Genomic DNA, 57,671 nt, shown 5'->3' on the forward strand with positions numbered 1-57,671 from the left:
GCTCATCTGAAGTTGTAATAGATTTTGCATTTGCTTCAAACGCTCTTTGAAATACCATTAAATTTACTAAGCTTTCACTTAAATCTGCTTTACTAATCTCCAATGCTTGTCCCATTACACCATCTGTATTGTTATTGTTTGTACTATATATTGCATTTCCAGACTCTTGTGTTGCTTTGAAATTATTACCACCAACAGCCTCAAGTCCACGATTATTTGTAAATCTTGCAATTGCAAGCTGTCCAACTGCAAACTCTACTCCACCATCTGTAATAGTTATTAAACCTGTATCATCTACACTAAAAGATCCAAATTTACTATCTGAAATATCTAGTTTATCAAGTCTTAGTTGTAAGCTATCGTGTGATGATAGCTGATCTACTCTTGTAGTTATCTCCATAAATTCTCCACCAGCACCTTTTCTTCCAGAGTAATCAGGATTTGTCTCTATTAAATCTGCATTTAATTTCCACTCTGGATAAGGCATCGGTTCAGCACCAGGACTTACTGTACTTGTATCAACTGTTTGAGAATAACCAATCTCTAAGGCTTTTTCTGTAACTCTCATACCAACACCAGTTTGTTCTATATAGTATTTATCTGTAACTTTTGAACCATATTTACTAAGTTCTGACATAACTTTAGAGTAAACATTTGCAACAGTATCATCATCTGATGTTTCTACTGTTATAGTTGGAATTCCTGCAAGAGTTAAAGTAAACTGTGATTTTGACCTAACTGGATCTAAATCAAAATCTATCTCTACTACTGATGGGTCTCCACCATCAAAAGGAATATCAAAACTAGGCGAACCAGTTGACCCACCCGTAGCTGAAATTTGTAAAGAAGCAGGAGAAAGATTCCCATCTGGAATCGTAGTTGGTGGTGTAGCTGGAGTATAATTAGGATTTAATTTATGTTGAACAAATCTTATTCCATCGCTTCCAGAAGAAGTTGCTGTAACTACTCCTTCTAAATCAGCATGATTATTTATTTGTGCTAAAATAGAATCTCTTATCTCTTGAACAGTTGAAGTTGCTGAAGCATTATAACTAAAAGTTATCCCCGCAACTGTAGCTGTATATGTACCTGCAGCTGGAACTGCTGGAAGTACAAAGTTAATAGTTGTTGTTCCAAGTTGCGTAGAACTTCCAGTTTGTGTTTGAATAGCTGTTGGACTTATTGTATTACTAGGTTGTGTATTAACCAATGTTGCCTCTAAACTATCTTTTGAAGTTAAAGTAAATGTCCCACTTCTTAATGGACTAACTTCTATTGTATGCCCAGGATTTGAAGAGTTATAAGAGTCTATTGTAGATTTTATTTGGTTATAGATACCCAGTTTTGTTGTATTATCTAAAGTATTTCCAACCACAATAGGAGAAATAGGAATTGTTTGTCCATTTACTTTTATATTATAACTATACTCTGCATTATCAACTAAACTATTTAAATTTACAGTTGGAAGGATTTGTAGCTTTGGATCAAACTCTATATCATAGTTTGATTTATTTGTTTCAAGAACCAAATATCCATTTAGATTTTTTGCTTCTATATAATCTCCTAGTTGTCTTCCTGTAGTAGTTGTAGTGTTATTTATAGCATCTACTATCTCATCTATTGTAGCACCTGCAGGAATTGTAATAGGCACAGCTTGTGGTGGAGTTCCACCATCATTTGGTACTGGAATAACTTGCTCTAAATCTCTATCGTATATATCTATACTAAAAGTATAACTTCTATCTAAAGTTGGAATTCCAGCACTTCCATATAAGTCTTGAGTTGTATATACACTTCTTTGATTTCCACTAACCAATCTTGATAGGGCATCACTTGCAGTTTCAAGTGCAGCTTTTCCTGAACCTTCAACTGCTAAAGCTGTTGATTGATAAGTTCCTCTTACTGTTGTTTTTGTACCACCTAAATTTTCACTAACAGAAGTTATTTTAAACTCTTTTCCAGGAATTAAACCCTCTATTTGAATAACACCTTGAAGCATATCTGAAATCTCTGTTGATTGCTCATAAGTTCCACTACTATCTAATATATCAGCTGTTGGATTTGATGTATTTTTAGCTAAATATGCTACAAGTCCACCATTTCCAGAGTTTGAGATTTTATCTGCTAAAGCTTTATATGTCTCTATTTTTCCTGCTACCTTATCATAAGAAGCTATTGCTACTTCTTGGTCTGCATCTGATAAAGCTAAGATCGAATCTGGATTTTTTAGTCCATGTAGAGTTCTTTCACTTCCACTTAAAGAGTCCCAAATTTCTTGTCTATAATTCTCTGTTGTTTTTGATAATACAAATGGTTGATTATATATATTACCATCAATAGTAACTTCTATTGAATCCCCTTCTTTACCGATAAGTGAAGTTGGAGGAAGCCCTGTTTTAAAGTTTACTTGAGATATTTGTGATGTTGAACTTTTTGATTGAGCATCTGGGTCTTCTTGATATTTTGCCAACATAGTTCTATAGTTATCTGTTGCCAAAGAAATATCTTTTAGTTTTGAAGCTTGTGTTTTTGACCCAGCTCCACTAAATACTGCTACTGCATCTGATTTTGCTGTTTCATTAAAATCCGTAGATTTTGCTGCAATAGTCTCTATATAGTCTTTATGTTTTATTATAGATGAACCTAACATCTTTATATAATTATCTGTAAATTTTGTAGCATTTTGATTTGTACTTTTTACATCATTTTTTGGGTCTATTTGATTCATAGCCCAACCTTGAACCTCATAGCCATCTGTTGTTTGTAAAGTACCACTTTCACCCATACGAAGATTTCCAGCTCTTGTATAGAATGTCTCTGCAGTTCCAAGAGTATTTTTATTTATTACAGTGAAAAATCCATCACCTTGAAGTGCAACATCATAATCCACTCCAGTAACTTTTGAACCACCTGTTACGAAAATCTTCTCTGCATCTTGAACATATGACCCTTTCCCAATTTGTCCTTGGTAAATTTGATCTGCAAAAGAGATTCTTCCCGCTTTATAACCAACTGTATTAACATTTGCTATATTATTTGATTCATTATCTAAAGCTTTTTGATGTGCTGATAATCCTGATATTCCAGTCCATAATGCGCCTATCATATCTTATCCTTTATTTTTAAGGTAAATGAACATAAATGTTCATACTTCTATACAATATTTGTACAAAAGTATAAACACTTGAGTTTATACTATCTATCTTTTCATCTCAATTGCTGTTTTTAAAAACTCATCTGATGTTGTGATAGATTTTGAGTTCGCTTCAAATGCTTTTTGATATACCATTAAAGAAGTTAAAGTTGAACCATAATCAACATTTGCTCTCTCTAATGAACCACCTCTTATTGTATTCATAGAGTCTGCGTTAAAAGCATCTCCACTATACTCAGTTGCTTTATATAAATTTCCACCTTGTGCTTCTAAGCCTTGTTCATTTCTAAAAGCAACAGTGCTAAGTCTTCCAACTAAAAATTTATGACCACCATTTGTAGCATAAACAAAACCGTCATCACTTATTGATACATCAACTAAACTACTATCTAATATTCCAAGAGCAGCTAAATTTACACTAATATCACTAACTCCATAGCTTGTTAAATCCCCATAATTCATAACATTTGTTATCTCTAAAAATTGGGCATCTGCTCTTTGTAATGCATTCATTAAAGAGTTTTTAGCACTTTCAACCATTGCTAATCCACTACCTTCAACTGCTTCTTGCATAGTATTTGGATTTAATTTCTCACTATTAGCCTCTATGTCACTAATTTTAAAAGCTTTACCTGAAACCAAATTTTCAATATCTATTGTTCCATTTTTTACACTTGCACTATAACCCGTTGTTGAGGATATTTTATTTGCTAACTCTTTTGTAGCATTTACAAGGGAATAAGCATCAACATAATTTCTTATTTGATTATCTCTTCTTGTTTGAGCAACATCTTTTAAAGCTATCTCTTCGGGTGTTGTAACTGGCATATTATCTATATCTTCTTGAGATTGTATCTGATTTGGATCTGTAAGATTATATAAATTTCTGCCATCTTGGCTTAAAAAATCATATAACTCTTCCATCTTACTTTCATCTATATTAATATCTTTATCAAATTCAACTTTATATGTTTTCCCATCTATATTAAAACTTAAAATATTGCCTTCACTTTTTAAATCCCATCTTTGCTTTGAAAAATCAATTTGAGAGATTTGATTTTGTGAAGCTATGCTATTTTGTGATTGGTTATTTTGATAAGAAGCTAATTTTTCACTGTAATTTACAATTAAAAGTTTTATATCATCTATTTTATCTTGTGCTGTTTTAAAACCATCTGCATCTTTCTCTATAGAGTCATTTTTAGCACTACTTACATAATCTGTAGCTTTAGCATTTATATTATAAATTGTCCCATTTCCATCGCTTATATTTCTAGAAATAATACTTACTCCAAAATCATCTGTAAATATATTTAAATTAGGGTTTGTTGAGCTTGTTAATCTTTCTTGTGGAACAAGTCCTTGAATTTTATAATCTTCTTGCGTAACCAAAAATCCATCTTTTGCCTCTACTAAATTTCCAGCTCTTGTATATGAAATAGAATCATCTTGTCTATTTTTTACTACAAAAAAACCTTTTCCCTCAATTGCAACATCAACTCCAACTCCAGTTCCAACTATTTGACCTTGAGTAAAACTTTTTGAAATACTTTGAACCTGAACTCCTTTTCCAACACCACTTTGTGAATAAAGAAGATCTGAAAAACTTATCTCATCTTTTTTGTGTCCAACTGTATTTGCATTTCCTATATTGTTAGATTCAATAGAAATTCCTTTATCTTGTTGCCAAATACCAGACATTCCATTCCATAATGAACCTATCACAAGAACCCCTTTTCTAGAAAATTTTAGTAATTGATGAGAATGGTATAGTTACACTCTCATCAGATAATACAATTTGAGTTTTACCACTTAAAACATAATCATGAGTAGAAACCTCTTCACCATTCTCATCTTTAATTACAATTTTGCCATCTTTTACTAAAGGTTTCCCCAAAGATTCTAAAGCTATTGTTTCTCCTGTTCTATTGCCATCACTATCATAAAGATTTCCTTCTTCATCATACTTTGCATTCTTATAGCTATCTCCATCTTTTAAAGCAATTCCATTATACAAATATTGCCATTCACTAACTTGCACCATAATCTCACCATCAATAATCTCAATAGAATCAACAGCAAAAGCTCTTAAAGCTCCATCTTCATTTACACTTCCATTTTCAATATTTTTTCCAATAATTCCAGTTGCTGTTGAAAGTGAATTTTGATTAAATGCAGTTTGAATTGCTTGTAAAGATTTTATCATCTCCATATTTGCATTTAATGTACTCATTTGCATCTGAGTTGAAAGCATTTTTGCTGAATCCATAGGCTTAGTAGGATCTTGAAGCTTTAGCTCTTCAATCATAAGCTTTAAGAAATCATTTGTTGTTAGTTGATCATTTGTAATACTTTGAGTATATTGGTTACCATAAGAATCTGTTGTACTATTTACTGTCATACCATCTGCCATTTTAAGCTCCTTTTATATCATATGCTCTTCGAAGAAATATCTTACAACATTATCTGAATCCATTGCATCTTGAACTCTAACTGCAAGCTTCTCATCCATAACGATTATATCACCTGTACCAATAATTCTTGAGTTTACATAGATCTCACCACCACTTCCAGCTGGTTTGTGAAGTGAGATAATATCACCTTCAGTCAACTTTAAAAATTCACCAATAGAGATATTTGTGTATCCTAGCATAACATCTACAACTATCTCTGTATCAACTAGTAAATCATAAACTCTTTCACTTATTTCCATTTTTATAATCTTTTTTTAAATTTGATAAATATTATATCACAAAAACTTTTTTATATTATTAAATCAAGTGATTCCAACATTGAAGATATTTTAGCTTCAATATTTCCATCAAAATTTCCAATATTACTAGCAATTACAACACCACCAGCAACAACATTTATATCTTCAACTAACTCTATATAATTTTCAAGTTCAAGCTCTTTTTTCAAAACAATATAATCTTTTGGATTTAAATGAATTCTTACTTTTGTAGCACCCTTAACTTTTTCTAAAAGTTGAGATATTGTCTGTTTTGCAATTTTCTCTGAATTTTGGCTAAGTTCAATTCCAATAATTTTCTTTGCAATTGTAAGTGATGTTTTTAGCATCTTATTTTCAACTTGAATTGCTGTTTTTTCAAAAAATATTGCTTGTTCTTTTAAATCTTTTATTGCTTTTACAACTTGAGAATCTAACTCTTTATTTTTAGATACAATATCTCCCTCAATTCCTAATATTTTTTGCGAAATTGCCTCAATTTTTTGTGCTAAAGATGAGAATTCTGCAAAAATTGGTTCAATTTTATTCAGAACTTCACTATTGTCTATTATTGCTGGAATCTCTTTTACTAATTCAACTTTAATATCTTTTTCTAAATCCTCTTTTTCATTTAAATTACTATCCAAATCTTTCTCATCTAAAGATTTACTTTTTTTAGAGAAACTATTTAGCTCAAATTTTTTTATATTATCGCTATTACTTACTATTTTTGCACTTGCAAAGATACTATCTGCCATTATGTACTCTCTCTTTCTATTACACCATCTTCAATCATTTTTTGTGCAACTGCCAACATTCTTCTTTGCGCTGCTTCAATATCTTTAATTTTAACTTTCGTAAGCATTTCGCTCTCTTCATTAAATCTATCTTTAACCCTTTGAGACATTGCACTTGTAACTTTTCTGATTTGCTCTTCAGTTGCATTTTTCATCGCAACTACAACATCAGCTGATTCAACACCTTGTATAATTTTCATAATATACTCTGTATCTAAATTTAATAAATCTTCAAATACGAACATATTATCCTTAATTCTATTTGCTAAAGATGTATCAATACCATTTATATTTTTAAGAATATCAATAGCTTTTGGTCCCATTTTATTCAACATATCAGCAACAACCTTAACTCCACCAACATCTACAATTGATGATAATAAAGACTCTAATTTTCTCTCTAAAACTGCTGAAATAGTTCTTACAACATCTGGAGAAACATCTTTAATAGTAGCTATTTGAATACTTACTTTTACCCTTGTCTCTTCATCTAACTCCATTAAAACATCAGCTGATTTTGAAGGATCCATATGAGATAAAATAACTGCAATTGTATGAGGTGATTCATCTTTAATAAAATCACTAAGCTGCTTTGGATTAACACCATCAAGATATGAAAATGCTTGATTTGCCATTTTCATTCTTGAAAGTTTTTCTAAAACTTCATCTGCTGCCTCTTGTCCAATAGATTTATATAATATATCTCTTGCAAAATCATAACCACCTGAACTAATAAATCCTTTAGTTCTTGTATAAAGATGAAACTCTTCAAGAATTGCTAAAGAGACCTCTTTGTTTATTGATTGAATCTGAGTAATTGCTGTTGAAATTTGTTCAACATACTCTTTATCTAAAAATTGAAAAATTTTTACTGTTGATTCTTCTCCAATAAGAACAAAAAATCTAGCAACTTTTTCAATCATTGATAGACCTTTTAAGACATCAATTTCGCCATATGGATCAATTGCCATTTATTTATCCTTATTTAAAATTTACATTACCTTCGCTTAATAGCAACTCTATCATTCTTGCTATATCGGCTGGATTATTGTTTATCTCTCTATCTAGCTCTTCAATAAACACCTCATATTTTGCTGCAGACTCTTCATCAAGTCCATCAATATTATTTAAGATTTGACTTTTTACTTTTGATTTTAATCTTCCTTGAGCTGTATTTTGATCAAGTTCATCATCAAGCCCAGCAAGCATATCTTTTACTAAATCTTCATCATCAATACTTAGTTCCTCTTTTTTACCTTCACCTAAAATTACTAATTCACTATTTGATACAAATCTTCTATAAAATATAAATAGTATTATTCCTATTATTAAATATTGAATGTAATCTTTATACTCATCCAATATTGTCTTTATTGTAGATGCATCAAAATACTCATTTTGACCACCTATTACATTTCCAAATTCATCAATAGCTTGACCATTTGCATCATAAGATTTAAGAGTTAAAAACTTAAAATCTTTTACAGATACTTTATCTCCTCTATTTTTATCAAATCCAATTGCATCTTCGACTAAAGATTGAAGATTAGCCAAGAAAACATCTTTTTGAGGATGATTTTCTAATACAGTTGAATCAAAAGTAACAGATGCTGTAACCCTTCTTATATTTGAAAAATTTGCATCTTTTTGAGATATTATTTTTCTAGAGATCTCATAATTTGTAACGGTGTTTGAGCTTTCACTACTAGCTGATGTTTTATTTCCATCACTTGCAATTTGTGGTGGTTGAATATTATTATCAACTCCAACAACTTGCATATCATTTGGCAAACCAGTCGAATCACTTGTACTTTCAATTACTTGTTGAGATCTAATAGTTCCTTCTGGACTATAAATCTCCTCTTCAATATCTTTTTTTACAAAATCTAAAACAACATTAACTTTAGCAACAACTCTTCCAAATCCAACAACAGGCTCAAGTAAAGATATAATCTTTTTCTCATAATCCTCTTCAACTTTATCTTTAAACTTTGTTTGAACAGTTGATTGTTGTCTATTTATATCTTCAGTGCTAAGCTCGAGTAAATTACCCTCACTATCAATTAATTGTATATTTTCATTTTTTAATTCAGGAACAGCTGAAGCTATAAAGTTTTTAATACCATCAATTTGTTTTTGTGTTAAAAATAGACCTTGCTTTAAAGTAATAACAGCCGAAGCAGTTGTTTGTGCTCTTTTTTCAGTAAATATTGTCTCTTTTGGAATTGCAATTTTTACATCAGCTTTTAAAACACTTGAAAGTGACTCTAAACTACGGCTTAGTTCTCCCTCTAATGCTCTTAAATATTTAACTTTATTCTCAAAATTAGTAGTTCCAATAGTTGATTTCTCAAAAATCTCCCAACCAACATGTTTATTTGAAGATGCTTCACTAGTTACTAATTTTATTTTTGCAATATTTACAAACTGTTGGGTTGTTCTTAAAGTTAAATCACTTCCAGAACCTGTTACTATAAAATCAATTCCAGCACCCTCAAGCTCCTCAGTTGCTCTCATAACATCTGCTTGAGTAAGGTTTGAAGCTATAATATAGTTGTATTGTTTCTCTTTACTTTTTACAGTTGTAAATATTAAAAAACCTATAATCAAAAGTGCCAACAAGCCTATTCCACCAAAAATGGCCATTTTTTGAGCTTTATTAAAGTTATTTATAAATTTTATCAGTTGATCTAGCAATATCTATCCTAATTAATTTTTACCAGATGAATCAATCACTGATCTAAATAGTTTTGAATCTCGTTTTATAGATGTCTGTATAGCATCAAAAATTATCTTATTTTTTGATTGTTCACTAATTTGACTATCAAGATTTACATTATTTCCATCGTTTTGTTCTATTAAGTCAGGAACTTGTATCAATCTTGGATTTGAATTTGGTTTATAATCAATATTTTGCATGTGCATAGATGAAGTTCTTGTCATTTGAATAAGTTGCTGTTTTTTTAACTCATCTTCAAAAACCAAATCTTTAGTTTTGTAGTTTGGTGTATTAATATTTGCAATATTACTTGATATTACCTTTTGTCTCTCACCTCTAAAGTTTAATTGCTCAAATAGTGTTGCTGATACATTACTTGCGTGCATTATCTAGTGTTCCCCCCAACTTTTTCTATTAAGCCTGCATTTAATTCATCAATTGTCTTGATAGCTTTTTGTGATTGTTCAAATCTTCTATGTGCATCAATTAACTCTACCATTGTAGAGACTCTATTTACATTTGATTGCTCAACAGATCCTTTTATAATTCTATTATCATTATTCTCTAAATCTTCAACTTCATCTAAATTTATAGCCGTATAGTTGTTATTTCCAACTTTTTCTAAATTTTTAAATGAGGTTTGTGCAACTCCTATTTGAAATTCAAATCCTTCTTCAATTACAATTGCCTCATTATCAGCATTTAAAACATTGTTTCCATTTCCATCAACTAAAAAACCATCTAAATTCTTAAATGCTCCATTTCTTGTATACAAAATATCACCATTTTGATCTTGTATTTTAAAAAAAGTATCATAAGAGTTTAAAGCAAAATCTAACTCATTTCCAGTAGTTCTAATTGCTCCCATATGAGGATCTGTATATCTTGTATCAATTTTTGGAATATTATTTATAGTAATAGACTCTACAAACTTTTTATTATTACTATTTTCCATTCTTTTTAAGTACCAATTAAAAGTTGTTTCAGCAGTTCCCTCTTGCTTAAATCCTATTGTATCAGCATTTGCTAAGTTATTACTTATTTGATCTAATCTATTTACCTGATTTATCATAGATGCTGCTAATGGATACATTCCTTGATTCATTTTAAAGTTTCCTTCTATTTATTGAATTCAGCAATTAGTTTATCTAAATCATCACCTACTAAATCTTCAGTACCTGTATCACCATGAATATGTTTTGCCATTGGTATATCTTTTGGAGCATCTTCTTCAAAAAGATTGTTCAAATATAGTGATAATTTTCTAATAACTGACATAACTCTCTCTATTTTTTGTCTATTTATATCATTAAATTGCATTAATTCCATACCTTGGAATATATGAACATCTTCATTGTCTAAAAGAGTTTTCAAATCTTTTAAATCTAACTGCAATTGATTCATCTTCTCTAATTGTTCATTAAATTGTGAAACATTTGGAAATTTATCACATAAAAGATTCAAAAATGCCATTTGAGAAACTGCAATCTCTTCAAAACCTTTTATTTTTTTTCTAATGTCATTATTATTATCTAAAGCTAAACTTAATACATCAAAAATTTGTGAAACTTTTTCTTCAGAATCATTAGCAACTTGACTTAATTGGCTTACTACTTTTGTATCATTTTCAGCTGGAAAAGGAAAAACTCCCTCATTTATTTTTGAAGATGACCACTCTTTGACAATCTCATCTTTATCTATACTCTTATTTTCAGGTTCATCTTTTTTTGAACTATTTTGCTCTTTATTGTCTTCTTTAATAGAGCTTTCTGGATTTATATTTTCTATTTCGTTAAGCAAAGTGCCTATCTCTTCAATTTTACTATCTTTTGAAGAGTTAGTATTAGTTTGTTCACTTTGTATCGTACTATTTAAAATAGCTTCTAGTTCTTCTGTTTTAACATTTTCATCTAAACTTTCTTCAACTTTAATATCTTCTTTTGGTTCATCAGTTGGAATATCAATTCCACCCATTAAAGCCTCTATATCTTCTTGACTCATTCCCATAAGTAAACCTTTATTTGACTATTTTTTTAATACACCATCTAGTTTTTCTTTTAAAACCTCTGCGTTAAAAGGTTTTACAATATAGTTATTTACACCCGCTTTTAAAGCTGTAATAACCTCACTTTTACCACCTTCAGTAGTAATCATAATAATTGGAGTTTTTTGGTGTGTTCCTTCACTTCTAACTTTTTTAACCAACTCCAAACCATTCATATTTGGCATATTCCAGTCTGTTAGGATAATGTCATAATTTCCTTCAGTAAGAAGTTTCCAAGCTTTTAGTCCATCTTCAGCTTCATCGAAGTTATCCTTACTAAATCCTAGTTGCATTACAACATTTCCAATAATTCTTCTCATTGTTGAGCTATCATCAACTATTAGAATTCTCATTTTTTGCCTCTTTATATTAAAGTATTTCTATAAAGTATGCATTATATAAAAAATGTTTTAAATTTTTACTTAAAACTAAAACTATTAAATTAAATAGCTTTATCTTAATTTAATCCTTCTTTTAGTATAATCTAAGTTAATTTCAAAAATGGAGAATTCTATGATTAGAGGTCTTTATACAGCTGCAACTGGTATGAATGCTATGCAGCATCAAATTGATGTAACATCAAATAACATTGCAAATGTTAATACTACAGGTTTTAAACAAGATAGAGCAGAGTTTCAAGATCTAATTTATGAATCTTTAAACTATACAGCAGGTCAAACTACTATTGATACTATGAATCCAACAGGTATTGATGTGGGGCTTGGAGTAAGACTTTCAAATATTCAAAAAAATTTCACAGAAGGTGATTTAAAACCAACTGGAAATCCTCTAGATATTGCTATTGTTGGTAAAGGATTTTTTCAAATAGTTCTTCCAAGCGGAGAGATTGCATTTAGTAGAAATGGAAATTTTAAATTAGATGCTGATGGTAATGTTGTAAATGGAAATGGTTATTTACTAGAGCCACAAATTGTAGTTCCTGAGAATGTAAAAGATATAAGTATTGGAAATGATGGATTTGTAACAGCAAAAGATCCTCAAACTGGAGATACTATTGAACTTGGTCAAATTATTTTAGCAGATTTTATAAATCCTTCTGGTTTAACTCCACTTGGAGACTCTTTATTTTTACAAACTGATGCTAGTGGTGATGTACTAGAAGGTGAACCATTAACTGAACAGTTTGGTGGACTTAGACAATCTATGCTTGAAAGTTCAAATGTAAAACTAGTAAATGAGATGGTAGATTTAATTACTGCTCAAAGAGCTTATGAAGCAAACTCAAAAGCAATTACAACTGCTGATGGTATGTTGGATACTGTAAATAGATTGAAAAATTAATAATATTTAATAGTTATGAATTTTGAAGAGCTAAAAAAAAGAAGAGAGAGAAACCTAAGTAGGCACAAACTAAAAAAAAGAGCCTACTACCTAAAGAGTAAGCTTAATAAAGAGATAGATTACGAAGATGAATTAAAAGATGATGGCTTTTTGCTAAAGATGAAATCTATTGCAAAAAGTCAAAAAGAGTATATATTTAGTAGAGAGTCTATAATAAAAAATAAGATAAAAGAGTATCAAGAGAAAAAAAGAGAGTACTATGAGCAAAATAAAGAGAAAAGGCTTGAGTATGATAAAGAGTACAGAGAGAGAAAAAAAGAAGAGCTAAAAGAGTATAGAAGAAAATACTATGAAAAAATTAAAGAATCTAAATTTAAAGAGGATTAAATGGCTGAAGATATAAAAAACGAAGAAGCTTCTAATAGTGTTGATGAACAAGATAACAAAGAGAATCAAACTAATCATAGTTTAAATAAAGCAAATTTAATAAAAAAAGCTTTAATAGCTGGTATAGCAATCCTTGTTATATTTCTACTTATTATTTTAGTTTTAATACTAACTAAAAAGCCAAATAGTGTTGAAGAAACTTCTAGTACTCAAGTAGCAAGCCAAATTGAACAAAATATAGAAACTGCAGAGAATAAACAACTAAATGAAAATCAAACTGTCCAAAATGAAGAGAGTGATTTTAAATTTGACTTTAATAATCTTGAACCAGATAAATTAAATGAGCAGTTAGAGCTATTAACTAATAAAAGCTTAGAACAAAAAGCTTTAGAAGAGTTATCATTATTGGAAAAAGAAGAAAAAAAATCAAGTAATGCTTCATCTATTTTTGTTGAATCAAATGATTCTAAAACAGAAAATATTATAAATAGCACTCAAGAGAGTGTTAATAATGAAGTATTAGTTTTAAATGATGTTGAAGAAAAAAATATTGAAATCAATAGTGAAACAAAAGAGAGTGAAACTATAGAAAACAGTGATGAACCAATAGAGACTAAAACTATTTTAGAAGATGAAAAAGAAGAGCTTACCAATAATACGAAAAAAGAGATTGAGATATCAAAAGAGTCAAAATCTTTAATTGTTTTTGAGGATGAATCTAAAAATGAAGATACAAAAGCTTCGGATATTAATAAATATGAGTTTTTAAAAATAATAAGTGTTGCAAAAATAAAAGGAAATCTAAAAAAATCTTACTATGACAAAATTTATAACATAGATAGTTCTGTTTTGCTTTGTAGAGACTCATTAGGTAATATTGAGATATATTTTGGACCATTTAAAGATAACACGAAGCAAGAGAATCTTTTAAATAGACTCTTAGAAGCTGGTTTTAGTGAAGCATACAATCTAGAGATGGAAAAAGAAGAGTTTAATAAAAGATGCAACTACTAATTTCTTAAGAGTTTTCTAAAATATCAAAAGCATTTATAGCAAATATCTTTTTATTTTCAATATCAACTCTTTGAATAAAAGTTTCAAATATATGAGGAATTAAAAAGATTTTTGGAAGACCTTTTTCTACAAGTTGCGAATCTGTTTTAACTTCTAGATAATCATTTAATGGAAATCTGTGAACATCACTTACAACACCTAATTTTAAATTATCTTCATAAACTTCACATGATATTAAATCAAACCAAAAAAACTCGTTATCTTTTAATTTACAAAACTCTTTAGTCTGTTCAATCGTAGTGTACAACTCTGTATTTGTTAGTTTTTTAGCACTTTCCATATCACTAAAACCTTCAAAAGATACAAGATCTCTATCTTTTAAATACTCTAAGATTGTAAGTTGGAAATTTTTATTTGTAAGAAAAGTTGAGCCTTTTTTAAATTGCTCAGGAAAATCAGAGTCAATAAAAAGTCTTAAATGACCTTTTAATCCTACTGCTTTTCCTAATTTTGCTACATAAACCTTATTATTCATAAACTACTTTGCTACTACTTGGATTTTATAAGATACTCCATCTTTAGCCTTGCAACCATTTGCAATTGTTTTTAGAGCATTTATCATATTTCCATTTTTACCAATTAATTTACCAATATCCAAACTATTTACACTAAGAGTGATTAAAATAAAGTTCTCATCAACTCTCTCTTGAGAAATCTCAACATCTTCTGGAATTGAAACTATTAGTTTTGCATAGTTTTCTATAAAGTTTGTAATCATTTGATACTATTTTGAAGTTAATTTTTTAACTTTTTCTGATGGTTTAGCACCAACACTTAGCCAATAGTTATATCTCTCTTCATCAATTTTGAAAACTTGTGGCTCAACTACTGGATTGTAGTAACCAATTGATTCAATCCATCCTGAATCTCTTCTTTTTCTTGAGTCTGTTACAACTATTCTATAAAATGGTTTTTTGTTTCTTCCCATTCTTGTTAATCTAATCACTGTCATTGTTTTGTCCTTTTTTTAATTTATAGTGTTGAGCTTTAAACTCCAAAAAAGTTTATAGCTCAGCACTATTTTAAATTCTATCTTGGAATTTTCGGCATTCCATTTGGTCCCATTTGAGACAACATATTTGTAAAACCTTTCATTCCACCTTTGTTTGAAAGCTGTTTTGCCATTTTTGAAGCATTTTTAAACTGTTTTAAAATCTTATTTACCTGAACTTCACTTAAACCAGCACCTGCTGAGATTCTTTTTTTTCTACTAGGATTTAGTAAATCTGGATTTTCTCTTTCTTTTGGAGTCATTGAACTAATTAAAGCTTTAATTCTAACTATCTCTTTAGAGTTTTCAAAATCCATATCTTTTAAAGCTGGCATCATATTTGATAAGCCTGGAATCATTCCCATAATAGATTTTAAACTTCCAAGTTTACTTAACATTTGAAGCTGTTCTAAAAAGTCATTAAAGTTGAATTCACCTTTTTTTATCTTTCTACTTACCTCTTTTGCTTTTTTCTCATCTATTAAAGTAGCTGTTTTTTCAGCAAGTCCAGCAATATCCCCAAGTCCTAAAAGTCTTGAAACAACTCTATCTGGAATAAAAACTTCCAAATCTGGCATTTTTTCACCAATACCAATAAATCTTAATGGAACTTCTACTTGGTGAGCAATACTAAGTGCAACTCCACCTTTTGTATCACCATCATATTTTGATAATATAACTCCATCAATTCCAATTTTCTCTTTAAATGTAGTTGCTGTTTTTGTTGCATCATGACCTGTCATAGAGTCTGCAACATAAAAAATCTCACTTGGATTTATAGCATCTTTAACATCTTTAAGCTCACTCATAAGCTCATCATCAATAGCAAGTCTTCCAGCTGTATCTATTAAAACAACATCATAATGCTCTTTTTTTGCTTTCTCAACTGCAGCTTGTGCAATTTTTATAGGATTTTTCTCATTATCATCAAAATAGATATCAACATCAATTTGTTTTGCAATCTGTTTTAGCTGCTCAACAGCTGCAAGTCTTTGTAAGTCACAAGCAGCTACTAAAACTTTTTTATTTCTTAGTTTTAAATAGTTTGCTAATTTTCCAGTTGTAGTAGTTTTACCACTTCCTTGAAGACCTGTCATTAAAATTTTTGTAGGAGGAGTTGAAGAGAATACAAAACCTTGATTTCCATTTGCTGTTAAAACTTTTTCAAGCTCTTCTTTTAGAACTTTTATGAAGTTATCTTGTCCAATTCCAATATTTTTTACACCCAACTCAATATTAGTTAATAACTCTTTTGTCGTTTTATGGTGAACATCAGCTTTTAAAAATGCTTTTTTTAGTTCACTAATAGCACGACTTAATGATGCAACATCATCTTGATGTCTTATCTTATTTACAACACCTCGAATTGAGCTAGTTATTGAATCAAACAATTTTATACTCCATAATTTTAATTTTGAGATATTACATCTTTTTTGCTTTATTTTAGATTAAATAAAAGGATTATTTTAAGTAATTTTTTAGATTAGAAAAATAACCAAAGCCCTATTCTATGGACTTTTTACTTTTTTAAACCTTAAAATTAACTAAAATCATACACCTTGAACTCTTTTGGTTCTTTTGATTCGAAAATATAATCAAATATTTTTGTAACTTTTGAGTGAAGCAAAACCCTATTTACATTTGAAGCAGTTCTTCCATATAAACTATCTCCAATAATAGGAAATCCTAAAGCTGCTAAATGAACTCTAATTTGATGAGTTCTTCCACTCTCAATTACCACTTTAACTTTTGATTTATTTCCCTCTACAAGCATTGGAATAAGAGTTGTTTTTGCACTTTTTCCATGTTTGTCTATTTTTGATTTAGCCATTCCTCTATCTTTTGTAGTTAAAATTGGTTTATCAATTACTAACTCTTCGATAACTTTTCCCTCAACAATAGCAACATACTCTTTATAAACTCTATTTTGCACAAACTCTTTAATAGCTCTTTTTTGAAACTCTTCATTCTTTGCAAAAAGCATAACTCCACTTGTCTCTTTATCTAGTCTATTTAAAAGTATTGCATTTTCAAATTTTCTTGATACCTCATCTGCTGTTAAAAAAGCTGGTTTATCAACTGCTAAAATATCTTTATCTTCAAATATAACTTTTATTTTTGCAATATCTTTTACACTAAATTTAGTATCAACTCTTATCTCACCTCGTGCTATTAAAAGTTTTTTTCCAGAAACTGTTACTAAACCTTTATCAATAAGCTCTTTTGCCTTTGCATTTGAAATTCTCTCTTGCATTGCTAGAAGTTTATATGCTTTATCAAACTCTACTGCCATTTTTCTATCTCCTTAATTATAGGCTCAAACGAACCCTCTTTTGTAAGTTCTGGTTTTAAAAGAGTAGATGCTTTTTCAAGATACTCTTTTAACTCATTTTTTTCTATTAAATAGTAATTTTTAATGCACTCAAAAAGTGATTTTTGATTAAATATATTTTTACCACTTATTATAATATTTCCAAAATATGCTGGTTCTATTGGATTATGACCACCTACATTTGCAAATGCCCCACCAAGAATTGTAATATCACCAATAGAGTAGATATCATTTAACATTCCCATTTTATCAATTAAGATAATATCACTTGAAAAATCCTCTTTTAAACTATATTTATGAAAACTTATCTCTTTGTCTTTTATATAATCTTTAATTAACTCTTCAACTTTTAAAAATCTCTCAGGATGTCTTGGAACAACTATTAGTTTTCCATACTCTTTTTTATAAGAGCTCAAAACAAGCTCCTCCTCACCTTCATGTGTACTTGCTGCAACAATTACCTTTGAATTTGGTTTTTTTAAATCTAGCTTTTTTTGTGGAAGTTGTGCTAATTTTATATTTCCAATAACCTCAACATTTTTAGCCCCAAGCTCTTCTAATCTTTTTTTATCAAGTTGACTTTGTGCAAAAACTTTATCTATATTTTCAAAAATTTTTTTATAAAAAAACTTAAATCTTAAATATGATTTATAAGATCTATCTGAAATCCTTGCATTTATAAGTAAAGTTTTTGCACCTTTTCTTTTTGCAAATAAAAATAACATATACCAAAGTTCAGCCTCCATAACAACCAAAACTTTCTGTTTGCTTATCCAAAAAGGAAGGAAAATCTCAAAAGGAAGATATCTTACATTTTGGCTTACTGTTTTTGCCTCTTCAAATCCTGTATTTGTAATAACACTAATATTTGCTTTAGCTTCAAACTCTTCTATTAAAGGTTTTATAGCTTTAACTTCGCCCATTGAACATGAGTGAAACCAAATACCACTAAAATCAAACTTTGGATTATTTTTTAAAAAAAATTTTGAAGGAATTGCATCTTTATACTTATCTTCTCTTTTTTTATATAGTAAATATGGAGTCAATAATATATATGTAATTATTAAAATTAGATTATAAAAAAGGGTAAAGAGGCTCAAGCTTTAAGCCTCTTTTGTAACAGTTTCTTCTTCACCTTTATAAAGAATTCTTCCACAGTGAAGACAGTTTACAATCTCTTCACCTTTTATAACTTCTGCATAAGTTTTGTCGCTTATTTTCATAAAACATCCAAAACAAGCTTGTTGTTTTACAGGAACTACCGCTGTATCTTTTGCCCATCTTTTAATTTTTTCATAAAATGTTAAGATTTTTTTATCAAAATTTCCTAAAAGTTCATTTCTTTTTGCATAAACTACATCTCTATCTTTATTTATTGCTTCAATCTCTTGGTCAACAACAACTTTAATCTCTTCAATATCACTCTCTTCTGCTTTAAGTTTTGCTTGAAGCTCTTTTAAGCTCTCTTCTTTTGCAACTGTTAGTTTATCTAATCTTTCAATCTCTTCATTTGCAAAACTAACCTGCTCTTTTGCAATCTCTTCTTCAAGTTGTAAAGCTTTTAACTCTTTTTCATTTGTTACATCTTTATTTTTTTTAGCAATTTGATCTAGTTTTGTTTTTAACTCTGATAGATGAATATTGTTTTTTGTTCTTTTTGATTTTAGTTCATCAATCTCAAGATACACACTATTTATAGAAGTTTTTAATGCCTCTGCTGTCTCAACAAAAACTGCTAATTTTGCTTTTTGTTGCTCGATTTTTGGGTCAAATTGACTTATGCTTGTATCATATTTTGATAAAGTTACTAAGTCTTGTAAATACTTATTCAACGGTTTCTCCTTTAAAAAACTCAAATGGATTTTTTGAAGCTGTTATTATAGCTTTTAATTTATTTTTTTTCAAATACTGGCTTAACAATTGTTCTAAAAGTATATTAAAACTATTTTCACTCTCATAGTGTCTAATATCTATTAAGGACAAATCTCTTGCTTTTGCTTCCATTGCATCGTGATATTTAATATCACCTGTTATAAAGCAATCTGCTTTAACCTCATCTATTAAACTCATTGCACTTCCTGTACAAATTGCAATAGTTTTAATACTCTCTTTTGTTTTAACATATTTTAAATTTTTTAAATTTAATTTTTTTGATAGATAGTTTAATAACTCATCAAAACTCATATTGATTTCACAATTTGCAATAAACTCATTTTGATTAACTATTTTAAAACCTAAAATCTCTTCAACTACAAATCTGTTTAAATGCGTTTTGTCAATATTTGTGTGCATAGAAATTAGTGCAATATCTTTTTTTATTAACTCTTTTAAAATTTTAGTGCTATAAGTATCGTAATTAACTCTTTTTAATCCACTAAAAATCAATGGATGATGAGTTATAACTAAAGAGTTGGGTTTTAGACTTTTTGCAAGTTCTAAATCTAAATCCATACTAAGATACAAACTCTCAAAACTATCACTCATATTTCCTACAAGAAGTCCTGAGTTATCCCATTTTTCTTGTAGTTCAAAAGGTGAAAGCTCATTTAAGTAGTTATAAATATCTTCTATTTTCAATAAATTACTCCTATTGTTCATCTCACAACAATCTAGCTCATTTCATTCGCTACGATTGATACACTTCGTTAGTTCGCACCAGCCTTTTGTGAAAGTTCTTAACTTTCTGCAAAAGGTAAAAAATACTAAAAGAGTTAGCCCCTAACTCTTTCTTGACGCATTTTTTCCTGCTCTTTATACATAACAGCACAAGCTTGTGCAAGTTCTCTCACCTTTAAAATATAGTTTTGTCTCTCTGTAACACTTATTGCTTTTCTTGCATCTAAAGTATTAAAAGCATGACTTGCTATCATACATTGATCATATGCAGGAAGTGGAAGTTGTGCTTCTAAACAAGATTTACACTCATTAAATGCCTCTTCAAAATCTCTAAATAGTTTTGTTGTATTTGCTACTTCAAAATTATATTTAGAGAATTGATACTCTGCTTCTTTGTGAACATCTGCATAAGTTGTAATTCCATGCTTATTTTCATTCCAAACAATATCAAAAACAGAATCAACTCCTTGAAGATACATAGCAAGTCTCTCTGTTCCATAAGTAATCTCAACAGCAACAGGATCACAAGGAAGTCCTCCAACTTGTTGAAAATATGTAAATTGTGTAACTTCCATACCATCAAGCCAAACTTCCCATCCAAGTCCCCAAGCTCCTAGAGTTGGTGACTCCCAGTTATCTTCTACAAATCTAATATCGTGCCTGCTTAAATCAAGTCCTAAATACTCTAAAGATTGTAAATATAAATCTTGAATATTTTCTAAACTTGGTTTTATTAATACTTGAAACTGATAGTAACTTCCTAATCTATTTGGATTCTCTCCATATCTTCCATCTGTTGGTCTTCTTGATGGTGCAACATAAGCAACACTCCAAGGAGTTGAATCAAGACTTCTAAGCAGTGTTGCTGGATGAAATGTTCCAGCACCTGCAGCAATATCGTAAGGTTGTACAATATTACACCCCTCTTTTGCCCAGAACTCTTGAAGTTTTAATAACATTTGTGAAAAAGTAAGCATTCTATTTTATTCCTAACTCTTTATTTAATTTCTCTTTATCAAAGCCACAAATCCAACTATTTCCAATTAAAAAAACAGGTGCACCTTGACATCTTTTTTGACAATCATTTAAAGCTTTTTTATTTTTTGTTAAATCTATATGATTATATTTAAGATTTTTGCTCTTTAAGTATACTATAGCTTCTTTACACCATTTACAATTTGGAATAGTAAATAGTGCAATAGGTTTCATTTATAAAATTACTTCTATATCTTTTGAATCACTTTCAACTAATTTAGCTTTTACAACTCTATCTTCTTTTAATTTTGCAGCTAAATCTTTATCATTAATAGCTAAAATTTGCATTGCTAAATAAGCAGCATTAATTGCACCTGCTTTTCCTAAAGCAACAGTAGCAACTGGCATACCAGCTGGCATTTGAACAGTTGAAAGCATAGCATCCATACCATCCATCGCACCACCTTTCATAGGCACTCCAATAATAGGTTTTGTTGTAGTTGCTGCTAATGCACCAGCTAAATGAGCTGCCATTCCAGCTGCAGCAATAAATGCAACCACACCTTTCTCTTCTGCCTCTTTAACATACTCTTTTGTTCTTTCAGGACTTCTATGAGCTGAAGATATAATTAATTCATATTTTACATTAAACTGTTCAAAAGTATCAGCACAATTTTTCATAATATCATAATCAGATTTGCTACCCATAATAATCGAAATAAATCTCATTTTCTTATCCTATTTTTAAAATTTTAGATATACATTATATCAAAAATTTTCTAAGGTTTTTATAATATCTTCTATTTTTAGATTTCGCCACTCTTCAAACTTATTTATAGTTAAAGTATCATTTTCATAAATAAACTTTGATAAATTTTTTGAACTATCTTTTACATAGATTGTTTTAGTGTAGTTATAATATTTTAAACTCTCTTCATAATCTTTAAAAGTTGCTATACAAAGAGTTGGTATCATAAAAGCATCTGCTATATGAAGAGCTGAAGTGTATGCTGTTATTATCTTATCCATAGATGAAACAATATAGATAAAATCTTCTATTGTTTTTGAATATGTTGATAAATCTATATAGTTATCAGATTTTATTTTTGGATCAATTAAAAGTGTTGTTATAATCACATAATCATCTAATTTATCTATTAAACCTTTTAAAATTTCAATAGCAAAATTTTGAGGAATTGATTTATTTATAGTTGTACTATAAGGATGAAAAAGTAATAATTTACCTCTTTTTTTAGCATCAATAATTTTTTGACTTAAACCTTTTGATAATTCAAAATGTTCACAATTAAGTTCACTATATTTTTTAGAACTTGGAATTTTTTTATAATCAATTCCAAACTTATAAAGCCATGCATCTACTATGTTTATATCTAATATCTTACTAATATCTACACTATTATCAACAAAATAGTCATACTTACAAATAGTTTTGCTATTTATTGCAAGTGGATATACACCATTTATATATTTTTGAGTTTCATAAATACTTTTATCTCTTTTATAATAACTATTATTTGAAGCTTTTATAAAAATATCAAGCTCAACTTTTGAGTATATATTTTTTAACTCTTCATAAAAAATTCTAAGTGCAGCCATAGAGCTAATCATATCGCTAATTGTAGAGCCTAAACTTCCAATAAGTGCAACTTTAACAATTGGTTTGTGAAAACTATTAAGACTATATAAAAGCGAACTAGGTTTTATATCAAAAAAAATATTATCTTTGAACTCTTCTTTTATTTTATACTCATTTTCAAAACTAATCCCAATTTCAGTTGGAAAATTTGGATTAGTTTTTACGCTCTTTTCATTTAAAATCTTAGCAAGATATCTATTTTTATCAACTTTTGAAAAAATATCTTGTAAATCTTTGAAATCATCATATGTTGTAATATAAACCGTCTCATTTTCTAAACCAACTGGTGCTTTAAATCTATCATACTTTAGTATTGTACCATCTGTTATTTTTATATTTATACTATTTGTAACTCTAAAAAAAACCATATCTTATTCTACATTACTATCAATATTTTCTACTCTAAACATTGTTAAATAGGGTAATTTGCATGGAAGTTTTATTTTATTTACATTTCCACTATGAACACTTTCAAGCTCTTTATTATCTTGCGTTAGAATCTTTTTAAAATTTATATAATATAGTCCATTCTCTTTTTTAAACACTTTTCCAATCTCATTTTCACACTCATGTAGAACTGTGTTATGTGGAGTGAAAATTTCAATATCTTCATTTGGATAAACTTTATACTTGCAATAAAAATGCTCTTCATCTTCAGATACTAAACCTGTTACTTCAAATGAGCCTTTACTTAAAGCATAATCGTGATTTTGAGAATCTAGTTTTTCAAATGGCTTATGAATTAAATAAGCATCTGTAAACCCTCTATTTTTAGTTGTATGCAACTCTTTTTGATATTTTGAAGCATCAAATTTATTTTCATAATAATCATCAATTGCTTCTCTATAAGCTTTTGCAGTTACTGCTGCATAGTATGGAGATTTTGTTCTTCCCTCTATTTTCAAACTATCCACAGCACCACTATCAAGTATCTCTTTAATATGAGATGCAAGGTTCATATCTTTTGAGTTAAAAATATATGTTCCAACACCAGGTTCTTCTTCAAGTCTAAACAAGCTTCCATGCTCATCATTTCCAGCATAAAGTGTATATTCAAATCTACAATCATTTGCACAACTTCCACGATTAGGAACTCTTCCCATTTGAACAGCACTAATTAGACATCTTCCACTATATGCAAAACACATAGAACCATGAACAAATATCTCTATCTCCATATCTGGAAGATGTTTTTTAATCTCTATTACATCTTTTAAAGATATCTCTCTTGCTACAACAATTCTTTTAACTCCCATATCCCAAAAAACTTGAGCATCAAGATAGTTTAAAACATTTGCTTGAGTTGAAAGATGTATATCAATCTGGGGAGCAATCTCTCTACAAAGTCTTACAACTCCTGGAGCTGCAACTATAAAACCATCTGGTTTAAGTGCAGCCATAGAGGCTATATGTTTTTTTAATAACTCAATTTGAGCATTAAAAGGAAAACCATTTATTGTTGCATAAACTTTTTTTCCTCGCTTATGAGCATAATCAATTCCCTCTTTAAATGTCTCAAATGTAAACTCTTTACTAGCTCTAATTCTTAAACTAAAGTGGCTAACTCCACCATAAACAGCATCAGCACCATAATTTATTGCAATTTTTAATTTTTCTAAATTTCCAGCAGGTGAGAGCAACTCGACTTTTTGCTTACTCATAAAATTCCTTTGATTTTTTATATAATAAAATATTTAAATTTTTAGGGGATTGTATCTTTTTTTTGATAAATCTTAAGTTTTGCGACAAGCAAAGAGCTTTAGAAGCTCTCCCACTCATCATCAGATTTTGAAGCTTTAAACTCTTGTTTTGGTTTTTGCTCTAAGATTTTTACATCTTTAGCCTTTGTTACTATCTCTTTTGGTTTATTTGTCTCAGGTTTTGTTGTCTCTATATTTGAATTAACTTTTTTAGATATATTATCAATTTTAACTTGATCAAGTGATTTAAATACTTTAAAAATTGATGTATCAAGTTGTTTTGATAACTCTTTTAGTCTACTCTTATCAGAGTTCTCTTTACAATCCTCATTAATATACTCTTGAACACTTGTATGAACAAGTTCATGATACTCTTTTAAAGTTTTCCAATTTTGATTTTTAGTAAATACTAAACCATTTTTTTCTTGCTCTATAATCCATTTTCCTAAGTCACACTCTGTTGGTTTTGTTACACTCCAAGCAGTTTTTCCTTGACCAATTTTATCAAAGTTTGTAAGCTTAAATTTTACATGGTCATTTTTTAGTTTTGAAACTTTAAATACTAAATCTATATCTTCAATAATATTAGGATCTACTTGTTTAAATTTAGCTCTATCTGCTATTTTTAATAGATTGCTTGATAAACTTGATGCTTCACTTGCAAGATTACTTATAACTCTTGAAGAGCTAGCATTTACTTGAGTTACTCTATCAAGAACATTAATAGTATCATTTATTTGAAGTATTCCTATCTCTTCCTCTTTTGTACCTCTTGATACATCTTCTATTAAAACAATAGTCTCATCAATTCTTTTATTTAACTCTGTATAGCCAATTTTCATACTATTTGCTATCTCTTTACCTTCATTTGCTTTTGAAGTTGCTATTTCAACAATATTTTTAATCTCTCTTGCAGCTTCTGCACTTCTATTTGCTAGATTTCGCACCTCTTGTGCAACAACAGCAAACCCTTTTCCAGCTTCTCCAGCAGTTGCTGCTTCAACTGCTGCGTTTAGACTTAAGATATTTGTTTGGAATGCTATTTGATCAATTACCTCAATAGCTTCATTTATTGAACTAACCTCTTTATTAATTTGATCCATCGCGTCATTTGTTTTTGAAGCTAAAGTCTCACCTTGTTTTGATGATTTTTGAAGCTCTGAAGCCAAAATTGACATTTGAGAAGTCTTTTGAACACTTTGCTTAATAATAGATGTAATCTCTTCAATAGCAGCAGCTGTTTGCTCTAAACTTGCAGCTTGTTCTGTTGCTGAAGTTGATAACTCTTTTGCAGATTTTGAAAGAACTGCTGTATCATCATTTAATTTTGTTCCAGTTGATACTATCATTGATAAAAATTCAGATACAGTATGACCGATTAATTGAGTACTTGTAGCTAAAGAAGACATAATTCCATTTACTTTTGTAACATCAATTTGTGAGTTACTATCTGAGAAGTTTGAACTACCATATTCAACCAAAGTATTATTTAAAGTATTAAGATTTTGGTTAGTCTTTTCAATCATCTCATTTATAGAGTCTCTTAAGCTTTGAATTTGAGGATTTGAAGATGTTTTTTCAATTTTATATACATAAAATCCTTGAGATATTTTTTCAATAACCTCATCAACATTTGCAATTACTTTACCATCTTCTATATATCCTTCTTTTAATTTTTGAATATATCCATTAAAACTATCAACAATCTTTCCAATCTCATCATTTGATTTTTTCTTAATTCTATCAGTTTGTTCATTTCCACTTGATATATCATTTATTGCAATATCAAGCTCATCAAGTGGTCTTATAATTGCGTGATTTACTAAATAGCTATATATTAAATTAGCAATAAGCATAATTAACAAAGAGAACCCAATAATACTATATATTATAGAATTTATTTTGCTATTTGCACTAGCTTGCATTAAAGCAATCTCTTCTTCTATATCATCAACATAAGCACCTGTTCCAATTATCCAATCCCAAGGTTCAAACCTTTGAACATATGAAAACTTCTCTTTTGGATCATTTTTCTTATTTGGTTTATCCCAATAATATTTTACAAGTCCACCCTCTTTTTTCTCATTTGTAATTTTTGACATCTCTACAAATAATTTAGTTCCATAAGGGTCTGCATATGTGCTTAAATCTGTTCCATTTAGAGCTGGATTTGTTGGGTGGTGAATCATTTTTGGATGAGAATCATTTATCCAAAAATAGTCATTATTTGCATATCTCATATCAGATATTGTTTTTAAAGCCTCTTCTTGAATTCTAGCTGTAGCATTTTCAACATACTCACCAGTTCCAATAACCCAATTATAAGGAGCAAATAGTTTAACAAAAGAGACTTTTAATTGTGGTTCAGTAAATCCTGGTTTTGGCCAAACATAATCAATAAATCCCTCTTTATCTTTTTTAGCAATATCTACGAACTCTTTAAAAATCTGCTTTCCTTTTGGATCTTTGTAGTTATACATATCTTTATCATTTAAAGATGGATTTATTGGATGAATTAAAACAACTGCATCCAAATCATTAATCCAAAAATATCCAGTAGAACCATATCTAGTAGAGTTTACAATATTTTTTAATCTCTCTTTTAAAGCACTATCTGATATTGTATTTTTATATTTTTGATACTCACCTTCTAAAATAGTGAACAAAAACATAGTCTGTTTTTTAAGTTCATCTTCTAACTCAAGTTTAACTTTTTCTATATCAGTTCTTGCATGATATGCTTCAACTGTTTTCATAGCTAAAGATACATAATTTTTAAGCTCTTCCTCTTTTTTTGCATAAGCCTCTTTTTTATAGTTTTCAATTCCCTCATTTGAATACTCTTTTATAGAGTAAATAGCAACAAATGCAACTGCAAGTGAAATTATAACTATAGTAAGAATTGATAATATTAAAAGTTTAGCTTTTATTGATATATTATTTATCATCTTATCTCTCCATTTCAACAAATGTTTAATTATACCATTTATTATAAAAATTGTATAAAAATTAAGATTTTATTATATTTTTAGCAAACTCTATTGCTTCATTTGTAACATTTTCACCACTTATCATTCTTGCTATCTCATTTACTCTTTCACTATTATTTAACTCTTTTACTGTTGAAACTCCATTGATTTTTTCAACCAAAAAGTGTTGATTTGCACTTGATGCAAGTTGTATTTGATGTGAAATTGCAAATATTTGATAATTTTTACTTAAACTTATAAGAACATTTGCTATTGCTTCACTCTCTTTTCCACTTAAATTTGCATCTATCTCGTCTAAAAACAAAATTCCATTTTCACCAATATCAAGTTTTGAAATTGCACTTAAAAGTGCAAGTCTTAATCTGTTGTATTCACCAGAACTTATTGTTTGCAAAGATACTTGATTTAACTTAAAATCTATATAATCAACTCCACTACTATCAAGCTCTTGATTTTTTAAATCAATTTTTGCACTACTTAAATATAAAAATTCTAAATAGTAATTTACATCTTTTTCAAGTCTTATTAATCCCTCTTTTCTGTAATCACTCATCTTATTTGCTAAATCTAAAACATAAGTTTGCAAAGATTGATATTTTTTCTCTAAATCACTCTTTTCAAAACTAATATTCATATAACTATCTAGCTCTTTTTGTTTTTGCTCTTTATACTTAAGAGCATCTTCTATTGAACCAAATTTTTTTATTAGATTTGATATTTTTTCAATTCTATCAAGAGTTGATTCAATATCAATATCTTCAAGTTCTCCTAAAGTGTCATTAGATTTTTCTAAAATATTATTTAGCTCATTTATAGCTTCATCAAAAAATGCACTATTTATCTCTAAAATTTCTAAAAGTTCATTAACTCCACTAACATGCTCAAATATTTTTGTAGCTTTTAAACTAGCTTTCTCTATCTTCTCTTTTTTTGCAAGAGCTTTTTTTAGACTATTTAACTCTTCATACTCATTTAATTTTGGATTTATCTCTTCTATTTTTGATATCTCAAATCTTGCAAACTCTTTTAAATCTTCTAACTTTTTCTCATCTTCATTTAATTTATCTAATCTCTTTTTTATCTCAACAAGTTCTTTATAGTTATTTACAAAATCATCTTTAAGTACTTTAAATCCACTAAAATTTTTACTTGCATACCTATCTAGAAAATCTATTAAAACTTCACTTTTAAAATCACTTGTATCTTTTAAACTTAAATATTTAATTATACTATTTGATATCTCACTTAGTGATTTTTTTGATATGCTTTGATTGTTTAGAAAATATCTTGTTTTATCTTTTTTAATACTTTTGAAAACAATATCCTCTTCAAAGTTTATATCAAACTCTTCATTTTTTATTTTTGAATTATTTATATTTAGCTCAGCTAACTCACTTTTTATCTCATTTAATCCAAAAAGTGCTAAAAACTCTTGCATTAAGATAGATTTTCCAGCTCCACTTGGACCTGTAAAGATATTTAATCCACTATTAAACTCTAATTCAAGCTCTTTAAAACTTAAACAATTTTTTATATAAACTCTTGTAATCAAACTTAGTTACCCCATCTTAATTTTTCACTTAAAACTTTAAAAAAGTCTCTTTTTGTTCTATAAAGCATCTTTGCACTCTTTTTTGATATTTTAATATTTACAATCTCATTTTGCTTTAAATCGTACAAATCTTGACCATCAACTATAACAGTCGCTTCATCACTTGGTGTTTTAAACTCAATTTCAAAATCAGCTGGTACAACTATTGGTCGTTGAGTTAGTGAGTGAGCTGCAACTGGAGTTATTATAAATGCATTTGTAAGTGGATAAACAATAGGACCTCCAACAGATAAATTATATGCAGTTGAGCCACTTGGAGTTGATACTATTAAACCATCACCATAATATGTATTAAACTCTTTTTTATCAATTTTTGCTTTTATCTCAAGCATTGAAGATAGATTTTTTCTAGATATTACTATATCGTTAAATGCTATAAATTTTTTATCTCCTATTTGTGCCTCTATCATCATTCTTGGTTCAATTTTATAATCATTTATTAGCAAATCTTCAATAAAAGATGGTAAATCTTCTAGTTTTAAATCTGTTAAAAACCCCAAAGTTCCTAAATTTATTCCTAAAACTGGAAGATTATATTTAAAAGATTTTCTAACTACTCCAAGAAGTGTTCCATCTCCTCCAATAGAGATTAAAAAATCAGATTTTTGGCACATTAAATCAAAATCTAACCCATTTTGAGAAATCATTTGTGCACTACTTTTTTCTAAAATCAAATCTATATTTTTGTCCAAAAATAGTTTTTCTACTTTTAAAAAAGCATCTTTTAATTCTGGACTATTTGGTTTAAGAACTACACCAATATTTTCAATTTTTTTTAAGTGTTCGCAACTTTTTTCTAATCTCAATTCATCCAACTTTTTTTAAATTTATATGAAAAATCAATTGTATTAAATATCTCATATAAATCTAATAAAAAAAGGGAATATGCAAAAGCACATCCCCTTTTAGAAAAACTTAATTTTTTAAATTATCCATTTCTTTTTTTAATAATCTCTTCAGATACATTTCTTGGAACCTCTTGGTATGAATCAAACAACATTGAGTATGTTGCTCTACCTTGAGACATAGATCTTAAATCTGTTGAGTAACCAAATAGTTCTGATAATGGAATCATAGCAGTAACAAGTTTGATACCTGCTCTGTCATCCATAGATTGAACTTGTCCTCTTCTTTTATTACAATCTCCAATAACGTCTCCCATGTACTCTTCTGGAGTCTCAATTTCAACTTTCATCATTGGCTCAAGTAAAACAGCACCTGCAGCTGCACTTCTACAACCTTGTTTGAATCCCATTGAAGCAGCTAATTTAAACGCCATTTCAGATGAGTCAACTTCGTGGTAACTTCCATCATAAAGTGTAACTTCAATATCAACCATTGGGTAACCAGCTAAGATACCACCTTGCATTGCTTCAAATGCACCTTTTTCAACAGCTGGAACATACTCTTTTGGTACAACCCCACCTTTAATTTCATTATTGAATTTAAATGTTGGTTCACTTCCAGCAGGAAGAGGTTTAATCTCTAAGTAAACATGTCCATATTGACCTTTACCTCCAGATTGTTTTGCATATTTGTACTCTTGTTTAACAGCATTTCTAATAGTCTCTCTATATGCAACTTGTGGAGCACCAACTTCAGCTTCAACTTTAAACTCTCTTTTCATTCTATCTACAAGAATTTCAAGGTGTAATTCACCCATTCCAGAAATAATAGTTTGACCTGTTTCTTCATCAGTATTTACTCTAAATGATGGATCTTCTTCAGCAAGTTTTCCTAAAGCAATACCCATTTTTTCTTGGTCAGCTTTTGTTTTTGGCTCAACAGCAACACTAATAACTGGATCTGGGAAATCCATTCTTTCTAGAATTACTGGATCTTTTTCGCTTGCTAGTGTATCACCTGTAACTGTATCTTTAAGACCAACAACTGCACCAATTTCTCCAGCATAAAGTTCTTTAACCTCTTCTCTTGAGTTTGCATGCATTTTAAGTAATCTTCCGATTCTCTCTTTTTTCATTTTTGTAGAGTTTAATACATAAGTTCCAGACTCTAAAATTCCTCTATAAACTCTTGTAAATGTTAATTGTCCAACAAATGGGTCAGTCATAATTTTAAATGCTAAAGCTGCAACTTCACCTTTATCAGTTGAAGGAACTATTACAGCTTCACCATCTTGAGTTTCACCTTTAATATCAGCAACCTCTGTTGGAGCTGGTAAATACATAGCAACAGCATCAAGAAGTGGTTGAATACCTTTGTTTTTAAACGAAGTTCCACAAACCATAGGAGTAATTTCCATAGCTAAACATCTTTTTTTAATTCCAGCTGTGATTTCCTCTTCAGTTAACTCTTCGCCACCAAGGTATTTATCCATTAACTCATCACTTGACTCAGCAGCAGCTTCTACAAGTTTTTCTCTGTATTCAGCAGCTGTATCAACTAAATCAGCAGGAATATCTTCAATTTTATACATCTCACCTGGTTGTGCATCAAGAGTATAAGTATAAGCTTTCATTTTTACTAAATCAACCATTCCTCTAAATTGGTCTTCTGCACCAATTGGAATTTGAAGTGGAACTGGATTTGCTTTTAATCTATCTCTTACTTGATTCATAACATTAAAGAAGTTTGCACCTGTTCTATCCATTTTGTTTACATAGATAATTCTAGGAACTCCATACTTATTTGCTTGTCTCCAAACTGTTTCAGATTGTGGTTGAACCCCACCAACTGAACAAAATACTGCAACAGCACCATCAAGAACCCTCATTGATCTCTCAACTTCAATAGTAAAGTCAACGTGACCTGGAGTGTCAATGATATTTATTTGTAGTTGCTCATTTGTTTTTGGGTGATTCCAAAAACAAGTTGTAGCAGCAGAAGTAATTGTAATACCTCTTTCTTGCTCTTGCTCCATCCAGTCCATTGTTGCTGTACCTTCATGAGTCTCACCAATTTTGTGAGAGATTCCTGTATAAAAAAGAATTCTCTCAGTACTTGTTGTTTTTCCTGCATCAATGTGTGCAGCAATACCAATATTTCTAACTCTATTTAAGGGTACTTTTCTTGCCATATTTAATTCCTACCATCTGTAGTGTGCAAATGCTTTATTAGCCTCTGCCATTCTATGTACATCTTCTTTTTTCTTAAAAGATGCTCCTCTTTCGTTTGCAGCTTCGAATAGTTCGTTTGCAAGTCTTTCTACCATTGTTCTTTCATTTCTTTTTCTTGAAGCATCAATAAGCCATCTTAGTGCTAAAGTTTGTCTTCTTACAGCTCTAACTTCAACAGGAACTTGGTATGTAGCTCCTCCAACTCTTCTACTTCTTACTTCTAAAAGAGGTTTAACATTCTCTATTGCTCTTTCAAAAAGTTCAATACCTTTTTCTTCACCTCTTTTATCAAGGTTGTCAATTGCACCATAAAGGATTTTTTCTGCAACAGATTTTTTACCATCTAGCATAATTGCATTAACAAATTTTGTAATAACTTTACTATTGTAGATAGGATCAGCCATTACTTCTCTAACTGGAGCTTTTCTTCTTCTCATTTTCTATCCTTCTACTTATTTTTTAACTTTTGGTCTTTTTGTACCATATTTAGATCTAGATACAGTTCTGTTATTAACTCCAGCACTATCTAACGCACCTCTTACAATGTGGTATTTAACCCCAGGTAAATCTTTTACTCTTCCCCCTCTTACTAACACAATTGAGTGTTCTTGAAGGTTATGACCCTCTCCACCGATATATGAAATAACTTCAATTCCAGTAGTTAATCTAACTTTTGCAACTTTTCTTAAAGCTGAGTTAGGTTTTTTTGGAGTTGTTGTATATACTCTTGTACATACTCCTCTTCTTTGTGGACATTTTTTTAAAGCTGGTGATTTTGATTTCTCAACCACTTTTTTTCGCTCTTTTCTAATAAGCTGTTGTATAGTAGGCATTTCTTTCCTTTATAATATTTGGTTTGAGTAGCTATAGCCCTACTCATGCTTCTCGTAATTTTCAAAATATATTTGAAACGATACTACCATTCTAGGAAACCTTTGAGTGTTTTCTAAAAAAGTTTTGCATTATATCTAATTGCTCTTAAACTTTACTTTATTAAAATATTCAAAACTAGATATTTTAATCTAAAATCTATTTATAAAACCAGTTTTAGGATAGATTATTATCTCTTTTTCATAATTATTATCTGAAGTAAATTTTATAAAACAAGGTTTTGTTATCTCATATTCATAAGTTTCATTATCAACATTTGATAATCTTGAATATACTCTTCCATCTTCACCAAAAGAGATTTGTCCAAGTGATGTTGTACTATTACAAGATATATCTACACTTTTTACATTGTAGTTTCTTAAAAGTGTAAAAGAGCTATATTTATCATCATCTTTACAAAAATTTGAATTTGTAATATATCTATTTGTTAGTGGGTCTTTTAAAGCTTCCTCTTTATTTGCATGACTTTTTTCATTTATATCAGTATAAATTGAGATATAAACTCCACCACCTTCGTTTTCTCTGCATCTTAAAAATTTCATTGTCCATCTTTGTTTATGCCAAGTAGAATTTTCTAAATCCGTTTTATCATCAATTAAAGCTTTATATCTTAAAAAATTAAGATATAACTCTATTTTAGAGACAAATAGATTAAATTTATAAGTTGAATCTTTTATATAAATAGTTGAATAAATTATTGAAAATATAATTAAAATTATAATAAGTTCTAAAATAAAAAATGACTTCTTCATAGTTTTTTAAGGTAAAAAGTCAGCATCTCTTTACCAAAATATGTTATTACAATTTTTTCATCATAATTATAAAATTCATGTGAAGATAAAAAATAATCCTCTTTATCACCAATTTTATAAAATCTTAATCTCAAAGCTAAAACTTTATCACTAGTAACAATATTTTCAACTCCTCTTGATTTTAACTCATTTGCCAACTCTTTTGCAAAATGGTACTCATTTGCAAAGTGTTTTGTTGGTTTATCTAAAATTAGATAAAGTGGTTTATTTACAAAAGTAAACAGAACATTTAGAAATAGAAAAAATAGTACAAAATAGGCAAAAATATTGTAATTTCTTCTAAACTCTTTTAATCTAACTCTATATGCGTGAAAAAATATAACCATCATTGAAGGTACAAAAATTACAACAAATGGAGCAAAATCTTCAATATAAACTTTTTGTCTAAAAGATAATATTATTGACAATACCAATGCTGTAGCACTTATATACCAGATTAAATCAACTTTTTTATTTACAGCTGTTCTATATATTGCATACAAAAAGTATAAAAATAGTATTGGAGAAAAGATAGCTGCATATATTCCAAATGTATCAAGCAAAAACCCTTTTGGAGTCCCTTCAACTGTGAATTCATAAACGAAAAATGAGATAATTGCTAAAGCCAAAGATATAGACATAAGCTTTTTATCACTATCTCTAAATGAGTATAAAAATAGTGCTACAAACAATATAGCAAATGAGTTATCAACTAAGAGTAAAAATGGTAAAAGATAGTATAGATGTTTATTATAAGTTTTATAATAGTAGATATATACAAGTGTGAAAAATGTAACAACTATTGCACTATTTACAAGAATGGCTGCACTTAAAAGTCCAGGTAGAAATATAAAAATTAAAATTGTAATAAATCTATCTTTTGGTAGCTTAAAGTAATCATCTGTAATTTTATACATTAAAATTACACTTAAAAAATAGAAAATTACAAAAGGAAATCTAAGTGCTAAATCATTTTGTCCAAAAAAAACTGTAGATATTTTTATTAAAAGTGTTAAAACAGAAAAATTTTCAAAGTAGTTTAGAGCCTCTTTATATGAGATACTTAATACATCATTTACTTGAATAAACATCATAAATAAAATGAAAGCTAGAACAATATAAAAAAGAGTGCTATAGGCTACTTTTGAAAACATAATTTAAACCTTTAAAAAATTTTCAAACATCTTATGTCCATATTCGCTTAATATAGACTCAGGATGAAATTGTACTCCAAAAACATTTTTATCTTTAATCTCTAAAGACATAATCTCATCATCATCCAAACTTTTTGAAGTAACTATTATCTCTTCTGGAAGATTTTGTTTTTCAACTATTAAAGAGTGATATCTTGTTTGTGTAAACTCATTTGGTAAACCATCAAATATCTTTGTATCTTTTAATACTTTTATTTTTGAAGTTTTTCCATGCATCAAATTTTTTGCACGAACTACTTTTGCTCCAAAAGCTTGTGCTATTGCTTGATGTCCTAAACATATACCAAAAATTGGTTTTTTGCCACTAAAATATTTTATTACATCTAAACAAACTCCAGCTTCATTTGGAGTAGCTGGTCCTGGAGAGATTATAATTTTACTTGGATTTAACTCTATAATCTGCTCTAAAGTTAACTCATCATTTCTTACTATTTTCAAATCAGCTTTTAGTTCTAAACAGTATTGAACAATATTGTAAGTAAAGCTGTCATAATTATCAATCATTAAAATCATAAATTTATTTTCCTATTAAAAAATGTGTTATTATACCAATTATTTATAAATTTAAATAAAAAATATCTGATAATCATTCTTAATACTAAGTTACTTCAAAGCTTTGTTACTATAATATTTCGAAATTTCAAAATAGATATAAAAAAAGGAGATAAAATGTTTAAGAAAATAGCGCTAGTTTCAATATTTTTTTCATCAATACTTTTTGCTTCAAATGAAGTAAATGTATATTCACAAAGACACTATGATTCAGATAAAAAGATATTTAAAGATTTTGAAAATAAAACAGGAATTAAAGTAAATCTTGTAACTGCAAAAGCTGAAGAGCTTGTTTCAAGACTATCAATTGAGGGTGCAAATAGTCCAGCTGATATTTTAATAACTGCTGATATTGGAAATTTATATTTAGCAAAACAAAGAGGATTAACTCAAAGTGTTAGCTCAAAAACTTTAAATGAAAATATACCAACTCACTTAAGAGATGAAGATGGTAACTGGTTTGCAATTACAAAAAGAGCTAGAATTTTTGTTTATAATCCAAAAAATGTTAATAAAGCAGATTTGGGTGACTATTTTAGTATTACAAAACCACAATTTAAAGGAAAAGTAATAACTAGAACATCAACTCACGCATACAATAAATCTCTTATGGCTTCAATTATTGCTCATCATGGAGAAGAGAAAGCTTTAGAGTTTGCAAAAGGGCTTTCAGATAATTTTGCAAGAAATCCAAAAGGAAGCGATAGAGATCAAATTAGAGCTGTGGCATCTGGTGAAGCTGATATTGCTATTGTAAACTCTTATTATCTTGGAGTTATGGCAAATAGTGAAGATAAAATAGATGCACAAATTGCAAAAGAGTTAGCCATATTTTTCCCAGCTCAAGAGACAACAGGAACTCATATAAATATCTCAGGAGCTAGTATTACAAAGTTCTCTCCAAATAAAGATAATGCTATAAAATTAATTGAGTATCTAACAAGTATTGAAGCTCAAGGCGAATTGGCTCAAGGAAATTATGAATACCCTGTAAATCCAAAGGTAAAACCAGCTGGAACAGTTGCTTCTTGGGGAGAGTTTAAAGAGGATACAATTCCTTTAAATGAAGTTGGAAAATATACACAAGAGGCTGTAGAGATAGCTTCTAAAGGAAGATGGAGATAAAAAGTTTTAAAAAATACTTAGCCCCAATTTTGGGCTTAAGTATATCATTTCCTATTATTATATTAATACTTTACTTCTTTATAAATAGCTCTTTTTCTAAAACTTTTTTAGAAGATGGTTATATTTATGAATATAGTAAAAATAGTACCATATTACTTATTGGTACACTTTTTGGTGTACTAATTTTAGGAACAATTACCTCATATTTAAGTGCAAGATTTACATATTTTGGAAGCAAGTTTTTTGCTTTGTGTTTTGTACTTCCTTTAGCATATCCAGCTTATATTTTAGGTTACACTTATGTTGGATTTTTTGAGTATAGAGGAATATTTTCTCAAATATTTTCAAATCCTGCTTTAAAAGTTGATATCTTAAATATGTATGGAGCAATTTTTATATTCTCAATTGCAATGTTTCCTTATGTTTATATCATGGCAAGAGTATCTTTTGGCTCTATTTCAAAATCTATTTTTGAACTTGTATCTTTACAAAAAATAAGTTCTACAAAAGCCTTTTTCAAAATATATCTTCCACTTGCATATCCAGCACTTTTTGGTGGAGCACTGCTAGCACTTATGGAAACTTTAAGTGATTATGGAACAGTTTTATATTTTGGAGTTGAGACTTTTAGTGTTGGTATTTTTAAAAGTTGGTTTGGACTTGATGATTTAGTTGGAGCTATAAATGTAGCTATTGTTCTTCTTATTTTTGTATTTTCACTTCTTTTAGTAGAGTACAATATTAGAAAAAAACTTCGTTTTTCAAGCTCAACAAATAGTAGCGAAAAAGTATCAAAAATAGAGCTAAAAGGAAAAGAGAACTTTTTTGCATTTTTAATCTCTTTTATAGTTGCTTTAATTACTCTTTTTATTCCAACATCTATTTTAATTTATTGGGCATTTTTAGATATTTTTACACTTGATTTTACAGCATTTGAGTATCTATTTAATACTTTAAGTTTAAATATAGCTTCAAGTTTGTTTATAATATCTTTAGCATTTTTAATAGTATATTTTTTAAGATTTTTCCCAACAAAAATATCATACGCAACTCATAAATTATCAATGCTAGGTTACTCAATTCCTGGAGCTGTTGTTGCTGTTGGATTACTTATTATCGCAAATTTTATAGATAGAAGTTTAGGAGTGATGTTTTTTGGTGGCTCATTTATAGTGTTGATTTTTGCATACACTACAAGATATTTTGCAGCAAGTGTTGGAAGTGTTGAAAACGGTTTTAGCAAAATTCCATCATCTATTGATGATGTATCAAGAATATTTTGTGAAAATGAAGCCAAATCAATATTTAAAATCTATCTTCCAATATTAAAACCGTATTTATTAAGTGGATTTTTAATTTTGTACATAGATATTGCAAAAGAGTTACCAGCAACTTTGATTTTAAGACCATTTAACTTTGATACTTTAGCAGTTAGAATTTATGAATTAGCAAGTAATGAGATGCTTTATAAAACAGGTTTCCCATCACTTATTTTAGTAACCACTACTGCAATTGCAGTTATATTTTTAGCTTATAAACCAAAAAGAAGAAAAACAAAATGAAAAAAATAGTTGAAATAAAAAATTTAAGAAAAATATTTTGCAAAGGTGATATTTGTGTTGCAAATAGCATAAATTTTGATTTATATGAGGGTGAAATATTCACAATTTTAGGAACAAGCGGAAGCGGAAAAACTACTTTTTTAAGAATGTTAGCAGGACTTGAAAAACCTGATAGTGGAGAGATAAAAATAGATGGTAAAGTTGTTTTTGATAATAAAACAAATATAGAACCAAACAAAAGAGAAACTGCAATTGTTTTTCAAAATTATGCTCTGCTTCCTCACTTAAATGTAGCTTCAAATATAGTTTTTGGAAGCAATGCTAGTAAAGATGAATTAAAAGAGATTTTAGAAAAAACAAAACTAAAAGGTCATGAAAATAAATATCCACACGAACTAAGTGGTGGACAGCAACAACGAGTTGCACTAGCACGAGCTTTGATAAACAAACCAAAAATTCTTCTTCTTGATGAACCTTTAAGCAATATTGACACAGAGCTTAGAAATATTTTAAGAGTTGAGTTAAAAGAGACAATAAAAGAGTTTAATATAACTGCACTATTCATTACTCACGATAAAGAGGATGCCTTTTTCTTATCTGATAGAATTGCTATTATGAATGGTGGTGATATTTTGCAAACTGGAACTTGCAAAGAGCTTTATAATAGACCAGTTGATCTATATTGTGCAAACTTTTTAGGAAAAGTTACAAAGATTGATGAGAACTTATATATAAGACCTGAAAATATAAAAATATCAGATGATGGTGATATTGAAGGTGTTATAAAAGAGATAATTTTTTATGGAAACTTTTATGAAGTTGTTGTTTTTGCAAATAATCAAGAGTTTTTAATACATAGCTTTGATGATACAATTGAAGTTAATCAAAAAGTAAAACTAAAACTTGAAAATAGAGTTATAAGATTTTAATCTTTTTCAATTTCTACAAATTTCTCTGTTTGAACATCAACTTTTAACTTTTTTGTATGCCTTGCATGCCCAAGTTAATTCATCTTAACAATTTTTAAAATTCATCTACTAAGTATTATTTTGTTAGGATTTTACACTAAGCTTACGAAGGAGAAAAATGAATTTAGAGATAAATTACAAAACTATATATAAACTATTTGTAATAGGGAGTAGATTTAAGTAAAATGTTAAAATCCTTTATGAAAAATATGCTATTTGTTTTTTTTTCTTTTATATTTGTCTCTTGTTCTTCTAAAATACCTTCTGTAAAGGAGAGAACGAACAGTGCTTTATCTTTGGCTTCAAAAAATAGTTTAGAAGAACTTATTATAAATAACACAAGTTTTAATATCTTCTCTTTGCAATCCCAAAGTATAAATTGTGAAAATAGAACTTTGAATATCTATATAGAAGGAGATGGTTTAGCTTGGATAAGTAAAAATCAAATTTCATTAAACCCAACACCAATTAGTCAAACAATTTTAAAACTATTATCTCTTGATAACAATAAATGCAAAGTATATCTTGCTAGACCTTGCCAATATGTAGAATCTTCAAATTGTAAACAAGAGTATTGGACAAATAAGAGATTTAGTAATGAGATAATAGATATTTTTGATGAAGTCTTAAATAATTTAAGAACTAAATATCAAAATAGAGATTTTAATCTTATTGGATATTCTGGTGGTGGAGCAGTTGCCACACTTTTAGCTTCAAAAAGAGATGATATTAAAAATCTAATTACAATAGCTGGAAATTTAGATATAGATAAATGGGTAAATATTCATAATATTTCAAAACTAGAAGGTTCTTTAAATCCAGCAAATTTTACTTCAACTCTTGAAAATATAAAGCAGATTCACATAATAGGAAATGATGATAAAATAGTTCCAAAAGAGATATTTTTATCTTATTTTTCAAAGTTTAGTAATAAAAAAAATATAGAGTATATTTATACGAATTCAAATCATAGTTGCTGTTTTGAAACTACTTTTAAAGAAGTTTTAAACAAAATAGAAAAATAGACTAAGGCTAAAAAGCCTTAGTTTAAAATACTAAAATTTATATCTATAGTTTAAAGCTAAACCATGATTAGTATATTTTGAACCTTCACCTTGGAAGTTGTATGAAAGATTGATATTATTTTGATTATTTACATCTACATCATACCCTAAACCTGCTACATATTTCCATCTTCCATTATCTATACCTTTTGTATCAAAGCTATTTGATGGAGCTGCTGAAAAAGATGATGTTACAATATTATTATCGTTTTTAAAATCATAGCTAACACCAGCCAAAGCAGTTATTTTTGAGAAATCATTTATTTTATAACCCATATTTAATTCAGCATTTCCCAAAAGCTCTGAAGAAGTAAATTTATTTGTAGTAATATTTGCACTTGAACCCGTTTCACTATAGTTAGGATTTGAGTAGTGTTTATATGTAACTCCTAATTTTGGTTCCATGTGAAGTGATTCATTTATATTAATTTTATGTCCAACACCTAAATCAAGAGATAAAATTTTTGTAGTAAACTTTGCATTTGCTTGAGTTCCATCAAATAAATCTCTTTTGCTATCATTTTTTTGCCAAGTATATGCACCTTGATAGTAAATAGTTGTTTTATTATCTTTTAGAAGATTGTTTCCATAAAGAGCTAGTGAATAAGCATCTACATTTGTTTTTTGACTTACGCCATTTATATCAACATTTGCATTTGTATAAAATAATCCTGTTCCAAGAAGCTGACCATCTTTGTACTCATTTTCATATCCAAGACCTAGTCCATAAGTTTTTAAATCAAAACCATTGATACCATCTTTCTCTTTTTGCTCTCCTAAAGAACCATATAATTTAGTCCAAAGAGTACTATTTCCTAAAACCATCTCATCTCCTGAGTTTGCTCCACTTCCAAGTCTGCTAGAGATAACATTTGATACAGATGATGATATTTGAGAAGAAGTATTTGAAATAGCTGCTGCTATTGTAGGAGTTAATGTATCTAAGGCTCTATTTAAATCTGCTGCATCTAAAGGATCCAATTTTGCAACTAAACTACCAAATGTTGGATCATTTCTTAGCTTAGTAAGAACTTGCGATACATTTGTAGCATTTCCTTGAGTATTTCCAGCTTCTTCAAAAGCGTTTACTTTGCTTACTACTAAATCTATATATTTTACATTATTATTGGCAGCCGAAGGTTTTACTTCTACCTCTTCAAACTCTAGTGTAGCAGAGTTTACTTTTAACTCATTTATAGTTAGGCTATTTGTAGCTGATATAACTTGCTCTAGTTTATCGCCTTTTACAAAAGCTTTTGAACCAGCTTCAACTCTTACATTTAGTTTTGAACCTGCATTAAAAGTAGCATTTTCTGTGAGTATTTGAGTATTTTCTATTTTACTATTTGAGTTTTTAAAAGCACCAATTTCAATTGTTCCAGAGTTTGTAAAATTTCCAAAATTTGGTTGAAAAGATATAGTTTGTTCTCCATTTCCATCATTATCATCAAAAGTTCTAAATGTTTTTGAGTTAGCATTATATGGTAAATAGATAGAACCTTTGTTATTAAAAGTTGTATCTCCATATAGAATAACACTCCCGTGTATTTCCCCACCAGCTTTATTCAATACAGTTGATTTATCTGAATTTACAAATAAAATAGCAACGGCCTCTTTATCTAATTTATTATTTATTGTTGATTTTATTGTTCCACTATTCTCAAGAATTAAACTATTAGCCTCTTCTATAGAGATAGCTTCTGCATAAGCCTCAAGTTTTTCATTTTCTTTATTAGAATTTACTAAAATACTACCATTATTTTCAATTGTACTTTTATTTGAATGATCTATTATGATAGCAAAAGAATCTGCAAAACTTTCATCTTCTGAATTATTTATTACAGTAGAATTTGCTTCTATTGTTCCTTTATTTATAATTTGTGAATTGTTTAAAGAATCTAATTCCATTCCTGCTGAATCAGCAATTACTCCTTCTGAGCTTACAGAAATTGTTCCATTATTAATAATTTGAGAATCATTTATATTAAAGTCATAAGATGTTATTCCGTATGATGATACTAATTTTCCTTTTGACGATACTAAAATATCTTTATCATTTATAATTTCTGAATTATTAAAATTTAAATTTCTATTTTGAGAAGCGAACCAACCATCTAAGTGAATACCCTGTAAATATAAATCATCTCCAGTTGCTTTTAAGTTTATAGTACCAGTATTTTTTATACTAGAAGCTTGTGCATCTCTTACAGCAATTCCATTTAATGTTGCATCAGAGTTTAAATTAGAGATAATATTACCTTTGTTTTCAACTCTTGAATTTACTAAATTTGAAACATCTATTCCATTTATATTTACATCATTACTGCTATCACCTAAAATATTTATATTCCCATTATTTATTATTTGAGAATTTTCTATTTCCTTTGCATTTATTGCAGTCCAATCATCTATAATATTTAATGAAGAAGTATTAGTAAAACTTGAACTTTCAGAATTTTCAATATCAAGTCGATTATTATTATTACCTTTATTAATTAATTGGCTATTATTGCTCAAATAATATGTATTTATTTTATAATTATTATCTATCTCTAAAGTTTGATTGTTTAGAATAGTACCTGGTGATGCCGAAAGTGAAACAGCACCTAAAAGCATAGTTGAAAGTAAAAAAGATACTTTACTTGTTTTTGAATAATCTATTTTCATAAATTATTTTCTCCTTTTGTTTTTATTTTGAAAGTTTAATAATACATAATCTATGTGACATTTGTGTGATAATTTTGATACAAAATTGATATTTTTCAAAATTCATTTACTTAAGTGTTGTTTTGTTACTATTTTCAAATTTTTATAAAGGAAAAACATAAAAAATATAGCAGATAAAATATTGTTAAATAAAAATATTACTATGAAGAATATGAGTTCTTATATTCCTAAATCTTCAACATTTTTATTTATTATAATTTCTATTTTTTTATTATTTATTTTTATAAGCTACTTTTTATTGTATATAAATTTAAGTGATAACCATAAAAAAAATCAAGAGATAGTATTTTACAAAATACAAAAAGATACTAGTATATTTTTAACAAAGCTACTATTTAAGTTTTCAAATAAAAAAGAGATTTTACTTGAAAAACATAAAGAAGTTTTAAAATATTTAGATAAAAATTCTTATGATACATCTTTGGATGAAATTTATAAAAAGATAAATCAAGGTTTACCAGACAAGCCTTATAACATTTATATAACAGATGAAAATCTAGTTATAAAAAATACAACAGTGCCATCTGATATAAATTTTGATTTAAGTTTTGCAAAATATCTTTTTGACAATCATAAGCAAAATAATCTAATAGGTGTTTCCCCTCCAGTTTTTGAGATGTTTTCTCAAAAGATGATAAGTTATTCAGACTCATATTTACAAAATTCAAATAGAGTTTTACAAATAAGTTATACTTATGATGATTTGGATAAAGATTTAGAAGATTTAAAACAAAGTATTAATGAAAATACAAATATTATAAATACAAATGCATATATTATTTTTAACGATGGTTATATTGGAGATTTTATTTTTAAAAATATAAAATCATATAAACCTAGCTTAGAAGAGATAGAAAAAAGAATTGAAAAAGGCAAAAAGCTTTTTGATAGCTTTGATAAGAATCTTAAGTATTTTAAACAAAATAGTGAAAATAAAACATATTTTTTACTAGAACACAGTCCAATATTTGATGAAGCAAAAATAGTTTACAGTATAGTTTTTGATGAAAAATATTTTAATCAACAAATCTTTATCTTAAATTTATTGTTTTTTATTATCTCAATTTTAGGAGTTGTTACTATATACATTATAAATAAAGTTAGAGAAAAAGAGTATATTTTGAACTACAAAGATAAATTTATTGAGCATTCAATTCATGAAATAAATACTCCACTTTCAATAATTAATATAAATTTACAACTTAAAAATGAGAATTTAGGAGTTGATAAATATTCCAAAAAAATTGAAGGAGCTTTAAGAACTTTGAAAAATTCATATGAAGATATGAGTTTTTTGCATACAAAATCAAAAATAAAGTATAAAATTGAACATTTGAGTCTAAAAAGTTTTTTGCAAGATAGAGTTAAATATTTTGAACTAATTGCTCAAACTCAAAATAGGAGTTTGTATTTAGAAGTTACAAATGATTTAATTATTGATATTGGCCGTATTGAATTAGAGCGATTGATTGATAACAATATCTCTAATGCTGTAAAATATTCTGAAATTGATACAACGATAAAAATTATTTTAGAAGGAAATATTTTAAAATTTATCTCTAAGGGAGATAAAATAAAAGATAAAGATGCAATTTTTAAAAGATACATAAGAGAAAATAAAAGTTTAGGTGGACATGGAATTGGCCTGTCTATTGTAAAAGATATTTGTGATAAATATAGTATAAAAATAGAAGTTATCTCTAAAAATGGAGAAAATATATTTTTGTACACTTTTTTGCCACAAATAAGTCACACAAATAAAGTAAAATAATTTTATGAAAAAAATATTTTTACTTGAAGATGATTTCTCTTTAAATGAATCAATAAAAGATATGCTAGAAAACGATGGTTTTATTGTTGACACTTTTTATAATGGTCAAAAAGCATTTGATAATCTTTTAGGAGAATACATTTTATATATTTTTGATATAAATGTACCAAATATAGATGGCTTAGAGTTGCTTGAGAAGTTAAAAAATATCAATCCTAGTGCAAAAGTTATTATAATAAGTGCAAATATAGATATAGATAAAATTACACAAGCCTATGAAAGAGATTGTGATGATTATATAAAAAAGCCTTTTGACTTACAGGAGTTTAGACTTAAAATAAGAAAAATTACAAATCATTATGAGATAGAAAAAATAGAAAATCTTTTTTTTAATATGAGAAAAAGAGTTTTGTATGAAAATGAAATTGAGATAAATCTTACAAAATCAGAGAGAAATTTACTATATTTATTGATAAATAATAGAGGTGAAAAAATAACTCATAACCAAATAGAAGAGTTTGTATATAATGGAGTTTCTAAAACTTCAGTAGCTGTAAGAACTTTGATAAAAAGGCTTAGAGCAAAACTTCCAAAAGATAGTATAAAAAATAGTTTAGATGAAGGGTATTATATAAAATAGTTTTGCCCCAAAATGGGACAAAGGCTATTTGATTAAATTTGATATTGCTTTAAAGTTTGGATTCTTTGAATCTAAAGTTAGCTCAAATAAAATTGATTCATAAGTAGTTGGAATTGCACCTGCTTGAACTAATCTTTTTATTGCCATTTTGTGGTCAAGCTTTGTTCTACTTCCACAACAGTTTGTTACTAAAATTACATTAAAACCATTTTCAAGTAAATCAATACAAGTTTGAAGAACACAAACATGAGTCTCTATTCCAGCTACTACAATATTTTTTTTACCAGATTTTTTAAAAGCATTTAAAATGTCACTATTTTGACATCCTGAAAAGGTAGTTTTTTCATAGGCTTCATACTCATTTACAAGCTCTTTTAAAGGCTCTATTGTTTCCCCAATTCCTTTTTTGTACTGCTCATTTACAATAATAGGAACATCTAAAGTTTTCATACCCTTTACAAGTATTGGAAGAGTTCTTAAAAGCTCATCTTTGTTTCCAATATGTGGGAAAAGCTTTTCTTGAACATCAACTAAACAAAAAAGTGTATCTTCAATTTTTATTCTCATATTTTTTCCTTTAGCTTTAATTTAAATAATATAAAAATAGAATATAGCAAAGAAAAATAGCTACTATCTAGCTTTTTGTTTTTAAAAATATTAAAATATTTGTTAATCTTTTTTTAGATAAAATCTAAACTATTTAAAAAAAGGATACTGCTTTGACAATTAAAGAGATTTTAATTCAAAACAAAATAAAAGAAGAATCAAATCAACTTTTAGATTTGGCAAAACAAGCCGTTGAAATTGCTATTTAAAAAGATGAAGAAGAGGCAATAAATTTTATTTCTAATAGGAATTAATATGTCAAATATAATTATTTACAATACTCAAGATGGGGAAACTTCTGTTTCACTTTTGGCAAAAGATGGTATGGTTTGGATGAGTCAAATGCAAATTGCAGAGCTATTTGCAACTACAAAACAAAATATTAGTTTGCATATTCAAAATATTTTAGAAGAAAAAGAGTTGGAGCAAAATTCAGTTGTCAAGGAATACTTGACAACTGCCAATGATGGTAAAAACTACTCAGTTACACATTATAGTTTAGAGATGATTTTAGCTATTGGTTTTCGTGTAAGAAGTAAAAGAGGAACACAATTTCGTCAATGGGCAAATAAAAATCTAAAAGAGTATATGATTAAAGGTTTTGTAATAGATGATGAAAGATTAAAAAATCCAGATGGAAAACCTGACTATTTTGATGAATTACTAGAGAGAATTCGTGATATTAGAGCATCTGAAAAAAGATTTTATCAAAAAGTTAGAGAACTTTTTACCCTTAGTAGCGATTATGATGCAAGTGATAAATCAACTCAACTATTTTTTGCACAAACTCAAAATAAACTACTGTTTGCTATCACAGGACAAACAGCAGCAGAGATTATTATAAATCGTGCAGATGATAACAAGCCAAATATGGCACTTACAAGTTTTAAAGGCTCAAAGGTTAGAAAAGAAGATATTTACATAGCAAAAAATTACCTTACATCAGATGAACTTGATAGTTTAAATAGATTTGTAATTGTATTTCTAGAAACAGCAGAATTAAGAGCTAAAAATAAAGAAGATATTACTATGGATTTTTGGAGAGAAAATATAGATAAGATTATAGAGTTTAACGATAAAGAAGTCTTGAAAAACAATGGAACTATAAGCTATGAACAGATGAAAGAAATGGTAGAAAAAGTCTATAAAACTTTTGATAATAAAAGAAAAAAACAAGAAGCTATCGAAGCTGATTATATAGATTTAGAAGAGTTAAAAAAGATTGAAAATTTAGCTAAATCTAAAAAAAGCTAGATATTATCTAGCTTTTTAAAATTTCCAAAACAATTTCTAATAAATTTATTATTTAAAAGCCATAGCCTCAGCTCTTTTTAGAAGCTCAACTGCACCTTTTTTTATAAACTCATTTGCAAAATCTCTTCCAGCACTCTCAAAAGAGTTTATATCTATAATTTTTTCATCTTTTATATATTCACTTCCATCAGGAAGTCCTACAATTGCAGATATTTTTACACTTTTTTCATCTTGAATTGTTGCTTTTACACCAATTGGAACTTGACAACCACCCTGTAAAGTATCCACAAAACCTCTTTCTATTGTTGACTCAATTTGCGCATTTTTATCATTTAAAACTTTTACTATCTCTATTATTTTTGGATCATTTGTTGTCTCTATTCCTAAAGTTGCTTGTCCCATAGATGGAATCATAACATCTGTTGAAATTGGAGTGAAATATTTAACCTCATTTTCTAAGTGTAGCTTCTCTATTCCTGTTGCTGCAAGTATTATTGCATCATACTCACCTGCATTTAGTTTTGCTATTCTTGTATTGATATTCCCTCTTAAATCTTTAAGTTCAATATCAGGTCTTAACATCTTTATAGCCATTCTTCTTCTTAAACTTGTAGTTCCAACAACAGCACCTTTTGGTAACTCTTCAATTGTTTTGTATTTGTTACTTAAAAGTGCATCTTGTGGATTAAATCTCTTTGAAACAGCAGCAAGAACTAAACCATCTTCAAACTGTGTTGGTACATCTTTTAGTGAGTGAACAGCTAAATGAGCACTTCCTTCAAGCATTGCAACTTCAAGCTCTTTTGTAAAAAGCCCTTTTCCACCAATTTTTGCCAAAGGAACATCTAAAATCTTATCCCCTTTTGTAGTAAACTCTTGAAGCTCTACTTCCATATTTGGATAGTGTTTTAAAAGTTCAGCTTTTATATACTCACTTTGCCAAAGTGCTAATTGGCTTCTTCTTGTTGCAATAACTAATTTTTGCATTATTTAACTCCTTTTAACTTTTTATACTCTTCTTTTGTATTATCTTTTTTACCATTTACATAAATAGTTGGCGTTCCATTAATCAATAGTTTTTCAGCCATTAAAACCTCATCTTCTAAAGCTTTTTGATATTTTTCATCTTCAAGATCTTTTAATGATATATTAGTTTTTAAAGCCTTATTAAAACTATTTAAGATAAGTTTTCTATCTTCACTATTTGCATCAAAATATTTTTCCCATCTTATCTCATAAGCTTTTTTTATAATATTTTTATCATCTTGTTTAGCTATTTCTATTAGTTTTGATAGATCATTTGATGCTTTATGAATTCTTGTAAGTGGAAAAGCATAGTAGTATAAAGCAATACTCTCTTCATTTTTATTTACAAAATCTATAAGCTGTGGAATATAGTGTTGGCAAAATGAGCATAATGGATCTGAAAAAACAACTAATTTGTTTTTTGCGTTACTTTTTCCAGCAATTAATCTTGAATTATCATAATAACTCTCATTTATATCAGGTGCAATATTAGAACCAAAAGAGGTACCACTTTTTAAATCAAAAAGTTCAGTGGTAACCACTTCATTATTTGAAAACAAAATATCTTTTACTCTCATATTTCCATCTTGTGTATCTAAATCTAAATTTAGTACATATGCACTCCAATCACCTTTTATATCAAGTTTTTTCTTATAAAAAACCTCTACACTATTTAAAACAATATTTGGATTTTGACTCAATCTTTTTTTCTCAAACTCAATTACTAAGTTATCATTTGCAAAAACTACATTAAAAAAAATAGCAAAAAAAAGTGCCAATTTAAATATATTTTTCATAATCTCTCCTATTAAATTTTTGGTTTTACTACAATTCTTTTAATATCAAAAAGCTCTTTTGCTTGATTTATCATCTTTGTATCTAAAAGATCTTTTACCTCAAGCTCTTTTTGATTTAAGCTTTCAACACTACTATCCAAACTACTTGCAACACAACCTGAACTTGTAGCAAAACTCTCCTCTTCTTTAGGATTTAAAACTTCATTTAGCTCTTTTATTGGCTTTGATGTTTGGTTTATGGTGGCATCATCCTTTTTAAAATCTATTTTAGTATTTACTCCAAAAATATCACAAGTAAATGTTTTGATTAGATTAAAATGTTTATATAAAAAGTTTCTATCCTCATCTTTTGCATAAGATACAATATTTAAAGTCTCATTTTCAAAACCATTGTAAATAAAGTTTCTCTCAAAACACTCTCCAAGTTCACTACTTCTATCGTAAAGCTTCTCAATTAAGATTTGATACTTATCCATAAAAATATCACTCTCTTCTTCAATAGCCTCATAAACAACTTCATCAACATCAGTTGTAACAACTTGTGCTTCTAAACTTTTTTGAACTACTTGAGGATTTGTTTTTGTTTCTATTTTTAATTCTTGTTTTGATTCAATTATTTGCTCAATTTTTTTATCAGGAATTGGTTTTATAGATTCAACTTGATTTAAAATCTCATCAATACTTTTTAAATTTGTAGCCTCTATAAGTTTCATAAAAGTTAAAATAAGAACAAAACTATCATCACTATTAAGTGATAAAAGGTGTTTTGAATCACCAATTATTCTAAAAAATCTCTCATAAAAAAATGTATTAAATCTGCTATCTTTTTCAAGCATTGCAGTTTTTAAATAGTTTGTCATCTCATTTAAAATCTGATTTGCTTCATAATTTTGAAGCTCCTCTAAAAGTGGATTAAAATCATCTTTATTTAAAACTGTTTTAAATATTTTATCCATCATTTGTGGATCAATAAGTCCTAACATATCAACAACACTTGCAACATCTATATTTGCTTTTGAAAAAATTATAGCCTGATCAAGAAGTGTTAATGTATCTCTTAAGCTTCCTTGTCCACTTTTTGCAATAATCTCAAGTGCTTGTTTTTCAAAAGATATCTGCTCTTTATTTAAAATTGATGAAATATGATTTACAACATCACTTTGAGAAATTTTATTAAATCTAAAGTGCTGTGTTCTACTTAAAATTGTAGCTGGTAATTTTAGTGCATCTGTAGTTGCAAGTATAAATTTTACAAATCCTGGAGGCTCTTCAAGAGTTTTTAAAAGTGCATTAAATGCTTGAGGTGTAAGCATATGAACCTCATCGATTATAAAAACTTTAAATCTAGCACTACTTGGTTTATACTTTGTATGCTCTATTAAATCTTTTATATCATCAATTCCTCTATTACTAGCAGCATCCATCTCTATAATATCAAGATGTCTTCCACTATTTGCACTAAGGCAGTGTTCACAAACTTCACAAGGTTTGCTAGTAGGTCCCTTTTCACATAAAAATGATTTTGCCATTATTCTTGCTGTACTTGTTTTTCCACTTCCTCTTAATCCTGAAAACAAATAAGCATGAGATAATCTATTTGAATCTAAAGCCAAAGATAGTGTTTGAGAAATTGTAGTTTGTCCTACTAAATCTTCAAATCTTCTTGGTCTATATTTTAGAGCTAAAACTCTATTTTCTACTATATTTTCACTCATATTTTACACTCGCTTAGCTCATATTTACTATCTTTTAAAATAAATTTTACCTTATCGAAATTTATCTTACTACTATATAAAATAGTGATATTTGAGCTATGTCTTCCATAATCTTTTAATAAACTTAGTTCAAATAATCTTTTTGCAACTGCATTTGCTGAATCAAAAAGTGTTATATTGTTATTAAAAAATGAGCTTATTTCATCTTTAATTATTGGATAGTGTGTGCAACCTAAAACTAAACTATCAATATTTTTATCTTTTAAAGGTTCTAAATATAGTTTTAGCATCTCTTTTGTTCTAGGATTATTTACCTCTCCATCTTCTATCTCTTTTGCTAAACCAGAACAAGGAATATGGTACAAATTTAACTTTTTATCTTTTGTCAAATTTGCAACTAACTCTTTATATTTTTCACCATTTATTGTAGATGGTGTTCCCATAATAGCAATATTTGAATTTTTTGAAAAATTTATAGCAGGCTTGAGTGCTGGTTCAACTCCAATAATTGGTAAATCTTTAAACTTCTCTCTTAAATGTTTTATTGCAACAGATGTTGCAGTATTACAAGCAATAACTAAAATATCAATTTTATAATTATCTAATAAGTAGTTTGTAATATCATCACATCTTTTTAAAATAATTGATTTTTCTTTCTCTCCATAAGGAGTATATAATGTATCTGCAACATAAAAAAACTCTGTGTGATTTACCATTTTTACGATAGAATTTAGTATTGTTAATCCGCCAATACCTGAGTCAAAAAGTCCTACTCTCAAACTATTCCTTATTTAATTTTTTCGCAAAATTATAGCTAAAAAACGATAAGAAACAGTCAAGTTTTAAGCAAAAAGAAGGGTTTCCTTAAGCTATATTTTTATCAAACAACACCTTGTTCAATCATAGCATCAGCTACTCTTCTAAATCCAGCTATGTTTGCACCTAAAACAAAGTTTGTAGGTTGTCCAAACTCTTCAGCAGTTTTACTAACTCTTTGGAAAATTCCTAACATAATTTGCTCTAGTTTTGAATCAACTTCTTCAAATGTCCAGTTAATCATAGCTGCATTTTGTGCCATCTCTAATTGACTTGTAGCAACACCACCAGCATTTGCTGCTTTTCCAGGTCCATAAGCTATTTTTTTCTCAACAAAATAATCAACAGCTTCATTTGTAGATGGCATATTAGCACCTTCACTTATACAAAAACATCCATTTTTAATAAGCTCTTTTGCATCTTCTAAATTTAACTCATTTTGAGTAGCACTTGGGAATGCTGCAAAACAAGGAACAGACCAAACTGCATTTCTTCCAGCTGGATAATCTTCAATAGGAGTATATTTTGCATTTTTTCTATATTTCACATACTCTGTAAGTCTTGCTCTTTGATTCTCTTTTAACTCTTTAAGTAAATCTAAATCGATTCCCTCTTCATCTAAAATCATACCTTTTGAATCACTACAAGTAATAGGTAGTGCACCTAAATGATACAGTTTTTCAATTGTGTAAATTGCAACATTTCCAGAACCTGATACTACACATCTTTTTCCTTTAAGAGTCTCTCCTCTAGCATCAAGCATATTTTTTGCAAAATATACACAACCATAACCAGTTGCTTCAGTTCTAGCTAGCGAACCTCCCCATTTTAAAGATTTACCTGTAAAAGTTCCATCATATCTGTTTGCTAATTTTTTATACATACCAAACATATATCCGATTTCTCTTCCACCAACTCCAATATCTCCTGCTGGAACATCCGTAGTTGCACCGATATGTCTATAAAGTTCTGTTACAAAGGCTTGGCAAAATCTCATGATTTCATTTTCACTTTTCCCTTTAGGATCAAAGTCACTTCCACCTTTTCCACCACCAATTTGTAAACCAGTTAAAGCATTTTTGAATATTTGCTCAAATCCTAAGAATTTAATAATTCCAGTATTTACACTAGGATGGAATCTTAATCCACCTTTATATGGTCCTAATGTTGAGCTAAACTGTACTCTATAACCTTTGTTGATTTGGATTTCACCTTTATCATCAATCCATGTTACTCTAAACATTACTTGTCTTTCAGGTTCTAACAACCTTTCTAACACTTTTTGGTCTTTGTATTTTGGATATTTATCGAATAGTGGTTCAAGTGAGTGTACTACTTCTTCAACGGCCTGATGAAACTCATTTTGTGCTGGGCTAGTTCTTTTTAGATACTCTAAAATCTCTTTTAAGTTTGCCATTGTCCTTCCTTTAGTTCAAATTTCGGGAGACAATCTTACCAGAGGTTTTATTTGATTTTGCTGAAAAAGATGTAAAATATCTACAAATTTGTAAATATTTTACATTTATATACATTTTTAAGAAGATTTTAAGTAACTATTACTCATTCATTGAGGCAAAAAACTCATCATTATTTTTTGTTTTTTGCATTTTTGGATATAAAAATTTAAGAACATCAACTTCATCCATCTCTGCCATTGCATTTCTTAATATCCATGTTTTTTGTAAAATATCAGGGCTTAAAAGAAGTTCCTCTTTTCTAGTTCCTGATTTAACAATATCAATAGCTGGATAAACTCTTTTATTAGCTGCATTTCTACTTAATACAACCTCAGAGTTTCCTGTTCCTTTGAACTCCTCAAAAATAACTTCATCCATTTTTGAACCAGTATCAATAAGTGCAGTTGATATAATTGTAAGGCTTCCGCCCTCCTCTATATTTCTTGCAGCTCCAAAAAATCTTTTTGGTTTGTGTAGAGCATTTGCATCAACTCCACCTGAAAGAACTTTTCCAGATGATGGTGTTACAGTATTATAAGCTCTTGCTAATCTTGTAATAGAGTCAAGTAAAATTACAACATCTTTTTTCATCTCTACAACTCTTTTTGCTTTTTCAATAACAATTTCAGCAACTCTAACATGATTGTGTGCTGGTAAGTCAAATGTTGAACTATATACTTCACCTTTTACACTTCTTTGCATATCAGTAACCTCTTCAGGTCTTTCATCAATTAATAGAACCATTAAAGTAACTTCTGGATGATTTTTTGATATTGCGTGTGCTAACTCTTTTAGAAGTTCTGTTTTACCAGTTTTTGGAGGTGCCACTATTAAACTTCTTTGTCCTTTCCCCATTGGAGCAAAAAGATCCAAAACTCTCCCTGTTAATTTTTGTGAATCAAATTCAAACTTAAATTTTGTAGTAGAGTATAAAGGAGTTAAATTATCAAATAGAGGTCTATTTTTAGAATCTTTTACTGGTAGATAATTTATTGCTTCAATTTTAAGTAGTGCATTATATTTCTCACTATCTTTGTTTGGTGGTCTAACTTGCCCTGTAACAATATCACCTGTTCTTAATGCAAATTTTCTAATTTGTGTAGCACTCACATAAGAGTCATTTGATGTATCAGAAAAATTTCCATCAATTGCTCTTAAAAAACCAAATCCACCCTCTTTTATCTCTAAAATACCAGTAAATAATATAAAGCCACCTGCATCAATTTGAGAAGCAAGTATCATAAACATTAAATCTTGTCTTTTTAACTCTTGAGGATTTTCAACTTCAAGTTCATTTGCAATATCAATTAGAGTCTCAAGAGGAAGTTCTCTTAATTGTTCTATCCTATAACCTTCAACAGGTACATGGGTTCTTGTTTTTTTTGTAGTTTTCGTTTTTTGTTCTTCTTTAGATTCTTCCATAAAAGTTGTTACCTTTGATTTTAGATAGAAATATATCTATTTTTTGTAGTTTTTTGTAGCTTTGTAATAAAGTAAAGTGAAATTTTAATTAATATTTTATAATTTGTCAAGAAAAAAGAAAAAGAGGCAGTTACTGCCTCTTTTGTAAAGATAAATTAAATATTATAATTTTTCTGAATTTTTTCCTAAGTATTCAGCAACACCATCTTTGTCTGCTTTCATACCTTCGTCACCTTTTTGCCATCCAGCTGGACAAACTTCTCCATGCTCGTTAGTAAATAACATTGCATCTACCATTCTAATCATCTCATCAACATTTCTTCCAAGTGGTAAGTCGTTGATTACTGCATGTCTAATTGTTCCATCTTTGTCAATTAAGAAAGATCCTCTTAATGCAACTGATTCACCAAATAATACATCATAATCTTTTGCAATTTGTTTTGTAATATCAGCAACCATTGGGAATTTTACTCTTCCAATACCACCATTTGCAACTGGTGTTTCTCTCCATGCAAAGTGTGAGAATTGAGAGTCAATTGAACAACCAATTACTTGAATTCCTCTATCTTCAAACTCTTTAATTCTGTTTGAGAATGCAATAATTTCTGATGGACAAACGAAAGTAAAGTCTAAAGGCCAGAAAAATAGTACCGCACCTTTTTCTCCAATATTTTTGTATAGATTGAAATCTTCTACTATCATTCCATCTGCTAAAACAGCTGTAGCTGTAAAATCAGGAGCTTTTTTTGTAACTAACATTTTTAATCCTTTTGTAATAAATTTTAAATTGATGGTGGAATTTTAACAAAAAAAATTTAGAAATAGCTTAAATATAAAAAAGTTTTTTAAAAGATAAAAATTATCTTTAATAATATTTTTATTTTTACTTAGCTAAAGTTTCTAAAAAAATTATGGAGATATTAATATGGCAGTTTTAATTACTGATATTTGTATAAGCTGTGATGCTTGTTTAGATGAGTGTCCAGTTGGAGCAATTGTTGATAATGATGATAACCCAACAGGTGAAGATATTTATTATGTATATAAAGATAAATGTGTAGAGTGCGTTGGACACAATGATGCACCTGCATGTGCTGATGCTTGTCCTACAGAGGGTTGTATAGTTTGGGATGAAGCAGGTTCTAGTAAAATTGAGAAAGATGATAGAGGAGCTGCTGGAGAACCAGTAGTTGAATAATTATTAAAAAACTTGCTTTTTTATAAGATTTCAGATATAATCCGCGACTTAAAAAAATAAAGAGGAATTAAAGATGGAAAGAACACTATCAATTATTAAACCAGATGCAGTAGCAAAAAATGTTGTAGGAAAAATCTTAGACAGATTTGAAAGTGCTGGTTTAAAAATTGCAGCTACTAAAAAAATGCAATTAAGCAAAGCTGATGCTGAAGCTTTTTATGCAGTTCATGCAAGTAGACCTTTTTTCAAAGATTTAGTTGAATTTATGATCTCTGGACCAGTTGTAGTTTCAGTTTTAGAAGGTGAAAATGCAATGGCAAAAAATAGAGAGTTAATGGGTGCAACAAATCCAAAAGAAGCAGCAGCTGGAACAATTAGAGCTGATTTTGCTGAATCAATTGATGCAAATGCAGTTCACGGAAGTGACTCATTAGAAAATGCTGCAATCGAAATTGCATTTTTCTTCTCACAAAGAGAGATTTGTTAATAAACTATGAAAATAGAGTTTAAAAAAGTACCACAAGATAAAAAAGATTTAAAAGTATCTTTTGATTCAGTAAATATTGAAGGTACTTTTTGTAGAATTTCACCTAGTTTAGTAAAAATAGAAGCAAAACTTACAGGTGAAGTTTTAGTTGATTGTTCTAGATGTCCTAAAGATATAGAGTTAAAGTTAAATGAAGATTTAAATCTTCTTATATCAAATGGTATTTTTAAAGGCATAGAGGATGATTTTTTAGTAATTGAAGTTGATGAAATTATTGATTTTGATGAAATTATTAAAAGTGAAATAAATAGTATAAAAAGTGATTACTATTTATGTAGTGATTGCAAAAATGACAACACTAATTTTGAAAAAGAATTTTAAAAGGAGAATAATATGGCAGTACCAAAAAGAAGAGTTTCACACTCAAGAGCGGCTAAAAGAAGAACACATTATAAAATTACACTTAAAAAACCTGTAAAAGATAGTGATGGTTCTTGGAAAATGCCTCATATGGTTAATCCAAACACTGGTGAATATAAAAACTAATGATAAGAATAGCAATAGATGCAATGGGCGGGGACTTCGGTCCTGAGCCAATTATAGAAGGGCTTATATTAGCCATTAGAAACAACAATAACTTTACAGCACTTGCTGTTGGTGATAAAGATATTTTATCAAAACTAATCCCTACTACCTTTTTAAATAGAATTGAAATTATTGATACTAAAGATGTAATTAGTATGAATGATCATGCAACTGATGCATTAAAAAGAAAAGAGTCAACAATTTATAAAGCAATTGAATTAGTTCGTGAAGGAAAAGCTGATGCTGTTGTATCTGCTGGACATTCAGGAGCTACTATGTCTTTGGCTACTTTAAGAATTGGAAGAATCAAAGGTGTAAGTAGACCTGCAATTGCTACACTAATGCCTACAAGTGAAAATCAAAATACTTTAGTACTTGATGTTGGAGCAAATGTAGATAGTGATGCTAAAAATTTATTTGAATTTGCAGTTATGGGTCAAGCTTATGCTCAAACTGTATTAAGATTAGATGAACCAATAGTGGGACTTTTAAGTAATGGTGAAGAGGAGAGCAAGGGTAACGAAGTTACGAAAGAAGCTTATAAACTAATCTCTAAAATTCCAAACTTTGCTGGTAATGTTGAAGGTAATGATATTTTCAAAGGAACTGTTGATGTTGTTGTTTGTGATGGTTTTGTAGGAAATATTCTATTAAAAACAGCAGAAGGTGTTGCTGATACAATTAGTAAAATTATGAAAAAAGATTTAAAGCGTTCTTTAATTGCAATTACTGGTGCAGTTTTAATGAGAAAAGTATTTAAAAATCTAAAGGTAAAGGTTGATTATGCTGAATATGGTGGAGCACCATTACTTGGAGTTAAAGCACCTGTTATTATATCTCATGGA

The 57,671-nt window shown here is 28.6% G+C and carries 57 protein-coding genes (1 of these 57 running past the window's edge); 15 read left to right on the forward strand and 42 right to left on the reverse strand.

The genetic code is table 11. The features are described 5' to 3' along the window. The 11 genes from WC168_RS00005 to WC168_RS00055 form a co-directional block, all read right to left on the reverse strand. On the reverse strand, positions 1-3,106 hold a 3,106-nt coding region (locus WC168_RS00005; RefSeq protein WP_372616842.1), incomplete at its 3' end, for a flagellar hook-basal body complex protein. 93 nt (positions 3,107-3,199) lie between these two features. Beyond that, the gene (locus WC168_RS00010) at positions 3,200-4,879 is read right to left on the reverse strand and encodes a flagellar hook-basal body complex protein (RefSeq protein WP_372616844.1); all 1,680 of its coding nucleotides are present in this window, start codon (positions 4,877-4,879) and stop codon (positions 3,200-3,202) included. 13 nt (positions 4,880-4,892) lie between these two features. Further along, positions 4,893-5,567, reverse strand: a complete 675-nt coding sequence (locus tag WC168_RS00015; protein ID WP_372616846.1) for a flagellar hook assembly protein FlgD — start codon at positions 5,565-5,567, stop codon at positions 4,893-4,895. A gap of 12 nt (positions 5,568-5,579) precedes the next feature. Beyond that, on the reverse strand, positions 5,580-5,867 hold the full coding sequence (locus WC168_RS00020) for a FliM/FliN family flagellar motor switch protein (protein ID WP_066160451.1): 288 nt from the start codon (positions 5,865-5,867) through the stop codon (positions 5,580-5,582). 50 nt (positions 5,868-5,917) lie between these two features. Then, on the reverse strand, positions 5,918-6,643 hold the full coding sequence (locus tag WC168_RS00025; RefSeq protein WP_279134065.1) for a FliH/SctL family protein: 726 nt from the start codon (positions 6,641-6,643) through the stop codon (positions 5,918-5,920). Further along, positions 6,643-7,653, reverse strand: a complete 1,011-nt coding sequence (fliG, locus tag WC168_RS00030) for a flagellar motor switch protein FliG (protein WP_279134063.1) — start codon at positions 7,651-7,653, stop codon at positions 6,643-6,645. Before fliG ends, WC168_RS00025 begins: the two co-directional genes overlap by 1 nt. A 10-nt stretch (positions 7,654-7,663) precedes the next feature. Further along, on the reverse strand, positions 7,664-9,379 hold the full coding sequence (gene fliF / locus WC168_RS00035; protein ID WP_279134061.1) for a flagellar basal-body MS-ring/collar protein FliF: 1,716 nt from the start codon (positions 9,377-9,379) through the stop codon (positions 7,664-7,666). A 12-nt stretch (positions 9,380-9,391) separates the two neighbouring features. Beyond that, positions 9,392-9,787, reverse strand: a complete 396-nt coding sequence (flgB, locus tag WC168_RS00040; protein ID WP_066354967.1) for a flagellar basal body rod protein FlgB — start codon at positions 9,785-9,787, stop codon at positions 9,392-9,394. Then, a complete protein-coding gene (locus WC168_RS00045; protein WP_066160440.1) occupies positions 9,787-10,506 on the reverse strand; it encodes a flagellar hook-basal body protein in 720 nt (239 codons plus the stop codon). Before WC168_RS00045 ends, flgB begins: the two co-directional genes overlap by 1 nt. A 14-nt stretch (positions 10,507-10,520) precedes the next feature. Continuing rightward, positions 10,521-11,408, reverse strand: a complete 888-nt coding sequence (locus WC168_RS00050; RefSeq protein WP_372616850.1) for a hypothetical protein — start codon at positions 11,406-11,408, stop codon at positions 10,521-10,523. Between the two features lie 18 nt (positions 11,409-11,426). Next, on the reverse strand, positions 11,427-11,798 hold the full coding sequence (locus WC168_RS00055; protein WP_066350365.1) for a response regulator: 372 nt from the start codon (positions 11,796-11,798) through the stop codon (positions 11,427-11,429). Between the two features lie 160 nt (positions 11,799-11,958). Between WC168_RS00055 and flgG the strand changes: the two genes are divergently transcribed. Genes flgG through WC168_RS00070 form a run of 3 tightly spaced genes read left to right on the forward strand, consistent with a single transcriptional unit; the run spans position 11,959 to position 14,148 of the window. Further along, the gene (flgG, locus tag WC168_RS00060; protein WP_372616852.1) at positions 11,959-12,747 is read left to right on the forward strand and encodes a flagellar basal-body rod protein FlgG; all 789 of its coding nucleotides are present in this window, start codon (positions 11,959-11,961) and stop codon (positions 12,745-12,747) included. 15 nt (positions 12,748-12,762) lie between these two features. Next, a complete protein-coding gene (locus tag WC168_RS00065; protein WP_066160426.1) occupies positions 12,763-13,134 on the forward strand; it encodes a hypothetical protein in 372 nt (123 codons plus the stop codon). After that, positions 13,135-14,148, forward strand: coding sequence for a hypothetical protein (locus WC168_RS00070; RefSeq protein ID WP_372616855.1), 1,014 nt, complete (start codon positions 13,135-13,137; stop codon positions 14,146-14,148). A 4-nt stretch (positions 14,149-14,152) separates the two neighbouring features. On the opposite strand, the gene rimM is transcribed toward WC168_RS00070, so the two are convergent. The 22 genes from rimM to WC168_RS00180 all read right to left on the reverse strand — a co-directional run bounded on the left by rimM (position 14,153) and on the right by WC168_RS00180 (position 35,567). Beyond that, positions 14,153-14,683 (reverse strand): ribosome maturation factor RimM, encoded by a 531-nt coding sequence (rimM, locus tag WC168_RS00075; protein WP_260882530.1) that lies wholly within the window; start codon positions 14,681-14,683, stop codon positions 14,153-14,155. A gap of 3 nt (positions 14,684-14,686) precedes the next feature. Continuing rightward, a complete protein-coding gene (locus WC168_RS00080) occupies positions 14,687-14,926 on the reverse strand; it encodes a KH domain-containing protein (RefSeq protein WP_066160417.1) in 240 nt (79 codons plus the stop codon). 6 nt (positions 14,927-14,932) lie between these two features. After that, positions 14,933-15,160, reverse strand: coding sequence for a 30S ribosomal protein S16 (rpsP, locus tag WC168_RS00085; protein ID WP_066160414.1), 228 nt, complete (start codon positions 15,158-15,160; stop codon positions 14,933-14,935). A 77-nt stretch (positions 15,161-15,237) separates the two neighbouring features. Next, positions 15,238-16,590 carry a signal recognition particle protein gene (ffh, locus tag WC168_RS00090; protein ID WP_129097994.1) on the reverse strand — a complete coding sequence of 451 codons (1,353 nt, stop codon included), beginning with the start codon at positions 16,588-16,590 and terminating at the stop codon, positions 15,238-15,240. 149 nt (positions 16,591-16,739) lie between these two features. Next, entirely contained in the window at positions 16,740-17,492 is a 753-nt protein-coding gene (locus tag WC168_RS00095) for a pseudouridine synthase family protein (RefSeq protein ID WP_372616858.1), read from the reverse strand. After that, positions 17,483-18,577, reverse strand: a complete 1,095-nt coding sequence (waaA, locus tag WC168_RS00100) for a lipid IV(A) 3-deoxy-D-manno-octulosonic acid transferase (RefSeq protein ID WP_372616860.1) — start codon at positions 18,575-18,577, stop codon at positions 17,483-17,485. Before waaA ends, WC168_RS00095 begins: the two co-directional genes overlap by 10 nt. A gap of 57 nt (positions 18,578-18,634) precedes the next feature. Continuing rightward, complete coding sequence (locus WC168_RS00105) at positions 18,635-19,363, reverse strand: zinc ribbon domain-containing protein (protein WP_066350358.1); 729 nt, start codon at positions 19,361-19,363, stop codon at positions 18,635-18,637. Continuing rightward, entirely contained in the window at positions 19,356-20,108 is a 753-nt protein-coding gene (locus tag WC168_RS00110; protein ID WP_372616863.1) for a Nif3-like dinuclear metal center hexameric protein, read from the reverse strand. The genes WC168_RS00105 and WC168_RS00110 overlap by 8 nt, the downstream gene beginning before the upstream one ends. A gap of 134 nt (positions 20,109-20,242) precedes the next feature. Then, the gene (gene glyQ / locus WC168_RS00115) at positions 20,243-21,124 is read right to left on the reverse strand and encodes a glycine--tRNA ligase subunit alpha (RefSeq protein ID WP_066160398.1); all 882 of its coding nucleotides are present in this window, start codon (positions 21,122-21,124) and stop codon (positions 20,243-20,245) included. 1 nt (position 21,125) lies between these two features. Further along, complete coding sequence (locus WC168_RS00120) at positions 21,126-21,356, reverse strand: glutaredoxin domain-containing protein (RefSeq protein ID WP_066350352.1); 231 nt, start codon at positions 21,354-21,356, stop codon at positions 21,126-21,128. Then, the gene (gene purE / locus WC168_RS00125) at positions 21,357-21,851 is read right to left on the reverse strand and encodes a 5-(carboxyamino)imidazole ribonucleotide mutase (RefSeq protein ID WP_372616866.1); all 495 of its coding nucleotides are present in this window, start codon (positions 21,849-21,851) and stop codon (positions 21,357-21,359) included. Positions 21,852-21,890: 39 nt separating this feature from the next. Continuing rightward, positions 21,891-23,147 (reverse strand): hypothetical protein, encoded by a 1,257-nt coding sequence (locus WC168_RS00130; RefSeq protein WP_372616868.1) that lies wholly within the window; start codon positions 23,145-23,147, stop codon positions 21,891-21,893. A gap of 3 nt (positions 23,148-23,150) precedes the next feature. Next, positions 23,151-24,440, reverse strand: coding sequence for a peptidase U32 family protein (locus WC168_RS00135; RefSeq protein WP_372616870.1), 1,290 nt, complete (start codon positions 24,438-24,440; stop codon positions 23,151-23,153). 98 nt (positions 24,441-24,538) lie between these two features. Beyond that, positions 24,539-27,427: a cache domain-containing protein gene (locus WC168_RS00140; RefSeq protein WP_372616872.1), complete on the reverse strand. Its 2,889-nt coding sequence runs from the start codon at positions 27,425-27,427 to the stop codon at positions 24,539-24,541. A gap of 61 nt (positions 27,428-27,488) precedes the next feature. Next, entirely contained in the window at positions 27,489-29,021 is a 1,533-nt protein-coding gene (locus tag WC168_RS00145) for an AAA family ATPase (RefSeq protein WP_066160193.1), read from the reverse strand. Between the two features lie 2 nt (positions 29,022-29,023). Then, positions 29,024-29,887: an NAD(+)/NADH kinase gene (locus WC168_RS00150; RefSeq protein WP_066355746.1), complete on the reverse strand. Its 864-nt coding sequence runs from the start codon at positions 29,885-29,887 to the stop codon at positions 29,024-29,026. Positions 29,888-30,009: 122 nt separating this feature from the next. Then, a complete protein-coding gene (gene fusA / locus WC168_RS00155) occupies positions 30,010-32,118 on the reverse strand; it encodes an elongation factor G (protein ID WP_372616875.1) in 2,109 nt (702 codons plus the stop codon). A gap of 9 nt (positions 32,119-32,127) precedes the next feature. Next, entirely contained in the window at positions 32,128-32,595 is a 468-nt protein-coding gene (rpsG, locus tag WC168_RS00160; protein ID WP_066160186.1) for a 30S ribosomal protein S7, read from the reverse strand. Positions 32,596-32,610: 15 nt separating this feature from the next. Beyond that, entirely contained in the window at positions 32,611-32,991 is a 381-nt protein-coding gene (gene rpsL, locus WC168_RS00165; protein WP_066160183.1) for a 30S ribosomal protein S12, read from the reverse strand. Between the two features lie 189 nt (positions 32,992-33,180). Further along, complete coding sequence (locus WC168_RS00170) at positions 33,181-33,801, reverse strand: type II secretion system protein (RefSeq protein WP_372616877.1); 621 nt, start codon at positions 33,799-33,801, stop codon at positions 33,181-33,183. After that, entirely contained in the window at positions 33,798-34,994 is a 1,197-nt protein-coding gene (locus WC168_RS00175; protein ID WP_372616879.1) for a hypothetical protein, read from the reverse strand. The genes WC168_RS00170 and WC168_RS00175 overlap by 4 nt, the downstream gene beginning before the upstream one ends. 3 nt (positions 34,995-34,997) lie before the next feature. Beyond that, positions 34,998-35,567, reverse strand: coding sequence for an aminodeoxychorismate/anthranilate synthase component II (locus WC168_RS00180; protein ID WP_066407782.1), 570 nt, complete (start codon positions 35,565-35,567; stop codon positions 34,998-35,000). Positions 35,568-35,723: 156 nt separating this feature from the next. On the opposite strand from WC168_RS00180, the gene WC168_RS00185 reads away from it, so the two are divergent. The 4 genes from WC168_RS00185 (at position 35,724) to WC168_RS00200 (ending at position 40,286) form a co-directional block, all read left to right on the forward strand. Next, positions 35,724-36,731, forward strand: coding sequence for a Fe(3+) ABC transporter substrate-binding protein (locus WC168_RS00185; RefSeq protein WP_066407780.1), 1,008 nt, complete (start codon positions 35,724-35,726; stop codon positions 36,729-36,731). After that, a complete protein-coding gene (locus WC168_RS00190; RefSeq protein WP_372616882.1) occupies positions 36,722-38,293 on the forward strand; it encodes an ABC transporter permease in 1,572 nt (523 codons plus the stop codon). Before WC168_RS00185 ends, WC168_RS00190 begins: the two co-directional genes overlap by 10 nt. Continuing rightward, positions 38,290-39,222, forward strand: coding sequence for an ABC transporter ATP-binding protein (locus tag WC168_RS00195; RefSeq protein WP_066160169.1), 933 nt, complete (start codon positions 38,290-38,292; stop codon positions 39,220-39,222). Before WC168_RS00190 ends, WC168_RS00195 begins: the two co-directional genes overlap by 4 nt. A gap of 239 nt (positions 39,223-39,461) precedes the next feature. After that, positions 39,462-40,286: an alpha/beta fold hydrolase gene (locus WC168_RS00200; RefSeq protein WP_372616884.1), complete on the forward strand. Its 825-nt coding sequence runs from the start codon at positions 39,462-39,464 to the stop codon at positions 40,284-40,286. A 30-nt stretch (positions 40,287-40,316) separates the two neighbouring features. On the opposite strand, the gene WC168_RS00205 is transcribed toward WC168_RS00200, so the two are convergent. After that, a complete protein-coding gene (locus WC168_RS00205; protein WP_372616887.1) occupies positions 40,317-42,992 on the reverse strand; it encodes an autotransporter domain-containing protein in 2,676 nt (891 codons plus the stop codon). Positions 42,993-43,194: 202 nt separating this feature from the next. Between WC168_RS00205 and WC168_RS00210 the strand changes: the two genes are divergently transcribed. Continuing rightward, entirely contained in the window at positions 43,195-44,823 is a 1,629-nt protein-coding gene (locus WC168_RS00210; RefSeq protein WP_372616889.1) for a sensor histidine kinase, read from the forward strand. Between the two features lie 4 nt (positions 44,824-44,827). Beyond that, entirely contained in the window at positions 44,828-45,463 is a 636-nt protein-coding gene (locus tag WC168_RS00215) for a response regulator transcription factor (RefSeq protein WP_372616891.1), read from the forward strand. A gap of 24 nt (positions 45,464-45,487) precedes the next feature. On the opposite strand, the gene WC168_RS00220 is transcribed toward WC168_RS00215, so the two are convergent. Beyond that, entirely contained in the window at positions 45,488-46,030 is a 543-nt protein-coding gene (locus WC168_RS00220) for a hydrolase (RefSeq protein ID WP_372616893.1), read from the reverse strand. Positions 46,031-46,324: 294 nt separating this feature from the next. On the opposite strand from WC168_RS00220, the gene WC168_RS00225 reads away from it, so the two are divergent. Further along, complete coding sequence (locus WC168_RS00225) at positions 46,325-47,323, forward strand: virulence RhuM family protein (protein WP_105908371.1); 999 nt, start codon at positions 46,325-46,327, stop codon at positions 47,321-47,323. A gap of 48 nt (positions 47,324-47,371) precedes the next feature. Here the strand turns inward: WC168_RS00225 and hemC are convergent, their stop codons facing one another. From hemC to WC168_RS00260, 7 genes are all read right to left on the reverse strand, one after another. Further along, on the reverse strand, positions 47,372-48,310 hold the full coding sequence (gene hemC / locus WC168_RS00230) for a hydroxymethylbilane synthase (protein WP_319084115.1): 939 nt from the start codon (positions 48,308-48,310) through the stop codon (positions 47,372-47,374). After that, a complete protein-coding gene (locus WC168_RS00235; protein ID WP_372616895.1) occupies positions 48,310-49,146 on the reverse strand; it encodes a DsbA family protein in 837 nt (278 codons plus the stop codon). The genes hemC and WC168_RS00235 overlap by 1 nt, the downstream gene beginning before the upstream one ends. 11 nt (positions 49,147-49,157) lie before the next feature. Further along, positions 49,158-50,861, reverse strand: a complete 1,704-nt coding sequence (locus tag WC168_RS00240; protein WP_372616897.1) for a DNA polymerase III subunit gamma/tau — start codon at positions 50,859-50,861, stop codon at positions 49,158-49,160. Beyond that, positions 50,858-51,640, reverse strand: a complete 783-nt coding sequence (murI, locus tag WC168_RS00245) for a glutamate racemase (RefSeq protein ID WP_066355766.1) — start codon at positions 51,638-51,640, stop codon at positions 50,858-50,860. The genes WC168_RS00240 and murI overlap by 4 nt, the downstream gene beginning before the upstream one ends. Before the next feature lie 101 nt (positions 51,641-51,741). Continuing rightward, positions 51,742-53,094 (reverse strand): NADP-specific glutamate dehydrogenase, encoded by a 1,353-nt coding sequence (gene gdhA, locus WC168_RS00250; protein WP_372616899.1) that lies wholly within the window; start codon positions 53,092-53,094, stop codon positions 51,742-51,744. Positions 53,095-53,233: 139 nt separating this feature from the next. Further along, on the reverse strand, positions 53,234-54,556 hold the full coding sequence (rho, locus tag WC168_RS00255; protein ID WP_066160146.1) for a transcription termination factor Rho: 1,323 nt from the start codon (positions 54,554-54,556) through the stop codon (positions 53,234-53,236). 162 nt (positions 54,557-54,718) lie between these two features. After that, the gene (locus WC168_RS00260; protein WP_066160143.1) at positions 54,719-55,315 is read right to left on the reverse strand and encodes a peroxiredoxin; all 597 of its coding nucleotides are present in this window, start codon (positions 55,313-55,315) and stop codon (positions 54,719-54,721) included. A gap of 166 nt (positions 55,316-55,481) precedes the next feature. On the opposite strand from WC168_RS00260, the gene WC168_RS00265 reads away from it, so the two are divergent. From WC168_RS00265 to plsX, 5 genes are all read left to right on the forward strand, one after another. Further along, complete coding sequence (locus WC168_RS00265; RefSeq protein ID WP_066160140.1) at positions 55,482-55,754, forward strand: DUF362 domain-containing protein; 273 nt, start codon at positions 55,482-55,484, stop codon at positions 55,752-55,754. Between the two features lie 73 nt (positions 55,755-55,827). Continuing rightward, complete coding sequence (ndk, locus tag WC168_RS00270) at positions 55,828-56,241, forward strand: nucleoside-diphosphate kinase (protein ID WP_066160137.1); 414 nt, start codon at positions 55,828-55,830, stop codon at positions 56,239-56,241. A gap of 6 nt (positions 56,242-56,247) precedes the next feature. Next, complete coding sequence (locus WC168_RS00275; RefSeq protein ID WP_066160135.1) at positions 56,248-56,622, forward strand: hypothetical protein; 375 nt, start codon at positions 56,248-56,250, stop codon at positions 56,620-56,622. A gap of 12 nt (positions 56,623-56,634) precedes the next feature. Further along, the gene (rpmF, locus tag WC168_RS00280) at positions 56,635-56,787 is read left to right on the forward strand and encodes a 50S ribosomal protein L32 (RefSeq protein ID WP_066160132.1); all 153 of its coding nucleotides are present in this window, start codon (positions 56,635-56,637) and stop codon (positions 56,785-56,787) included. Then, positions 56,787-57,671: the 5' portion of a phosphate acyltransferase PlsX gene (gene plsX, locus WC168_RS00285; RefSeq protein WP_066160130.1), read on the forward strand. Its footprint extends 147 nt past the window's final position; 885 of the gene's 1,032 nt are visible here — the first part of the coding sequence; the start codon lies at positions 56,787-56,789; its stop codon lies beyond the right edge, outside the window. Before rpmF ends, plsX begins: the two co-directional genes overlap by 1 nt.

It is taken from the genome of Aliarcobacter sp. (assembly GCF_041672065.1).
GTDB lineage: Bacteria > Campylobacterota > Campylobacteria > Campylobacterales > Arcobacteraceae > Aliarcobacter > Aliarcobacter skirrowii.

Bases quoted from the DNA above. Each gene is read 5' to 3' on its own strand.
- WC168_RS00025 (WP_279134065.1), bottom strand. From the start codon at position 6,643: ATGGCAGATAGTATCTTTGCAAGTGCAAAAATAGTAAGTAATAGCGAT.
- fliG (WP_279134063.1), bottom strand. From the start codon at position 7,653: ATGGCAATTGATCCATATGGCGAAATTGATGTCTTAAAAGGTCTATCA.
- WC168_RS00220 (WP_372616893.1), bottom strand. From the start codon at position 46,030: ATGAGAATAAAAATTGAAGATACACTTTTTTGTTTAGTTGATGTTCAA.
- rpmF (WP_066160132.1), top strand. From the start codon at position 56,635: ATGGCAGTACCAAAAAGAAGAGTTTCACACTCAAGAGCGGCTAAAAGA.
- WC168_RS00015 (WP_372616846.1), bottom strand. From the start codon at position 5,567: ATGGCAGATGGTATGACAGTAAATAGTACAACAGATTCTTATGGTAAC.
- WC168_RS00185 (WP_066407780.1), top strand. From the start codon at position 35,724: ATGTTTAAGAAAATAGCGCTAGTTTCAATATTTTTTTCATCAATACTT.
- WC168_RS00070 (WP_372616855.1), top strand. From the start codon at position 13,135: ATGGCTGAAGATATAAAAAACGAAGAAGCTTCTAATAGTGTTGATGAA.
- WC168_RS00055 (WP_066350365.1), bottom strand. From the start codon at position 11,798: ATGAGAATTCTAATAGTTGATGATAGCTCAACAATGAGAAGAATTATT.
- WC168_RS00020 (WP_066160451.1), bottom strand. From the start codon at position 5,867: ATGGAAATAAGTGAAAGAGTTTATGATTTACTAGTTGATACAGAGATA.
- WC168_RS00275 (WP_066160135.1), top strand. From the start codon at position 56,248: ATGAAAATAGAGTTTAAAAAAGTACCACAAGATAAAAAAGATTTAAAA.
- WC168_RS00180 (WP_066407782.1), bottom strand. From the start codon at position 35,567: ATGATTTTAATGATTGATAATTATGACAGCTTTACTTACAATATTGTT.
- WC168_RS00080 (WP_066160417.1), bottom strand. From the start codon at position 14,926: ATGATTACAAACTTTATAGAAAACTATGCAAAACTAATAGTTTCAATT.
- rpsP (WP_066160414.1), bottom strand. From the start codon at position 15,160: ATGACAGTGATTAGATTAACAAGAATGGGAAGAAACAAAAAACCATTT.
- WC168_RS00265 (WP_066160140.1), top strand. From the start codon at position 55,482: ATGGCAGTTTTAATTACTGATATTTGTATAAGCTGTGATGCTTGTTTA.
- rimM (WP_260882530.1), bottom strand. From the start codon at position 14,683: ATGAATAATAAGGTTTATGTAGCAAAATTAGGAAAAGCAGTAGGATTA.
- WC168_RS00170 (WP_372616877.1), bottom strand. From the start codon at position 33,801: ATGAAGAAGTCATTTTTTATTTTAGAACTTATTATAATTTTAATTATA.
- WC168_RS00190 (WP_372616882.1), top strand. From the start codon at position 36,722: ATGGAGATAAAAAGTTTTAAAAAATACTTAGCCCCAATTTTGGGCTTA.
- rpsG (WP_066160186.1), bottom strand. From the start codon at position 32,595: ATGAGAAGAAGAAAAGCTCCAGTTAGAGAAGTAATGGCTGATCCTATC.
- WC168_RS00120 (WP_066350352.1), bottom strand. From the start codon at position 21,356: ATGAAACCTATTGCACTATTTACTATTCCAAATTGTAAATGGTGTAAA.
- flgG (WP_372616852.1), top strand. From the start codon at position 11,959: ATGATTAGAGGTCTTTATACAGCTGCAACTGGTATGAATGCTATGCAG.
- WC168_RS00135 (WP_372616870.1), bottom strand. From the start codon at position 24,440: ATGAGTAAGCAAAAAGTCGAGTTGCTCTCACCTGCTGGAAATTTAGAA.
- WC168_RS00175 (WP_372616879.1), bottom strand. From the start codon at position 34,994: ATGTTTTCAAAAGTAGCCTATAGCACTCTTTTTTATATTGTTCTAGCT.
- WC168_RS00260 (WP_066160143.1), bottom strand. From the start codon at position 55,315: ATGTTAGTTACAAAAAAAGCTCCTGATTTTACAGCTACAGCTGTTTTA.
- WC168_RS00095 (WP_372616858.1), bottom strand. From the start codon at position 17,492: ATGGCAGTAGAGTTTGATAAAGCATATAAACTTCTAGCAATGCAAGAG.
- WC168_RS00050 (WP_372616850.1), bottom strand. From the start codon at position 11,408: ATGGGAATGAGTCAAGAAGATATAGAGGCTTTAATGGGTGGAATTGAT.
- WC168_RS00045 (WP_066160440.1), bottom strand. From the start codon at position 10,506: ATGAATCAAGGAATGTATCCATTAGCAGCATCTATGATAAATCAGGTA.
- fusA (WP_372616875.1), bottom strand. From the start codon at position 32,118: ATGGCAAGAAAAGTACCCTTAAATAGAGTTAGAAATATTGGTATTGCT.
- ndk (WP_066160137.1), top strand. From the start codon at position 55,828: ATGGAAAGAACACTATCAATTATTAAACCAGATGCAGTAGCAAAAAAT.
- WC168_RS00205 (WP_372616887.1), bottom strand. From the start codon at position 42,992: ATGAAAATAGATTATTCAAAAACAAGTAAAGTATCTTTTTTACTTTCA.
- WC168_RS00225 (WP_105908371.1), top strand. From the start codon at position 46,325: ATGTCAAATATAATTATTTACAATACTCAAGATGGGGAAACTTCTGTT.
- rho (WP_066160146.1), bottom strand. From the start codon at position 54,556: ATGGAAGAATCTAAAGAAGAACAAAAAACGAAAACTACAAAAAAAACA.
- purE (WP_372616866.1), bottom strand. From the start codon at position 21,851: ATGAGATTTATTTCGATTATTATGGGTAGCAAATCTGATTATGATATT.
- WC168_RS00235 (WP_372616895.1), bottom strand. From the start codon at position 49,146: ATGAAAAATATATTTAAATTGGCACTTTTTTTTGCTATTTTTTTTAAT.
- flgB (WP_066354967.1), bottom strand. From the start codon at position 9,787: ATGCACGCAAGTAATGTATCAGCAACACTATTTGAGCAATTAAACTTT.
- WC168_RS00130 (WP_372616868.1), bottom strand. From the start codon at position 23,147: ATGGTTTTTTTTAGAGTTACAAATAGTATAAATATAAAAATAACAGAT.
- WC168_RS00195 (WP_066160169.1), top strand. From the start codon at position 38,290: ATGAAAAAAATAGTTGAAATAAAAAATTTAAGAAAAATATTTTGCAAA.
- WC168_RS00240 (WP_372616897.1), bottom strand. From the start codon at position 50,861: ATGAGTGAAAATATAGTAGAAAATAGAGTTTTAGCTCTAAAATATAGA.
- WC168_RS00200 (WP_372616884.1), top strand. From the start codon at position 39,462: ATGAAAAATATGCTATTTGTTTTTTTTTCTTTTATATTTGTCTCTTGT.
- WC168_RS00215 (WP_372616891.1), top strand. From the start codon at position 44,828: ATGAAAAAAATATTTTTACTTGAAGATGATTTCTCTTTAAATGAATCA.
- WC168_RS00065 (WP_066160426.1), top strand. From the start codon at position 12,763: ATGAATTTTGAAGAGCTAAAAAAAAGAAGAGAGAGAAACCTAAGTAGG.
- gdhA (WP_372616899.1), bottom strand. From the start codon at position 53,094: ATGGCAAACTTAAAAGAGATTTTAGAGTATCTAAAAAGAACTAGCCCA.
- glyQ (WP_066160398.1), bottom strand. From the start codon at position 21,124: ATGCTTACTTTTTCACAAATGTTATTAAAACTTCAAGAGTTCTGGGCA.
- WC168_RS00210 (WP_372616889.1), top strand. From the start codon at position 43,195: ATGAAGAATATGAGTTCTTATATTCCTAAATCTTCAACATTTTTATTT.
- rpsL (WP_066160183.1), bottom strand. From the start codon at position 32,991: ATGCCTACTATACAACAGCTTATTAGAAAAGAGCGAAAAAAAGTGGTT.
- WC168_RS00140 (WP_372616872.1), bottom strand. From the start codon at position 27,427: ATGATAAATAATATATCAATAAAAGCTAAACTTTTAATATTATCAATT.
- hemC (WP_319084115.1), bottom strand. From the start codon at position 48,310: ATGCAAAAATTAGTTATTGCAACAAGAAGAAGCCAATTAGCACTTTGG.